The sequence below is a fragment of the Cellulomonas carbonis genome (assembly GCF_014636275.1).
In the GTDB taxonomy this organism is placed as follows: Bacteria; Actinomycetota; Actinomycetes; order Actinomycetales; family Cellulomonadaceae; genus Actinotalea; species Actinotalea carbonis.
The window spans coordinates 227,738-283,782 of record NZ_BMEB01000002.1 but is presented as its reverse complement, the minus strand read 5'-3'; the positions used below and the strand labels follow the sequence as shown (position 1 = coordinate 283,782).

General features: G+C 74.0%; 54 protein-coding genes and 1 tRNA gene (2 of these 55 running past the window's edge). 19 read left to right on the top strand and 36 right to left on the bottom strand.

Translation table 11 applies throughout. The features are described 5' to 3' along the window. The 24 genes from fliP to IEV86_RS06475 all read right to left on the bottom strand — a co-directional run. Positions 1-547, bottom strand: the 5' portion of a protein-coding gene (gene fliP, locus IEV86_RS06590; RefSeq protein WP_052426532.1) for a flagellar type III secretion system pore protein FliP. The gene continues 317 nt to the left of window position 1, outside the view; only the first 547 of its 864 coding nucleotides appear in the window; it begins with the start codon at positions 545-547; the stop codon falls past the left edge of the window. Beyond that, positions 544-1,098, bottom strand: coding sequence for a FliO/MopB family protein (locus IEV86_RS06585; protein WP_052426531.1), 555 nt, complete (start codon positions 1,096-1,098; stop codon positions 544-546). The genes fliP and IEV86_RS06585 overlap by 4 nt, the downstream gene beginning before the upstream one ends. A 19-nt stretch (positions 1,099-1,117) precedes the next feature. After that, on the bottom strand, positions 1,118-1,843 hold the full coding sequence (gene fliN / locus IEV86_RS06580; protein ID WP_188484597.1) for a flagellar motor switch protein FliN: 726 nt from the start codon (positions 1,841-1,843) through the stop codon (positions 1,118-1,120). Continuing rightward, positions 1,843-2,769: a flagellar motor switch protein FliM gene (locus tag IEV86_RS06575; protein ID WP_052426546.1), complete on the bottom strand. Its 927-nt coding sequence runs from the start codon at positions 2,767-2,769 to the stop codon at positions 1,843-1,845. Before IEV86_RS06575 ends, fliN begins: the two co-directional genes overlap by 1 nt. A 237-nt stretch (positions 2,770-3,006) precedes the next feature. Beyond that, positions 3,007-3,534: a flagellar basal body-associated FliL family protein gene (locus tag IEV86_RS06570; RefSeq protein WP_043609919.1), complete on the bottom strand. Its 528-nt coding sequence runs from the start codon at positions 3,532-3,534 to the stop codon at positions 3,007-3,009. A gap of 5 nt (positions 3,535-3,539) precedes the next feature. After that, positions 3,540-4,433, bottom strand: coding sequence for a flagellar motor protein MotB (locus tag IEV86_RS06565; RefSeq protein WP_043609904.1), 894 nt, complete (start codon positions 4,431-4,433; stop codon positions 3,540-3,542). After that, the gene (locus IEV86_RS06560; protein ID WP_043609901.1) at positions 4,430-5,191 is read right to left on the bottom strand and encodes a motility protein A; all 762 of its coding nucleotides are present in this window, start codon (positions 5,189-5,191) and stop codon (positions 4,430-4,432) included. Before IEV86_RS06560 ends, IEV86_RS06565 begins: the two co-directional genes overlap by 4 nt. Continuing rightward, positions 5,191-5,490: a flagellar FlbD family protein gene (locus tag IEV86_RS06555; RefSeq protein ID WP_081978932.1), complete on the bottom strand. Its 300-nt coding sequence runs from the start codon at positions 5,488-5,490 to the stop codon at positions 5,191-5,193. The genes IEV86_RS06560 and IEV86_RS06555 overlap by 1 nt, the downstream gene beginning before the upstream one ends. Before the next feature lie 192 nt (positions 5,491-5,682). Next, positions 5,683-6,858: a flagellar hook protein FlgE gene (locus tag IEV86_RS06550; protein ID WP_043609898.1), complete on the bottom strand. Its 1,176-nt coding sequence runs from the start codon at positions 6,856-6,858 to the stop codon at positions 5,683-5,685. 42 nt (positions 6,859-6,900) lie between these two features. Then, on the bottom strand, positions 6,901-7,464 hold the full coding sequence (locus IEV86_RS06545) for a flagellar hook assembly protein FlgD (protein WP_081978931.1): 564 nt from the start codon (positions 7,462-7,464) through the stop codon (positions 6,901-6,903). 11 nt (positions 7,465-7,475) lie between these two features. Further along, positions 7,476-9,053: a flagellar hook-length control protein FliK gene (locus IEV86_RS06540; protein ID WP_188484596.1), complete on the bottom strand. Its 1,578-nt coding sequence runs from the start codon at positions 9,051-9,053 to the stop codon at positions 7,476-7,478. Then, the gene (locus IEV86_RS06535) at positions 9,050-9,538 is read right to left on the bottom strand and encodes a flagellar FliJ family protein (RefSeq protein WP_052426592.1); all 489 of its coding nucleotides are present in this window, start codon (positions 9,536-9,538) and stop codon (positions 9,050-9,052) included. Before IEV86_RS06535 ends, IEV86_RS06540 begins: the two co-directional genes overlap by 4 nt. Beyond that, positions 9,535-10,953: a FliI/YscN family ATPase gene (locus IEV86_RS06530; protein ID WP_081978973.1), complete on the bottom strand. Its 1,419-nt coding sequence runs from the start codon at positions 10,951-10,953 to the stop codon at positions 9,535-9,537. The genes IEV86_RS06535 and IEV86_RS06530 overlap by 4 nt, the downstream gene beginning before the upstream one ends. Further along, entirely contained in the window at positions 10,950-11,570 is a 621-nt protein-coding gene (locus IEV86_RS06525) for a FliH/SctL family protein (RefSeq protein WP_188484595.1), read from the bottom strand. Before IEV86_RS06525 ends, IEV86_RS06530 begins: the two co-directional genes overlap by 4 nt. Continuing rightward, positions 11,563-12,585, bottom strand: coding sequence for a flagellar motor switch protein FliG (gene fliG, locus IEV86_RS06520; protein WP_043602832.1), 1,023 nt, complete (start codon positions 12,583-12,585; stop codon positions 11,563-11,565). The genes IEV86_RS06525 and fliG overlap by 8 nt, the downstream gene beginning before the upstream one ends. Further along, positions 12,582-14,159 (bottom strand): flagellar basal-body MS-ring/collar protein FliF, encoded by a 1,578-nt coding sequence (gene fliF / locus IEV86_RS06515; protein WP_043602829.1) that lies wholly within the window; start codon positions 14,157-14,159, stop codon positions 12,582-12,584. The genes fliG and fliF overlap by 4 nt, the downstream gene beginning before the upstream one ends. After that, positions 14,159-14,485 carry a flagellar hook-basal body complex protein FliE gene (gene fliE / locus IEV86_RS06510; RefSeq protein ID WP_043602826.1) on the bottom strand — a complete coding sequence of 109 codons (327 nt, stop codon included), beginning with the start codon at positions 14,483-14,485 and terminating at the stop codon, positions 14,159-14,161. The genes fliF and fliE overlap by 1 nt, the downstream gene beginning before the upstream one ends. Beyond that, a complete protein-coding gene (gene flgC / locus IEV86_RS06505) occupies positions 14,485-14,886 on the bottom strand; it encodes a flagellar basal body rod protein FlgC (protein ID WP_043602823.1) in 402 nt (133 codons plus the stop codon). Before flgC ends, fliE begins: the two co-directional genes overlap by 1 nt. Continuing rightward, on the bottom strand, positions 14,886-15,227 hold the full coding sequence (locus IEV86_RS06500) for a flagellar basal body rod protein FlgB (RefSeq protein ID WP_043602821.1): 342 nt from the start codon (positions 15,225-15,227) through the stop codon (positions 14,886-14,888). The genes flgC and IEV86_RS06500 overlap by 1 nt, the downstream gene beginning before the upstream one ends. A gap of 435 nt (positions 15,228-15,662) precedes the next feature. After that, positions 15,663-16,037 carry a hypothetical protein gene (locus IEV86_RS06495; protein ID WP_043602819.1) on the bottom strand — a complete coding sequence of 125 codons (375 nt, stop codon included), beginning with the start codon at positions 16,035-16,037 and terminating at the stop codon, positions 15,663-15,665. Positions 16,038-16,044: 7 nt separating this feature from the next. Beyond that, positions 16,045-16,491, bottom strand: coding sequence for a flagellar export chaperone FliS (gene fliS, locus IEV86_RS06490; RefSeq protein ID WP_043602817.1), 447 nt, complete (start codon positions 16,489-16,491; stop codon positions 16,045-16,047). Between the two features lie 11 nt (positions 16,492-16,502). Beyond that, positions 16,503-17,906 carry a flagellar filament capping protein FliD gene (gene fliD / locus IEV86_RS06485; RefSeq protein ID WP_043602879.1) on the bottom strand — a complete coding sequence of 468 codons (1,404 nt, stop codon included), beginning with the start codon at positions 17,904-17,906 and terminating at the stop codon, positions 16,503-16,505. A gap of 132 nt (positions 17,907-18,038) precedes the next feature. After that, on the bottom strand, positions 18,039-19,223 hold the full coding sequence (locus IEV86_RS06480; protein ID WP_043602814.1) for a flagellin N-terminal helical domain-containing protein: 1,185 nt from the start codon (positions 19,221-19,223) through the stop codon (positions 18,039-18,041). A 343-nt stretch (positions 19,224-19,566) separates the two neighbouring features. Next, a complete protein-coding gene (locus tag IEV86_RS06475; protein ID WP_081978473.1) occupies positions 19,567-20,457 on the bottom strand; it encodes a sigma-70 family RNA polymerase sigma factor in 891 nt (296 codons plus the stop codon). A 394-nt stretch (positions 20,458-20,851) separates the two neighbouring features. Between IEV86_RS06475 and flgN the strand changes: the two genes are divergently transcribed. From flgN to IEV86_RS06440, 7 genes are all read left to right on the top strand, one after another. Beyond that, positions 20,852-21,334, top strand: a complete 483-nt coding sequence (flgN, locus tag IEV86_RS06470; RefSeq protein ID WP_043602812.1) for a flagellar export chaperone FlgN — start codon at positions 20,852-20,854, stop codon at positions 21,332-21,334. A gap of 7 nt (positions 21,335-21,341) precedes the next feature. Further along, positions 21,342-22,751 (top strand): flagellar hook-associated protein FlgK, encoded by a 1,410-nt coding sequence (gene flgK / locus IEV86_RS06465; RefSeq protein WP_043602809.1) that lies wholly within the window; start codon positions 21,342-21,344, stop codon positions 22,749-22,751. A gap of 5 nt (positions 22,752-22,756) precedes the next feature. Continuing rightward, entirely contained in the window at positions 22,757-23,656 is a 900-nt protein-coding gene (locus IEV86_RS06460) for a flagellin N-terminal helical domain-containing protein (RefSeq protein ID WP_043602806.1), read from the top strand. Then, positions 23,653-24,099, top strand: coding sequence for a flagellar assembly protein FliW (locus tag IEV86_RS06455; protein ID WP_052425848.1), 447 nt, complete (start codon positions 23,653-23,655; stop codon positions 24,097-24,099). Before IEV86_RS06460 ends, IEV86_RS06455 begins: the two co-directional genes overlap by 4 nt. Positions 24,100-24,294: 195 nt before the next feature. Continuing rightward, positions 24,295-25,722: an EAL and HDOD domain-containing protein gene (locus IEV86_RS06450; protein ID WP_043602801.1), complete on the top strand. Its 1,428-nt coding sequence runs from the start codon at positions 24,295-24,297 to the stop codon at positions 25,720-25,722. Positions 25,723-25,768: 46 nt separating this feature from the next. Next, entirely contained in the window at positions 25,769-26,935 is a 1,167-nt protein-coding gene (locus IEV86_RS06445) for a winged helix DNA-binding domain-containing protein (RefSeq protein WP_043602798.1), read from the top strand. Between the two features lie 226 nt (positions 26,936-27,161). Next, the gene (locus IEV86_RS06440) at positions 27,162-28,784 is read left to right on the top strand and encodes an HNH endonuclease signature motif containing protein (protein ID WP_052425847.1); all 1,623 of its coding nucleotides are present in this window, start codon (positions 27,162-27,164) and stop codon (positions 28,782-28,784) included. 97 nt (positions 28,785-28,881) lie between these two features. Here the strand turns inward: IEV86_RS06440 and IEV86_RS06435 are convergent, their stop codons facing one another. From IEV86_RS06435 to IEV86_RS06415, 5 genes are all read right to left on the bottom strand, one after another. Beyond that, on the bottom strand, positions 28,882-29,571 hold the full coding sequence (locus IEV86_RS06435) for an MBL fold metallo-hydrolase (protein ID WP_229734524.1): 690 nt from the start codon (positions 29,569-29,571) through the stop codon (positions 28,882-28,884). A gap of 350 nt (positions 29,572-29,921) precedes the next feature. Further along, positions 29,922-31,271 (bottom strand): ABC transporter substrate-binding protein, encoded by a 1,350-nt coding sequence (locus tag IEV86_RS06430; protein WP_188484594.1) that lies wholly within the window; start codon positions 31,269-31,271, stop codon positions 29,922-29,924. Between the two features lie 130 nt (positions 31,272-31,401). Then, the gene (locus IEV86_RS06425) at positions 31,402-32,208 is read right to left on the bottom strand and encodes a carbohydrate ABC transporter permease (RefSeq protein WP_043602868.1); all 807 of its coding nucleotides are present in this window, start codon (positions 32,206-32,208) and stop codon (positions 31,402-31,404) included. A gap of 140 nt (positions 32,209-32,348) precedes the next feature. Next, a complete protein-coding gene (locus tag IEV86_RS06420; RefSeq protein WP_043602792.1) occupies positions 32,349-33,266 on the bottom strand; it encodes a carbohydrate ABC transporter permease in 918 nt (305 codons plus the stop codon). Between the two features lie 4 nt (positions 33,267-33,270). Then, on the bottom strand, positions 33,271-35,307 hold the full coding sequence (locus IEV86_RS06415) for a beta-galactosidase (RefSeq protein ID WP_043602790.1): 2,037 nt from the start codon (positions 35,305-35,307) through the stop codon (positions 33,271-33,273). A 230-nt stretch (positions 35,308-35,537) separates the two neighbouring features. Between IEV86_RS06415 and IEV86_RS06410 the strand changes: the two genes are divergently transcribed. Together IEV86_RS06410 and IEV86_RS06405 are read left to right on the top strand one after the other, a co-directional pair. Next, a complete protein-coding gene (locus tag IEV86_RS06410; protein ID WP_043602787.1) occupies positions 35,538-36,554 on the top strand; it encodes a LacI family DNA-binding transcriptional regulator in 1,017 nt (338 codons plus the stop codon). 183 nt (positions 36,555-36,737) lie between these two features. Further along, positions 36,738-39,668, top strand: a complete 2,931-nt coding sequence (locus IEV86_RS06405) for a hypothetical protein (protein ID WP_152605540.1) — start codon at positions 36,738-36,740, stop codon at positions 39,666-39,668. A gap of 110 nt (positions 39,669-39,778) precedes the next feature. On the opposite strand, the gene IEV86_RS06400 is transcribed toward IEV86_RS06405, so the two are convergent. Further along, positions 39,779-40,021: a hypothetical protein gene (locus IEV86_RS06400; protein WP_043602781.1), complete on the bottom strand. Its 243-nt coding sequence runs from the start codon at positions 40,019-40,021 to the stop codon at positions 39,779-39,781. A 158-nt stretch (positions 40,022-40,179) separates the two neighbouring features. Here IEV86_RS06400 and IEV86_RS18095 point away from each other — a divergent pair, with 158 nt between their 5' ends. Beyond that, complete coding sequence (locus IEV86_RS18095) at positions 40,180-41,523, top strand: DNA-binding transcriptional response regulator (RefSeq protein ID WP_043602778.1); 1,344 nt, start codon at positions 40,180-40,182, stop codon at positions 41,521-41,523. Positions 41,524-41,619: 96 nt separating this feature from the next. On the opposite strand, the gene IEV86_RS06390 is transcribed toward IEV86_RS18095, so the two are convergent. Next, positions 41,620-41,705, bottom strand: a tRNA-Leu gene (locus IEV86_RS06390). Positions 41,706-41,978: 273 nt separating this feature from the next. Between IEV86_RS06390 and IEV86_RS06385 the strand changes: the two genes are divergently transcribed. The 7 genes from IEV86_RS06385 to pknB are packed head-to-tail and all read left to right on the top strand — an operon-like array spanning position 41,979 to position 51,132. After that, on the top strand, positions 41,979-42,686 hold the full coding sequence (locus IEV86_RS06385; protein ID WP_043602775.1) for an FHA domain-containing protein: 708 nt from the start codon (positions 41,979-41,981) through the stop codon (positions 42,684-42,686). 7 nt (positions 42,687-42,693) lie between these two features. Continuing rightward, positions 42,694-43,197 carry an FHA domain-containing protein FhaB/FipA gene (locus tag IEV86_RS06380; protein WP_043602772.1) on the top strand — a complete coding sequence of 168 codons (504 nt, stop codon included), beginning with the start codon at positions 42,694-42,696 and terminating at the stop codon, positions 43,195-43,197. Between the two features lie 8 nt (positions 43,198-43,205). Next, the gene (locus IEV86_RS06375; protein ID WP_052425846.1) at positions 43,206-44,447 is read left to right on the top strand and encodes a PP2C family protein-serine/threonine phosphatase; all 1,242 of its coding nucleotides are present in this window, start codon (positions 43,206-43,208) and stop codon (positions 44,445-44,447) included. A gap of 13 nt (positions 44,448-44,460) precedes the next feature. Continuing rightward, on the top strand, positions 44,461-45,900 hold the full coding sequence (locus tag IEV86_RS06370) for an FtsW/RodA/SpoVE family cell cycle protein (protein WP_043602769.1): 1,440 nt from the start codon (positions 44,461-44,463) through the stop codon (positions 45,898-45,900). Further along, a complete protein-coding gene (locus IEV86_RS06365) occupies positions 45,897-47,345 on the top strand; it encodes a peptidoglycan D,D-transpeptidase FtsI family protein (protein ID WP_043602767.1) in 1,449 nt (482 codons plus the stop codon). The genes IEV86_RS06370 and IEV86_RS06365 overlap by 4 nt, the downstream gene beginning before the upstream one ends. A 22-nt stretch (positions 47,346-47,367) precedes the next feature. Then, positions 47,368-49,023: a serine/threonine-protein kinase gene (locus IEV86_RS06360; protein ID WP_152605539.1), complete on the top strand. Its 1,656-nt coding sequence runs from the start codon at positions 47,368-47,370 to the stop codon at positions 49,021-49,023. After that, on the top strand, positions 49,024-51,132 hold the full coding sequence (pknB, locus tag IEV86_RS06355; RefSeq protein WP_043602764.1) for a Stk1 family PASTA domain-containing Ser/Thr kinase: 2,109 nt from the start codon (positions 49,024-49,026) through the stop codon (positions 51,130-51,132). It begins immediately after the preceding gene. Between the two features lie 109 nt (positions 51,133-51,241). On the opposite strand, the gene IEV86_RS06350 is transcribed toward pknB, so the two are convergent. Beyond that, entirely contained in the window at positions 51,242-51,901 is a 660-nt protein-coding gene (locus tag IEV86_RS06350) for an aminodeoxychorismate/anthranilate synthase component II (RefSeq protein WP_043602761.1), read from the bottom strand. Positions 51,902-51,959: 58 nt separating this feature from the next. Further along, positions 51,960-52,709 (bottom strand): DUF881 domain-containing protein, encoded by a 750-nt coding sequence (locus IEV86_RS06345; protein ID WP_043602760.1) that lies wholly within the window; start codon positions 52,707-52,709, stop codon positions 51,960-51,962. Between the two features lie 127 nt (positions 52,710-52,836). Between IEV86_RS06345 and IEV86_RS06340 the strand changes: the two genes are divergently transcribed. Beyond that, positions 52,837-53,082 carry a cell division protein CrgA gene (locus IEV86_RS06340; RefSeq protein ID WP_043602758.1) on the top strand — a complete coding sequence of 82 codons (246 nt, stop codon included), beginning with the start codon at positions 52,837-52,839 and terminating at the stop codon, positions 53,080-53,082. 146 nt (positions 53,083-53,228) lie between these two features. Here the strand turns inward: IEV86_RS06340 and IEV86_RS06335 are convergent, their stop codons facing one another. Together IEV86_RS06335 and IEV86_RS06330 are read right to left on the bottom strand one after the other, a co-directional pair. Further along, positions 53,229-54,134 (bottom strand): rhomboid family intramembrane serine protease, encoded by a 906-nt coding sequence (locus tag IEV86_RS06335; RefSeq protein WP_043602756.1) that lies wholly within the window; start codon positions 54,132-54,134, stop codon positions 53,229-53,231. A gap of 70 nt (positions 54,135-54,204) precedes the next feature. Continuing rightward, positions 54,205-54,744, bottom strand: coding sequence for a peptidylprolyl isomerase (locus IEV86_RS06330; RefSeq protein ID WP_043602755.1), 540 nt, complete (start codon positions 54,742-54,744; stop codon positions 54,205-54,207). A gap of 133 nt (positions 54,745-54,877) precedes the next feature. Here IEV86_RS06330 and IEV86_RS06325 point away from each other — a divergent pair, with 133 nt between their 5' ends. After that, a complete protein-coding gene (locus IEV86_RS06325; RefSeq protein ID WP_052425845.1) occupies positions 54,878-55,903 on the top strand; it encodes a hypothetical protein in 1,026 nt (341 codons plus the stop codon). 52 nt (positions 55,904-55,955) lie between these two features. Here the strand turns inward: IEV86_RS06325 and IEV86_RS06320 are convergent, their stop codons facing one another. Continuing rightward, positions 55,956-56,045: the end of an endo-1,4-beta-xylanase gene (locus IEV86_RS06320; RefSeq protein ID WP_052425852.1), read on the bottom strand. The gene runs 1,197 nt beyond the window's last position; 90 of the gene's 1,287 nt are visible here — the last part of the coding sequence; its start codon lies off the right edge, out of view — the gene reads right to left on this strand; it ends in the stop codon at positions 55,956-55,958.

The following is a 56,045-nucleotide window of genomic DNA, read 5'->3' as shown; positions in this document are numbered from 1 at the left end:
GCGTGTGGGCGAGCATGAACTCGCGCAGCGGTCCCGACCCGGCCTCGACGGCCTGGCTGAACGTGAGCGTGCCGTCGAGGTAGGGCTGCACGCCGATGTCGTTGACGGACGACACGACGGGCGCCATGACGAACAGGCTGAGGAACAGCGCGAGCCCGGCGAGCACCTGGTTGGGCGGGACGCCCGTGAGGCCGAGCGCGTTCCGCGTCAGCGCGAGCACCACGAAGATCTTGGTGAAGCTGCTCATCATGAGCAGCAGCGACGGTGCGACCGACAGCAGCGTGATGGTCAGCAGGACGACGATCGAGCTGCTGGGGGTGCCGTCGAGGCCGTTGATGTCGACCGAGACGGACGGCTCGGTGGCCGGCGCCGTCGGGGCGGTGGGGTCGGTGGGCGGGACGGGCTCGACCGCGGCGTGCGCGGCGCCTCCCCCGACGAGCACGAGGAGCACCGCGGCCACGAGGGCGAGCAGCACGAGGGCGACCCACCGGGCCGCGTGCTGCCGGCCCGGGGTCGCCCGGTCGAGGTCGGCCGGGGCGGTTCTCAACGACGGATGGTCCGTTCCTGCACCGCAACCACCGCCCGGCGCCACGTCGTGGCGTCCAGGATCGATCCTTCGAGAGGGTTGCGGGGCTCGATGACCGCAGGCGTCCGTGCCGCGGGTGTCGACGAGGGGGCGTCCTCGAGCGAGGACAGGTCGGAGGGGACGTCCGGCAGGGCGCCGGCCAGGTCCGGGAGGTCGAGGTCGTCGCCCGCGAGCGCGGCGAGCTCCTCGGCGGTCAGGGGGACGCGTGCGTCGTGCACGTCGTCCTCGGGCTCGGGTGCGGGGGGCTCGACCTCGGTGAGCAGCGTGACGCCGTGCTCACCGACGCCCAGGACGAGGCGGCGGCCGCCGACGTCCACGAGCGCGAGACCGTTCTTGCCGCCGAGGCTCTGACGTGAGACGAGGGTCATGGGCTGGGCGCGGCGGATGCGGCGCACCGCGGCGCCGGCCCGGCCGGTCCCGCTGAGGCGCCGGTTGGCGTACCAGATCAGGCCCAGCACGCACGCGAGCGAGAGCACGACCCGCAGGCCCAGCACCACCGACGACGTGTCCATGACGTTCCCCGAGAGCGCCTCAGGCGCCCTCGCTCCCCACGATCTCGGTGATGCGGATGCCGTACTCCTCGTCGACGACGACGACCTCGCCGCGCGCGACGAGCCGGCCGTTGACCATGACGTCCGCGGGAGCACCGGCCGCGCGGTCGAGCTCGAGGACCGTGCCGGGCACGAGCTCGAGGACCTGGCGGACGGGCAGCCGCGTGCGGCCGATCTCCGCGGTGAGCGTCATCTCGACGTCGTGCAGGAGGCGCAGGGCCGAGCGGTCGTCGACACCGCGCTGCGACGGGGCCGAGCGCTGCTGCGGGACCGACTCGGGACGGGGCCGCAGGCGCAGGCCGAACCAGGCGTGCGCGGTGCCGTCAGCCGCGACGAGCGCGACCGCGGCCACGTCGTCGTCGTCGAGACCGCCCGCGAGCGGACCCGCGACGGCGGCGTCGAGCACGCCCGCGCCGAGCGTCGCGGACGCGGCCTCGAGCGCGGGGCGCAGCGCGTCGGCGAGCGACACGGTGCCGCCGGCGCCCGCGAGCGCCTCGGCGACGGCCGCGTCGGCGACGACGACGAGGTCGGCGCTCGTCGCGCCGACGAACGTCGCGCGGACCGCGACGGCGTCGTCGGCGGGCAGGGCCGTGACCGGGGCGACGTCGAGCGGGACGCTCGACGGCAGGAGCCGCGCGAGCTCGGCCGCGGCGGCGGAGGCCGTGGTGACGGCGTCCGTGTCGGCCGTGGTGCGGGTGGAAGCCATCAGTGGTTCTCCTCGGAGGTGACGACGAGGCAGGCGAGACGCGAGCCGTTGGCGCCCATGGCAGCGCGGGCGAGGACGACGTCGCCGATGACGACGTCGAGGGGCTGATCGCCGCGGTGCCGCAGCGGGACGACGTCGCCCAGGGCGAGCGTCGCGATCTCGGCGGCGGCGACGGTCTGGGGGCGGAAGCGCACGCCGATGCTGACGGGCACCTCCTGGACCTGGCCCGCGATCGCGTCGAGCGCGAGCTCGTGCTCGCGGACCTCGTCGACGGTGCGGGAGTCGAGCGCCTCGCCGGCGAGCAGCTGGGCGAGCATGACCTCGGCCGGGACCATGAACGTCGCGGTGCTCTCGTGCTTGCCGAGCTGCATCGTGAACGACGCGATGATGACGGGCTCCGAGGCGGCGGCGGCCTGGACGAACTGGGGCGCGTACTGCACCGACTTCACGTTGACGTCGAGCGGGCAGATGGACGCGAACGCGTAGTGCAGGTCGGCGAGCGCGTGGCCGAGGAGCTCGCGCACGAGCTGCCACTCGATGTCGGTGAGCTCGCGGTCGGGGCCCGAGGCGAGGCCGGGGCCGCCGAGCAGGTAGTCAACCCAGAGCATCGTCGCGTCGCTCGGCAGCTGGAGGACGGCGGTCGACCGGCCCTGCTCGACGCCGCACAGGACCATGGTGGTCATCGGCGGCAGGGAGCGGACGTACTCGTCGTAGGACCGCATCTCGACCGTGTCGAGCGTGGCCTGCGCGACGACGCGCAGGCGGGACGTCAGCTGCGTGCCCCACTGGCGGGCGAAGGTCTCGAAGCCCATCTCGAGGGCTCGCGCGTGCTCACGGGCGAGCGTCATCGGGCGGCGGAAGTCGTAGACCTCCGGCACTCCGGACCGCTTGCGCCGCGTCGAGCCGGGCGCCTCCTGGACTGTCACGGCCAGCACATCGGCGGCAGGTCAGGGCCCATGAGGGGTTTCGGGCGGACGACGAGGAAGCCCTGGGGCGTCCTGCCCGGTGTGCCGTCTCCCGGTCCGCGACGCGCGCGGCGGGGGTGGGACGGCTCCCCGGGCGTCCTGCCCGGGGCGAGGTGGCGCCCTCCGTGGCGCCGCGGTTCACCGGCGTCCGTGCCGGTCGGTGCGGGTGTCAGCGCGTGCGCGGACCTCCCGAGCGCGTCACTGGGTGACGTACTCGGTGAAGTACAGGTCCATCACCCCCTCGTGGTACGGCTCCTCGAGACGGTGCAGGAGCTCGGCCTTGAGCGCCTCGCGACCCTCGGGGCTCGCCACCTCGGTGACGGGGCGGCCCGAGTAGAGCGCGATGGCGTGGTCGAGCGCGGGTGCGGCCTGGATCTCGCCGTGGCCCGCGGCGTCGGCGGTCATCTGCAGGGCGAGGCCGATCCGCAGGTAGTGCCCGTCGGCGAGGTTGATGTTGATCGAGTCGATCGTGAGGACCTCGCCCGGCTCGGGTGCGTGCTCCTCGGCGGCCTCCTCGGCGCCCGCACCGGGCCCCATGAGGAAGTACCAGCCCGCACCGCCGCCGAGCAGGAGCACGGCGAGGACGATCATGACGAGCTTCTTCCTGGACCCGCCCTTCGCCTCGGTCTCCTCGGCGGGGGCCGCGGACTGCGACGGCACGGCGGCGGACGCCGACTTGGCGCCGATCTTGGGCTTGGACGCGATGACGCGCTGCTCGGTGGGCACGGTGATCACCTCATGGTGGCGGCGAGCTGCGGGAGCAGCCGGCGCACCTCGTCGGGGGCAGGGCTGAGGACGACCAGGTCGACACGACGGTTGGCCTCCAGGGCCTGCGGCGTGTTCGACGGGTCGAGCGGACGCGCGTCGCCGTACCCGACGGCGGCGGTCCGGGTCGGGGGCAGGCCGCCGACCTCGACGAGGCGCCGGAGCACCTGCGTCGCACGGTCGGAGGACAGCTCCCAGTTGGTGGGGTACGCCGCGGTCGGGACCACGTTGGCGTGGCCCTCGACCGAGATCTCCTCCTGGACCTCGCGCAGCACGGGCGCGATCGCGTCGAGCACGCGCTCGGCGGTCGGCGCCAGGTGCGCGCGGTCGGCGGCGAAGAAGACGTCGTCGGCGACCAGCCCGACCACGAGGCCGCGCTCGGAGATGCGGAACCGCACGCGGTCGGACAGCTGCTGCGCGTCGAGGCTCGCCTGGATGCGGTCCGCGATGCCCTCCAGCCGCTCGTACTCGGCGACGGCCGCGGCGGTGAGGCGCTCGGCCTCGGTCTGCGCCTCGACCGGGGTCTGCGGCTTGTTCTCGACGAGCATCGTCTCGCTCGGCAGCTCGACCGTGAGGTCGGGCGTGATCTGCACCGCCTCACCCGAGTCGAGCGCGCCGCCGCCGCCCACGAGCATCGTGGGGGCGTCGTTGCCGAAGCCGATCGCGAGCGACTTGCGCAGCTGCTCGTACTTGACCTCGTCGACCTGGCTCACGGCGTACATGACGATGAACAGGCCGACGAGCACCGTCATCATGTCGGCGTAGCTGACGGCCCAGCGCTCGTGGTTCTCGTGCTCCTCGTGCTCGACGTGCTTCTTGGGCCGCCGCCCGTGCCCGCCGGAGCCGTGCCCGGAGCTCATGCCGCCTTCTGCGCGTCGGCCGGCATGAGGCTGCGCAGACGCTGGCCGACCAGGCGCGGGTTCGCGCCGGCCTGGATCGCGAGGAGGCCCTCGACGGCGATCTCCATGTGCTGCGCCTCGATCTCCGACGCCCGCGTGATGCGCGCGGCGAACGGCAGCCAGATGAGGTTGGCCGTGAGCAGGCCCCACAGCGTCGCGACGAACGCCGCGCCGATCATGTGGCCCAGCTCGTCGGGGTTGGCGAGGTTCTCGAGCACGTGGACCAGCGACACGACGGTGCCGATGATGCCGATGGTCGGCGCGTAGCCGCCCATGTTGTTGAAGAACTTGGCGGACGCCTTGTCCTGCGCGCGCTTGCTCGCGATCTTGCTCTCGAGCATGTCGCGCAGGTCGTCCGGGTCGGTGCCGTCGATCGCGGCCTGGAGGCCGTCGCGCAGGAACGGGTCGTCGACGCTGCGTGCGGCGTCCTCGAGCGACAGCAGGCCCTCGCGGCGCGCGCGGTCCGCGAGGCCGACGACGGTCTCGACGGTCGCCTCGGAGTCGGGCGCCTTGAACGTGAGCCAGCGGGGCAGGGTCGTGAACGCCCGGATCGTGTCCTTGAGCGTCATGCTCGCCAGGCCCGCGCCGATCGTGCCGCCGATCACGAGGATCATCGGGGCCGGCAGGAACACCGACATCGGGTCCGCGCCCTCGATGAGGATCGAGGCGAAGATCATCACGAAGGCGAGGGCGATGCCCCCCAGCGTCGCCGGATCCATCAGTCACGCTCCGAGGGTGCGGGGGACGGGATCGCGCGCAGCGCGGGTGTGGACTGCGACCTCAGCTCGGTGACGGCGGCCATCTCGCCGCTCGCCTGACCGGTCAGCTCGACGGTCGCGGCGACCACCCGGGCGCGGTACTCGACGACGAGCTCGGTGATCTCCTCGAGGGACTCCGCGACGATGTACTTGGTGCCGTCGATGAGCGTGAGGATCGTGTCCGGCGTGGACTCGACCCGCTGGAGCAGGTCGGGGTTGACGGCGAACTTCGGGCCGTTCAGGCGCGTGACGACGATCATGGGATTCCATCCGTGGAGAGCCGAGGGCCCGTCCCTGGGCCTGCACCGATCTGATCGGCGGGGACGGCGGGGTGGTGAGCGGTCCGGGGCGAATCACCCGGTCAGGGGCGGTGCCGCGCGCGGGCGCGCGGAAGCACGCAACCGGCGCCGGCACCCGTCGGGGCGCCGACGCCGGCCGCGGGTCGCGCTGGGTCAGCGCTTGAGGTTCACGAGCTCCTGGAGCAGCTCGTCCGACGTCGTGATGACGCGGCTGTTCGCCTGGAACCCGCGCTGGGCGATGATCAGGTTGGTGAACTCGGCCGAGAGGTCGACGTTCGACATCTCGAGCGCGCCGCCGGTGAGCGTGCCGCGGCCACCCGTGCCGGCCGAGCCGACCGCGGGGTCACCGGAGTTGGCGCTCGTGCGGTAGAGCGAGCCGCCGGCCTTCTCCAGACCGCCCGGGTTGGCGAACGTCGCGAGCGAGACGCGGCCGACGTTCATCTTCATGCCGTTGCTGAACGCCCCGACGAGCGTGCCGTCGGCGGTGATCTGGAACGACTGGAGCGTGCCGGCCGAACGGCCGTCCTGGCTCGCGGCCTCGACCGTGTTGAGGCCCGCGAAGCCCGTGATGGTCGACAGGTCGACCGCGATGCCGCCGACGGCGAGCGTGCCGGCCGAGGTCGGCTGACCCGACGCGTCGAACGTCAGCGTGGCGGTGCCGCTGTCCGCGCCGCGCGCACCCGTGACGTCCCACCCGGTGGCGGTGCGCGTGAAGGCGAGCTGGAGCTGCTGGACGGCACCCTGGCCGTCGTAGACGTCGACCTGGCGGTTGAGCACCGTGCCGACGGCCGCGTCGCTGGGCAGGTTGCCCTCGAACGTCGCCTCGGCGGTCGCGGAGGCACCCATGAGGGTCGCGATCGGCAGGCGCAGGTCGTCGAGCGGCGCGTTCTCGTCGATGACGCCGTTCGCGTCGGCCGCCCAGCCCTGGACGAGGCCGCCCTCGGACGTGACGAGCTGGCCGTTCGCGTCGAACTCGAAGCTGCCCGAGCGCGTGTACATCGACTCGTTGCCGCTGCGGACCACGAAGAAGCCGTCGCCCGAGATCATCATGTCGGTGCTGCGGTTGGTCAGCTGGGCGGCGCCCTGCTGGAAGTTGGTCGTGATGCCGGCGACCTGCACGCCGAGGCCGACCTGCGCGGGGTTCGAGCCGCCGACGCCGTCCTGCGGCGCGCCCGCGTTCTGCATGACCTGCGAGAGCGTGTCCTGGAACTGGGTCTGGCTGGCCTTGAAGCCCGTGGTGTTGACGTTGGCGATGTTGTTGCCGGTGACGTCGAGCATCGTCTGGTGCGCCTTGAGGCCGCTGATGCCGGAGAAGAGCGAGCGGAGCATCGGGGTGTTCCCTTCGTGGAGCTGGGGCGGTCGGACGCGGGGTCAGACGGCCGAGGAGTCGGCGGACCCGGTCGCGGGCGTCGTGCCCTCGACCGGGGTGGTGTCGCCGCTTCCTGCGGCTGAGCTGCCCGAGCTTCCTGCTCCGGGGGTCGTGCTGGGGGTCGTGCCGTCGGGCGCCGTGCCCGTCGTCGTGCGACGGGCGGCGGCGACCTGGTCGAGCGGGATCGTCCACTCGCCCACCGTCACCATCGGCACCTCACCCGCGAACGAGACGGATTCGGCGACACCGGTGCGGGTGATCCCGCTCGCGTCGGTGAACGACACGTCCTGGCCGATGAGGCCGAGCGCGGCGACGCGCATCTGGAGCGCGAAGGACTCGCGCGTGGTCGACGCCACGGACGTGAGCTGCTCCATCGAGGCGAGCTGCGTCGACTGGTTCATCATGTCGCTCGTGTCCATGGGCTGCGTCGGGTCCTGGTAGCGCAGCTGCGCGACGAGGAGCGACAGGAAGACCTCGGAGTCCATGGTCTTCTTCGCCTCGGTGGCGGGCTTGGTGGTCGTGTAGAGGCTCGTCGGCGTCGTGGCCGCCGTGGAGTCGATCGTCATGGGGTCCTCCGTCAGACGAGCAGGTCGAGGCCGCCCGAGGGCGACGTGCGGTGGAGCGGGTCGGTCGGGCGGTCGGTGGCCGCGGTCGCGGCGCCGCCCGTGGTGCGCTGGGTGGGCAGGGCGCGTCCGGCGTCGCGGTCGCCGGGCTCGGCGCCGCGGCGGTCCGCCGCACCCGAGCCGCCCGAACCGAGCTCGAGGTCGGCCGAGAGGCCGGTCGCCGCGAGGTCGCGGCGCAGGTCCGACAGCGACGAGCGCAGCGCCTCCCGGGCCGCGTCGGTCGCGCCGTGCAGCTCGATGCGCACGCCGTCGACGCCGATGTGCGCGACCACCCGCACGGGCCCGAAGCTCTCGGGGTCCACGCGCATCGTGAGCACGTGCTCGCCGAGGGGCGCGGCCCGCAGGGCGCCGAGGCGCACGGTCAGGTGCTGCGTGAGCGTCTCGGGCGTCGCGACGGCCCCCGCGGGCGTGGGTGCCGCGGGTACGGCGACCGACGACGACGCCTCGGCGGGCGCCACGCCGACGACGACGCCGGGCACCGAGGGTGCCGTGGGCGCGGGCGGTGCGGGTGTCGGCGCGGGCGCCGCGGCCGGCGACGTGGACGCGGTTGCGCCGGTCGACGCCGTGGGCTCGGCACCGACGGCGAGCGGGACCTCGGACGCGGCGCCGACGCCGCTCGTGGCGGAGCCCGTCCCGGCGGGCCGGTCCGTCGACGTGCCGGGGACCGCGACGGCCGGGGTCTCGCCCGCGACCGTCCCGCCCGGCGCGTGGGGCGCGTCGGTCGAGGTGGGGCCCGTGGGCGCGACCGGAGAGGCGTGGGGACCGGCGACGGGCGCGCCGTCGGCCTCCCCGGCTCGCGTCGCGGGCACGGCGGTGGCCTGCGCGGACGTGACCGCGGCCGTCCCCGGCACCGGGGCCGTGGAGCCTGCGGGCCCGGCGACCCCCGGCTGGACCGCCGTCGGCTCACCGGACGGCGCACCGGCCCCGTCGACCACCGTCGACGCGGACCCCGCCGCCTCGACCGCCTCCCCTGCCAGGGGCTCGACCGGCGCCTGCGCGGACGGCACGTCGACGACCGTGAGCACCACGTCGGCCATGTGCGCGACGGCGGCCCCGGGCTTCCCACCCGCGGTCACGTCGGCGGCGGTGCCCTGCGACGCGTCGTCGTCGGCCGCAGCACCCGCGTCGGCACCGTCCTGCCCGGCACCGCCCTGCCCAGCACCGGCCGTCCGGCCGCCGGACAGCGCGGCGAGCCTCGCGGTGATGTCGATGACCGTCGCGAGCGGGGCATCGGCACCCTCACCGGCCGCGGCACCCCCGGCCCCCGCGTCGAGCGAGCGCGCGGCGTCGCGCACGACGTCGCCGACGCTGACGGTCGCACCGGTGCCGGCACCCGACGCACGGGCCGGGCCCGACGCGTCGTCGTCGGCGAGAGCCCGGCCGCCGTCGCGCACCGCGTCGTCGAGCGAGCGCGCGAAGTCGCCGTCGCCGCCGTGCGCGCCGCGCGCACCGGCCCGGGCGCCGGACGACGCCCCCGACGGGGCACCCGCGGGCTGCGGGGCCGGCGTCGGCAGCATGACGATCGTGGTCACGGGCGGACCTCCTGGCTGAGGGGCGCGAGGCCCTGGTCTGCGGCGGTGGCAGCGGCGGCGGTCGCGGCGGCGGTCGCGGCGGCACGGCGGCCCGCGGTCTCGTCGAGCACGAGCTGCTCGGCGCGGTCCTCGGCGAGGCGCTCCTCGCGGTCGTGCCGCTCCTCGAGCTTGCCGAGGGTCGTGGTGAGGGTGCGGGCCGCGCTCCACGCGGCGTTCGCGTCGTCGACGACGGCGGCGGCGGAGCGCACGGTGAGAACCGACTCGGTGAGCATCCCGGCGAGCGAGGCGCGCGCCGCGACCGCCGCACGCCACGCGAGCTCGTCGGAGCGCTCGGGCAGGCCCGCGTCGTTGAGCATCGCCTCGGTGTCGCGGCGGCGCTCCTCGGCGCGGGCCCGCGCGGCGTTGGCGCGCGCGAGGTCGGCGGCGGCCTGCTCCTCCTGCAGCTGGCGCAGGCGCAGCAGCCCCGCGAGGCGGAACGCGCTCATGCGGCACCGCCCAGGCGGGCCACGAGGGCCGCGAGGCGCTGCCACGAGTCGCGCGCGTCGGCGACCTCGTCCATGCCCTGGCGCAGGAACGCGTCGATCGCGTCCGAGTTCGCCACGGCCGCGTCGACCAGCGGGTTGGTGCCCGCGGCGTACGCGCCGACGTCGAGCAGGTCCTGCGCGCGGCGTCGCGCGGCGAGCACCTGGCGCAGCCGCGTCGCGACGTCGCGCTGCTCGCGCGTCGTCACGCGGGACGCGACCCGCGAGACCGAGCCGAGCACGTCGACGCTCGGGAAGTGGCCCGCGACGGCGAGCTCGCGCGTGAGCACGACGTGCCCGTCGAGGATCGACCGCGCGGCGTCGGCGATGGGCTCGTTGTGGTCGTCGCCGTCGACGAGGACCGTGTAGATGCCCGTGACGGAGCCGCGCTCGGCGGTGCCCGCGCGCTCGAGCAGCTGCGCGAGCAGCGAGAACGTCGACGGCGGGTAGCCGCGCGTCGCGGGCGGCTCGCCCACGGACAGGCCGATCTCGCGCTGCGCCATGGCCACGCGCGTGAGCGAGTCCATCATCAGCACGACGTCGCGGCCCTCGTCGCGGAACGCCTCGGCGATGCGCGTCGCGACGAACGCCGCGCGCAGGCGGACCAGCGGCGGCTCGTCCGACGTCGCGACGACGACGACGCTGCGCGCCAGGCCCTCGGGACCCAGGTCGTCCTCGAGGAACTCGCGGACCTCGCGCCCGCGCTCGCCGACCAGGGCGATCACGGACACCTCGGCCTCGGTGCCGCGCGCGACCATCGACAGCAGGCTCGACTTGCCGACGCCCGAGCCCGCGAAGAGCCCGAGGCGCTGGCCGCGGCCGACGGTCGTCATCGTGTCGAGCGCGCGCACGCCGAGCGAGAGGGGTGCGTCGACGCGCGCCCGGGCCAGCGCGGACGGCGCGGTACCCGTGACGGGTGCGCGCACGCCCGCGTCGAGCGGGCCCTTGCCGTCGATCGGCCGGCCGAGCCCGTCGAGGACGCGCCCGAGCAGCCCGCGGCCGGTCGGCACCATGAGCGGGCGACCGGTCGAGCGCGCGGGGAGCCCGACGCGCAGGCCGTCGACCGTCCCGAGCGGCATGCAGCGCAGGACCGACGACGTCGCGGCGACGACCTCGGCGACGGTCGACCCCTCGCCGCCCGGGCCCGCGGGACCCGTGCCGTCGGCGGGGTCGCCGAGCTCGAGCAGGTCGCCGACGGCGCCCGGCAGCCCGGCCACGTCGACCGACAACCCGACGACGGCGGCGACCCGTCCGACGCGCTGCGGACGGGCCGCGGCGAGCGCGGCGGCGAACCGCTCGTCGCGCACGGGGTCGACGGAGGCGCCGGCCGTGCCGGGTCCGACCGCCGTCGGGCGCGGGGCGCTCAGCGTCGTCGTCATGCCTCGTCCTCGAGGAGCGCGCGGCGGGCGCGGTCGAGCGCGGTGTCGACCTGCGCGTCGAGGAAGCCGGTCGGGTGCTCGCTCACGGCGCCACCCGGGCGCACCGTCGAGTCGCCGACGAGCGTGACGCCCGCGGGAAGCGTGTGGCGTCCGGCGCCGAGCAGCGCGCGCACCTCGGCGAGGTCGGCCGGGTGCAGCCGGACGGTGTGCACGCCGAGGTCGGCGGGCGTCGCGAGCACGCGGTCGAGCAGCGCGCGGGCGCCGTCGGGTCCGGGGCGCAGCTCGCGGTCGAGCACGGCCTCGGCGAGGTCGAGCGCGGCCTCGTGCACGCTGCGGCGCACGGCGTCGACGGTCGGGACGGTGCGACGCGCGGCGGCCGCGACGGCCTGCTCGAGCAGAGCGAGCGCCTGCTGCACGGCGGCGTCGCGCGCGGCCTCGGCCCGGGCGTGCTGCTCCTCGAGCTCACGACGGCGGCGCTCGGCCGCGTCCGCCGCGGCGCGCGAGCCCGCGGCCCAGCCGGCCGCGTACCCTGCGGCGCGCGCACGCTCGGCGACGGCCTCGCCGGCGGCCGACGACGCGGGCAGCGCAGCCGGGCGGAACGTCGTGACGTCAGGCAACGAACTCGTCCTCGCCCTCGCGGCGGATGACGATCTGGCCGCCCTCCTCGAGCTTGCGGATCGCCTGGACCACCTGGGCGCGCGCGTCCTCGACCATCGACAGGCGGACCGGGCCGAGCAGCTCGATCTCCTCGACGAGGTTCTCGCGGGCCCGCTCGGACAGGTTGCGCATGATCTTGTCGCGCACCTCGTCGTCGGCGCCCTTGAGCGCGATGGCGAGCTGGCCCATCTCGACGCCGCGCAGGACGAGCTGGATGGCGCGCTCCTCGAGCAACGTGATGTCCGCGAACACGAACATCCGGCTGCGGACCTCCTCGGCGAGCGACTGGTCGCGCGCCTCGAGGCCCTCGAGGATGAGCTTCTCGGTCGTGGGGTCGGCGCGGTTGATGATCTCGACGAGCGGCTGGACGCCGCCGACGGCCGCCATCTCCTGCGGCGTGAGCACCGCCGACGCCTTGCGCTGGAGGTTCTCGGCGACCACCGCGACGACGTCGGGCGACGCGCGCTCCATGAGCGCGATGCGGTGCGCGACCTCGGCCTGCACCGCGGGGGCGAGGCCGGTCATGATCGCCGAGGCGTGGTCGGGGCGCAGGTGCGCGAGCACGAGCGCCATGGTCTGCGGGTGCTCGCCCGACAGGAGCGAGACCACCTGGCGCGCGTCGGCGTACTGGAGGAACTCGAACGGCTGTCCCTGGAGCGAGCTCGCGAGCCGCTCCATCATCCCGGCGGCCTTCTCGCGCCCGACGGACGCCTCGAGCAGCGCCTGGGCGACGCCCAGGCCGCCGCGTCCGGCGTACGTGCTGCCGCCCATCGCCGCCGCGTGGAACTCCTCGATGACGCCGTTGGCCATCTCGGGGTCGACGCGCTCGAGGCGCGCGATCTCGGTGGTGAGCTCCTCGATCTCGGTCTCGTCGAGCATCGACATGACCTTCGCGGCCTGCTCCTTGCCGATCTGGATCAGCAGCAGGGCGGCCTTCTGCGTGCCGGTGATCTCACCGGGCGCCAGGCGGCTCACCGGCGGGCCCCGACGAGCCAGCCGCGCAGGGCGTCGGCGACCTCGGCGGGCTGCTCGGCGGCCAGCGCCATGACGTCCTCACGCTTCGCGGCGATCGGGTCGACCTGCTCGGGTGCGGGCAGCATCGGCGTCTCGGGCTCGACCGGGGCGGGCAGCTCGACGACGTTCGTCTGCTCGGCCTCGAGCGCGCCGAGGTCGATCGCGGTGCGGCGCGCGCGGCGGTTCCGCCGCGCGATCATGACCACGAGGATGATCATGATCAGGAGTGCGACGCCGGCGATGATGCCGGTCCGGATCAGCTCGTTGGTCTGCTGCGCCTCCTCGGCGGCCGCGGCGGCGGCGAGCGCCTCCTCGGCGGCCTCCGCGTTGGCCGTGTCGAACGCCATGCGGGACACCGAGACGACGTCGCCGCGCTCGGCGTCGATGCCCGCGGCGGCCGCGACGGAGGCCTCGAGGTCCGCCATGTCGATCGCGGCGCCGGCCTGCTCGGAGACGACGACGGAGACCGACTGGCGACGAACGGACCCGGGGGCGCTCGTGAGCTGCTCGACGACCTTGTTGACGGGGTTGTTCACCGTCTCGGACTCCTTGCGGTACTCGCCGTCGCCGGCGGCACCGTCAGGGACCGCGATGTTGTCCGGGCCGAGCACACCACCGGTCGCGGTGCCCGTGCCCGTGTACTCCTCGAGCGTCGTCGCGCTGCTCAGCGCGGGGACGCCCTCGGCGGGCGTGTAGGTCTCCGACGTGCGGGCCGTGCGGTCGTAGTCGAGCTCGGCGCTGACGCTGACGACCGCGTTGCCGACGCCCACGAGCTTGTCGAGCATCGCCTGCACGTTCGCCGCGACGCGGGACTCGTACTCGCCCGTCTGCGCGCTGTCGAGGCCGGCACCCGGGCCGCCGCCGACGGCGGAGAGCACCTTGCCGTCGGCGTCGATCACGGCGACGTCGGTGGGCTCCATGCCCTCGATGCCGGCCGAGACCAGGTGGACGATCGACTGCACCGACTGCGACGAGAGGCCGCTGCCGGGCGCAGTCTCGACGAAGACCGAGGCGGTCGGGTCGGGCGTCTCGTCGACGAACACGCTGTCCTCGGGGAGCGCGAGGCGCACCGACGCGTTCTCGACGCCGCGGATCGCGCCGATGGTGCGCGCGAGCTCGCCCTCGAGGGCGCGCTGGTACGTGACCTGCTGCTGGAACTCCGACGACGTCATGCCCATGTCGTCCAGGAGCGAGTAGCCCGCGCCGTCGGACGACGCGCTCGGCAGGCCCGCCGACGCGAGCGCGAGGCGCTGCGAGTACAGCGCGCTGTCCGGCACGAGGACCGTCGAACCGCCGTCGGCCAGCTCGTACCGGACGCCCTCGCCCTCGAGGTGGTCGACGATCGCGCTCGCGTCCGTCGCGGACAGGTTCGCGAACAGCGGGCTCATCGTCGGCTTCGCCAGCCACGACGAGAGCGCGACGCCGCCGAGCACGAGCACGGCGAGGCCGATGACCGCGAGCGTGCGCTGCGCGAGGTCGAACTGCTTGACCTGCTCCTGGAGGCGGCCGAGGAGGCCGCTGATCTGCGCGGGCATCAGGCCTGCATCCTCATGATCTCGGTGAACGCCTCGACGGCCTTGTTGCGGACCGCGGCGGTCAGCTCGAGCGCCACCGCGGCCTGCGACGACGCGATGGTGTAGTCGTGCACGTCGTCGAGGTCACCCGTGACGGCCTTGACCGCGAGCGCGCTCGACTGCGACTGCAGGCCCTGGACCTGGTCGATCGCCGCGGCGAAGTCGAGGCCGGAGGTCGGGCTCACGGCCTGCGCGGCCTGGGCTCCCTGGAGCCCCTGGAGGCCGGCACCCTGGACGCCGATGCCGGGGACGAGGCCCGTGACGGACCCGATCGCGTCGATGTTCATCAGCTGCGTCCGATCTGCAGTGCCGCCTGGTAGCTCTCCTTGGCGCGGTCGACCACGGCGGCGTTCGCCTGGTAGCCGCGCTGCGCCATGATCAGCTGGGTCATCTGGGCCGACATGTCGATGTCGGGGTAGCGCACGTAGCCCTCGGCGTCGGCCAGGGGGTGGTCGGGCTCGTAGACCATGCGGCCCTCGGCGCTGCCGAGCGCGATGCCGCCGACCTGCACGCCGCCCTGCGCGCCGTACTCGTTCGCCTGCGCGACGACGTAGCGGGCCTGGAAGGCCGCCTCACCCGTCGGGCGCACGGTGTTGACGTTGGAGAGGTTGTCGCTGACCGCGTCGAGCCACTTGCGGTGGACGGTCATGCCGGTGCTCGCGATGCCGATCGCGCCGAACGTGCCCATCAGGCGCTCCTCATCGCGGTGCGCAGCCGGCTGAACGTCCCGTCGACCGCCTGCGTCGCGAGCTGGTAGCGCAGCCCGGTGTCGACGTTGGAGAGCGTCTCGGTGTCGAGGTTGACGTTGTTGCCGTTGGTCCGCGTGGGCTCGAGCGAGCGGGCGACCCGGGGGGAGACGGCACCGGACCCGTCGGAGACGGCGGCGCGGAGCGAGTCCTCGAAGGACACGCGTCCGGCGAGGAATCCGGGCGTGTTGATGTTCGCGACGTTGTCGGCGATCACGCGCTGGCGCAGGGCCAGCCCGTCGAGCGCGCTGTTCATCGCGACGAAGCTCACGGACGTGAACACGTCGGGCCTCCGGGTCGAGGTTCGTGCTTGTCGGCCCAGTCCATGGCCTGCGAGGTGAGCGATCCGTGCTCGGGTGGCTGATCGGCCGTCCGGGGGACGTGATGAGGAGTCCCGGGGGGTTCCCGCCAGCGCTTTCACCCGGCCGGGCGTGACGCACCGGGACCTTCGGTGCCGGGTCGGGGCGGTGCGGTCACGGCCGGTTCAACCGGACGCCCCGGGACGCAACCGGCGCCGAGGGGCGGGTCGGCTCCCGGCCCCGGACGCCGAGTTCGCGGATTCAGCACCGACTTCGCGGTTCTCGCGCGCGAAGTCGGCGGGGAACCGCGAAGTGGGCGACGCGACTCCGTCCACGTCGAGCCCGGCGCGCGGCTCGGCGCCGCCAGGCGGGGCGGGTCGGCCCCGTCAGGGGATGTCGACGACCGGCACGGTGACCCCTCAGGCGGGGGTGTCGAGGTAGACCGGGACGCTCGGCGCCGTCGCGCGCATGGCCTGGACGGCGCGCGTGTGGCGGCGGCTCAGGTCGGCGGCCTCGGCGAGGCGTCGGGCGACGTCGAGCTGCCGGTCGAGCACGGTGCGGGCGCGGTCGACGAGGTCCGTCGGCAGCGGCCCGAGGCCCGCGGGCGGCGCCCACGGCGCGGGCGGGTCCTGCGCGATGTGGCCGAGCGTGAGCATCTGCTCGGCGAGCGCGACGTCGAGCTCGAGCTCGGCGAGCGCGTCCTCCCACGCACTGCCCCAGCCCGACGACGGCGCGGCGGACGCGGCCGCCGACGGCGACGCGGGTGCGGCGGGGTGGGCCGCGCCGGTGGTCACGGCGGGCTCAGCCGACGCCGAGCTCGCCGAACGGGCGGGCGGCGGTCGCGGCGGCGACGGGCTCGAGGGGGGTCGCGGTGCGGGCGAGCTCGTCGGCGGCCTGGTGCCACGCGTCCCGCAGCGGCTCGACGAGCTCGCGGCACGCGGCGGTGCGGTCGGCGTCGCCGGCGACGTTCGCGCCGATGAGCTCGGTGAGGAGGAACGTGTAGACGCTCATGAGCTGCTTGGCACCGTCCCACGCGTCGAGCTGGAGGGTCGCGGCCAGCTCGGTGACGATGTCCTGCGCGTGCGTCAGGTGCGGGCCGGCAGCGGCACGGTCGCCGGCACGCTGCTCGGTCTCGGCGCGCGTGAGGTCCAGGACGAGGCGGTCGTAGAGCATCGTGAGGAGCTTCGCCGGGCTCGCCGTCGCGACGGTGTCGTCGACGTAGCGGCTGCGCAGTGCGGTGTAGTTCATGTCCTCGCTCCTCAGGAGTTGTTCGCCGCGAGGCCCGCGAGCTGTCCGGCGAGCCAGTTCGACTGGCTCTGCATCTTCGACAGCGTCACCTCGAGCGACGAGTAGGTCTTCTGCAGGCTCGCCTTGCGCAGCTCGAGGCGGCGGTCCCAGTCCTCGATCTGCGTGCCGTAGTCCTTGACGAGCTGCTCCTGGCCCGTGATCTTGCGGGTCAGCGAGCCGTCGACCTTGTCGGAGATGCCGGTCGCGACCGTGCCGACGCGGTCGGCGAGCTGCGTCATCATCGACTGGACGCCGGCGGGGTCCGCCGCGAGCGCCTCGGTGAACTTCGCCTCGTCGAACGTGACGGTCCCGTCGCGGCCGAGCACGATGCCGATCGTCGACGGGGACTTCCCGTCGACGGGGTAGGAGACGGCCTCGGTGAGCTGCTGCCGCATGCCGCGGACCATGCTGTCGCCCGAGAACAGGCCGCCGGTCACGGACGTGGTCCCGTCGGGGTTCGTCTTCGTCGTCGTCGTCGTGCGCGAGGTGATCTCGGAGAACACGACGCCGACGGCGCCCACGAGACCCGACGCGAGCTTCTTGAGGCCGTCCTCGTCGCGGGCGACGGTGACGGTCGCCGGGTCCTCGCCGACGGCGGTGACCTTCGAGACGGTCACGTCGACGCCGGTCATGAGGCCGGTGAAGGTGTTGGAGGCGCTCGTGAACTGCGTCTCGGCGGAGGTGCCCTTCCAGAGGGTCACCTGCGCGCTGGACGCCGCGCGCACGAGGTCGCCGTCGAGACGCGTGGCCGTCCCGCCGTCCACGGCGGCCTGGTCGACGGTGCCCTTGTAGACCGAGAACGCGTTGGTGGTCCCGGTCGAGACGCCGGTCAGCTGGAGGCGGTAGGTCGCCGGGTTCGTCCCGTCACCGCTCGAGACCTGGACGACGCTCGCGCGCACGCCGGCGTCGGCCGACGCGTTGATCGCCTTCGCGATGTCCGACAGGGAACCCGTCGTCGGCTCGATCGTCACGAAGGTGCCGTCACCCTTGCGGATCGTGACGGCGGGCGGCACGTCGAGGAGCGTGCCGTCGTCGGGGACGGCCGCCGTCAGCGAGATCTGGCTCGCTGCGACCGTGTCCACCGAGAACGTCACGCTGCCCGGCTGCGCCGTCGCCCCAGCCTTGACCGCCACCGACGTCGCGGTGCTGGTCCCCTTGTAGAGGTCCCACGACGCGGGCTTGGCAGCCTTCGTCGCGGCCTCCGCGAGCGACGCGACCTTCGTGTTCAGGCCCTGGAGCGCCGTGACGAGGCTCTGCGTCGACGACGACTTCTGCTTGAGCATGGTCTGCGGCATCGCCTCGACCTGCATGAGCTGGTTGATCAGGCTGGTGGTGTCCAGCCCGCTCACCAGGCCGTCGATGCCCATGGCGACCATGATCGGCACTCCTCGGGGTGGGTCTGACAGAGGTCCGGCCGGCGGCGAGGTGACGGTGCGTCATCCCGCCGCCGGCCGGAGGGTCCTGCTGGGTCCTACCTGTCCTTCAGCGCTGCTCGGTCAGGGACCGGATCAGCGGAGGAGGGACATGACGCCCTGGGGGATCTGGTTGGCCTGGGCGAGCATCGAGGTGCCGGCCTGGGACAGGATCTGGGCGCGGGTGAAGCTGACCATCTCGGACGCCATGTCGGTGTCGCGGATCCGGCTCTCGGAGGCCGAGAGGTTCTCCACGGCGACGTTGACGTTCTTGATGGTGTGCTCGAACCGGTTCTGCAGCGCACCGAGGCCGGCACGAGCGGTCGAGACCGACTTGATCTGCTCGTCGATCAGGTTGATCGAGGCCTGCGCGTTGGTGGCGTTCTCGTAGTTGAGGCCACCGGTCACCGGGGTGCCCGCGACACCGGCGTCGAAGCCGGCCGCCGGAGCGGTCGTTCCCACGGTGCCACCGTCGATCGCCGTCACGACGATGCCCGTGCCGGCGCCGTTCGCGTCCTTCTCCACCGTCACGGTGAAGTTGGCGGCGAAGTTCGCGTCGGCGCGCAGCGCGTCGGCGTACTCCTCGACGCTCTGGAAGCCCGCACCACCGGCGGTGTCGGAGAGCGCGCCCGTGGTCACGGACGTCGCGACGCCACCCTTGGTGCTGGTGAAGGTCGCCGCCGCCGTCGTGAGGCCGGCCAGGGTGCCACCCGTGACGTCGAACGTGGTGCCCGTCGTCGTGAGGTCGCCGCCCGAGAGGTTCTGCGAGATGGCCTTCACGTTGGCGCCCGCGAGCGAGACCGTGATCTGGCTGTCGGCGTCGCCGTCAGCACCGACCTGGAACTTGAGCTCCGAGGTCGAGCCGTCGAGCAGCTTGGTGCCGTTGAAGTTCGTGGACTTCGAGATGCGGTCGAGCTCCGAGACGAGGCTGTCCGACTCGGTCTTGATGTTGGCGCGCGCCTCGGTGTTGTTCGAGTCGTTCGCGCCCTGGACGGCCAGGTCGCGAACACGCTGGAGGATGGCGTGCACCTCGGTCAGGGCACCCTCAGCGGTCTGGACGACGGAGATGCCGTCCTGGGCGTTGCGGGCCGCGACCTTCAGGCCGCCGACCTGCGAGCGCAGGCCCTCGGAGATGGCGAGACCGGCAGCGTCGTCCGCCGCGCGGTTGATCCGGAAGCCGGACGAGAGCTTCTCGAGCGACTTGCCGAGGTCGTTCTGCGTGTTGGACAGGTTGCGGTACGAGTTGACCGCCGCGATGTTCTGGTTGATCGAGAGACCCATGATGGAACTCCTCCTTGACTCGGGCCGATATCCGCCGCCCCTCCATGGGCGAGCAACCGTCTGATCGGTCGGGGCCCCGGACCGATGAGGAACTCCGGGGACGTTTCTCGTTTCTTCACCCGCTCGGGTGGCGCGTCGTGCATGACGACGGGGCGCGTCGTGCGTGACGAGGCGCGTCGTCCGGGTCACCCACCCCGGGGACGACGGAGGGCCGCACCCCTCAGGGGTACGGCCCTCCGCGTGGCTTCCTGCCGCCGGCCCGCCCGGCCGACGTCCTGCTGTTCCTGCGTGCTACGACCTACCCACTGCCTCGCTGCGTCCTTCTCGCTGCGTCCGGCCCTGGTCAGCCGACGGCGAGCTCGCGGGCGTCGAGCGCCGCGTACTCGTCGTGCGTCGCGGTCGGGGTGAACCGCTGCGTCGGGACCTGCTGGACGGTCGCGGCGGCGCCGGCCGTCGCGGCACGCGCGGCCACCTCGGCGAAGTACGTCCGACGACGACGCTCGGCGACGCCGTCGGGGCGCTCGGCGGTCGGGACGAGCTGCGGGTCGAGGCTCGAGTTGATGCCGTCGCGCAGGAGCGCGAGCGCCTCGGTGCGGAGCTGGCTGATGCGGGACTGGGTCACGCCCAGCTCCTCGGCGAGCTCCGCGACGGGACGGTCGTGGAAGAAGAGCTGCTCGACGACGTGGCGCAGGCGCTCGGGCAGCGCCTGGATGCCGGCGCCGAGGTACTGGAGGCGCTCGCTCGCGAGCAGGCTCTCCTCGGGGCCCATGCCGGTCGCGACGACGGTCTCGGCGATCGAGCCGTCGAAGCCCTCGATGGACAGGACGCGCGTCTCGGCGTCACCGCGTGCGGCGTCGACGTCCTCGACGGCGCAGCCCATCGCCTCGGCGAGCTCCTCGCGCGTCGGGGTGCGGCCGAGGGTGCCGGTCATCTCGTCGGTGAGGGTCGTGACGCGGCGGGCCCGCTGGCGTGCGCCGCGCGAGACCCAGTCCATGCTGCGGAGCTCGTCGACGAGCGCACCGCGGATCCGCAGTGCCGCATAGCGGGCGAACGGGACCCCGGTGGTCTCGTCGTAGGAGCGCGCGGCGCGGACGAGGGCGAGGTGCCCGGCGGAGACGAGGTCGCTGCGGGAGACGTAGCTGGGGACCCGCGCGAGCATCGCGTTGACGTGGTAGCCCACGAGGGCGAGGTTCTCGGTGACGAGGACGTTCGTCGGGTGGTCGGTGGAAGCCATGACCGGTGTTTCGGGGTGTGATCAAGGGCACTTGAGCGAGTTCCTGAGATGAATTTCCGGAGCCCCGGAACGATCATGTGCGCGTTAACACGGACGCTACGAAGACGGCCCGAATGTCCGTCTTCCGTGCGTGGCGAACCGGGCACAAGGGGTCCGGTCCGACTTGCGACTGTGACGCACGTCACACCGGCGTTCGGGTCATCCTCGGCCGCTCACGGCGTGTCGCAGCCGGCGAGGTCCTATGACCTCGGTGTCCGGCACGTCCCGCCAGGACGACCACCCGGTGGAAGCGACGGGGAAAAGGTCATGATCGGCCTCGCCCGTCCGATCAGACCCCAGACAACGGTGCGGCGTGCCCGCACCAGGTCGACGCGACGTCGAGGAGAGGTGCTTGATGGGTCTGAACGAGCTGTCCGGGGTGCTGTGGCGGGAACGCCAGCTCCTCGAGCTGCTGCTGTTCAAGCTCGAGGAGGAGCAGCTGATCCTCACGAGCGGGCGCACGCAGTGGCTCGGCCACGCGACCCGCGAGGTGGAGTCGGTGCTCGACCAGATCCGCGTCGTCGAGCTGGGGCGCTCGGTCGAGGCGGACGGCGCGGCGCTCGAGCTGGGCCTCGAGCCCGGCTGCGGCCTGCTCGCCATGGCCGAGCGCGCGCACTCCCCCTGGGGTGAGCTCCTCCGTGACCACCACGCCGCCTTCGTCGACCTGACCGACCAGATCAACCAGCTCGCGCAGTCGAACAAGGAGCTCCTGTCGAGCTCCCACCGCGCGACGCAGGAGACCCTCATGAGCCTTCAGGACACCGTCCGCACCTACGACGTCCACGGCGAGGCCAGTGGCGCGTCCGGGAGCGTCCAGCTCCTCGACCGGGCGCTGTGACCGCCCGATGAGCACCTTCTCGGGCCTCGGGACCGCCCTCTCGTCCCTCATGGCGCAGCGCCAGGCGCTCGACGTCGCCGGCCAGAACATCGCCAACGCCAACACCAAGGGCTACACGCGTCAGCGCGCCGAGCTCACGTCCGTCGAGTCGCTCAGCGTCCCGACGATGTTCTCGTCGTCGCAGGCCGCCGGGAACGGCGTCAAGGTCACCGGCATCAGCCGGCTCGGCGACACGTTCCTCGACGACCGCGTCCGCGCCGAGACCGGCACGTCGTCGTTCCGCAAGGCGCAGGCCTCGGCGCTCTCGCGCCTGGAGTCGACGCTCACCGAGCCCGCCGACAGCGGCGTCGCCGCCGCGCTCGGCGAGTACTGGGCCGCGTGGGAGGACGTCGCGAACCGTCCCGACGACACCGCCGCGCGACAGGTCCTCATCGGTGCCGCCGACGCCGTCGCGTCCCAGGTCTCGGCGGGCTACCGCGCGACCGAGACCCAGTGGCAGCAGATGCGCACCGAGACCCAGACGCTCGTCACCGAGGTCAACACGACCGCCGAGCAGGTCGCGCGCTACAACGAGCAGATCCGCTCGATCATCGTCACCGGCGGGTCGCCCAACGAGCTCGTCGACCAGCGCGACCAGCTCGCGCTGCGCCTCGCCGAGCTGACGGGTGCGACAGCGCGCCACCGCGACGACGGCACCATGGACCTGCTCGTCGACGGCAACCCGCTCGTCACCGGCATCGGCGCGTCGGCCCTCGAGGTCACGGGCGACCACCGGATGACCGACGGCACGACGTCGACGATCAACCAGGTCGGCCTGCGCTGGGCGAGCACGGGCACGCCCGTGACGCCGACCAGCGGCGTCCTGGCGAGCCACCTCGCCGTCCTCTCGCCCGACGGCCCGCTCGCGGGCGCGGCCGGGACGTGGAACGCGCTCGCCACGCGCCTCGCCGAGAGCGTCAACACGATCCACCGCACGGGTGCGGGCCTCGACGGCGTGTCCGGTCGCGACTTCTTCGCGGTCGACGGCGGGATCCCCGCCACGGGCCTGCGCGTCGCGGTGACCGACCCCGCCCAGGTGGCCGCGGCCGCCGTCGGGCAGGGCACGTACGACGGCTCGCTCGCCGACCGCCTCTCGCAGGTCGGCCAGGGCGCCGACAGCCCGGACCGGCTCTGGCGCGACTTCGTCGTCGACCTGGGCGTCCGGACCCGCGCCGCCGACCAGCGCGCGACGGTCAGCGAGGCCGCGCGCGCGACCGCCGAGAACCTCCAGCTCTCGCAGGCGTCCGTCGACATCGACGAGGAGACCGTGAACATGCTCGCGATCCAGCGCGCGTACGAGGGTGCGGCCCGCGTCCTCACCGCGGTCGACGAGATGCTCGACGTCCTCATCAACCGCACCGGCGTGGTCGGGAGGTAGCCGCCGTGATCAACCGTGTGACGCACCAGACCGTGCAGCGCTCGACGCTCGCGAACCTCCAGCTCAACCTGGACCGGATGTCCGGGCTCCAGGGGTCGCTGTCGAGCGGCAAGCTCATCACCAAGCCGTCGGACGACCCGAGCGGCACCGCCAAGGCGATGCAGTTCCGCGCCGAGCAGCGCGCCGCCGAGCAGGCCGCACGCAACGCGGCCGACGGCAGCTCGTGGCTCACGACCGCGGACACCGCGCTCCAGACGTCGCTCGCCGGCCTGCGCCGCGCACGCGACCTCACGGTGCAGGGTGCGAGCACGGGCGTGCTCAACGCCACGGCGCGAGAGGCGCTCGCGCTGGAGATCGAGGGCCTGCGTGACGCGCTCCTGAGCCAGGCCAACACGAGCTACATCGGCCGCTCGGTGTTCGCGGGCACGAGCGACGCGGACACCGCCTTCACGGGCCCGACCGGCACGCCGCCGTACACGTGGACCGGCACCGCCGGCGCCACCGTCGAGCGCCGCCTCGCCCCGGACACGACCGTGCGCGTCGACGTCGACGGCCGCGCAGCCTTCGGCGAGGGCGACGACTCGGTGTTCGCGGTCCTCGACCGGATCGCCACCGACCTGCGCGCGGGTGCCGACGTGAACCCGCGCCTCAACGAGATCGACACGCGGATGACTGCGATGCTGGGTGAGATCGCCGGCGTCGGCAGCCGGCAGAACCAGGTGCTCTCCGCCCAGGACAGGATCGAGAAGACGCTCGTGGACCTCAAGGGATCCATCGCGGCCGTCGAGGACATCGACCTCGCCGCGACGCTCGTCGACCTCCAGGCGCAGGAGGTCTCCTACCAGGCGGCCCTCGGCGCGGCGTCGCGCGTCCTGCAGCCGAGCCTGCTGGACTTCCTCCGATGAGCGTCACCGTGACCGTCGACCCGGCCGACCAGCGGACCGGGACCCGCAGCGTCCCCGAGCAGCTGAGCTTCGTCGCTCCCCCGCCCGGGATGCTCGACCTGCGCCGCTTCACGCTGAGCGCGCTCGACGACGCCGGCTTCCTGTTCGCGCTGCGCAGCGCCGAGCAGTCCGCCGTGCGCCTGTTCGTCATGCCGCCGCGCCCCTACTTCCCCGCGTACGCGCCCGAGGTCGACCCGTCGGTCCTGGGCTCGCTCGAGGCCGACGCCGACGACGCCGTGCTGCTCGTCGTCGTCCACCCGGGCACCGACGGCGAGCACCCGACCGCCAACCTGCTCGCACCCGTCGTCGTCAACGCGCGCACGGGTGCGGCGGCGCAGGTCGTGCTCGACGGCGACGAGTGGCCCCTCCGTGCCCCGCTCGCCGCGACGGGCACCGCGGCCTGAGCCGTCGTCGGCGCGAACCGACCGCGGGGTTCTCGTGAGCCCCTCTCCGGCACGCCTGCGCACCGGCACGCGTCCGCTCCCACGCGTCCACGCGTCGTCGTCCACCGTCCCCGGCTTCACCCGGGGCGACCCGTCAGATCCCCGGCCGTGCGGCCGATGTGCTCGGAGCAATGACCCCGTCGCCGAGGAGCTGACGTGAACGAGTCGACACCCGAGGGGGCGCCGGGCGCCGAGCGCTCCGTCGCCACGCACGCGCGGTCGGCCGCCGTGGCCGCCGTCCAGGGGACCGTCCACCGGCGTCCCGTCGTGACGCTCGACGGCCACGTCGTCGGGTACTGGGTCACGGTGAACCTCGACGCGGGCGTCGTCCCGACGCAGCGCGCGACCGACCCGGGCACGCGCCACACGCCCGACGTGCAGGCCGCCCGCCTGCACGAGGCGTACCTCGCGCTCGACCTGCCCAACCTGGTCGCCGACCGGTTCGTCTTCCTCCCCGCGACGCCCGCGATGCTCGACGGCTTCGTCCCGACGCCGGTCCTGCCGGGACGCGTCGTGCTCGTCCTGCCCACCGGGTTCGAGCACCGGCCCGACGCCGTCGAGCGCGCCGCCGCGCTGCGCGGGCTCGGGATGCAGCTCGCGATCGACGACTACCGCGGCGAGCCCGCGCAGGAGCTCCTCGTCCCGCAGGTCGGCTTCGTGACGGTGCGCGTCGGGGTCGGTCCGGTCGCACCGCTCGTCCACCACGTGCACCGCGGGCGCGTCCGCGTCCTGGCGACCGACGTGCGCGACCGCGCCGACGAGGACCAGTGCCGTGCGTCGGGCGTCGACGCGATCGTCGGCACGCAGGCGGAGCGCGACCTCCAGGTCACCGTCCCGGGCAGCGCGGGTAGCGCTGCCGGCACGGTCGGCGATGCCGGCGGGTCCGGCGCTGCGAGCCCGGCCACCGTCCCCGCCGCGCGGCCCGCCGCCGACGACGACGCCTCGGCCGAGCAGCGTGCCGCGGCGGCCTCGCGCGTGCTGCGCGCCGGCCAGGCGCAGTGCCTCGCCGTCATGCACCTGCTGCACGACCCCGAGATGCAGTTCGGGCACGTCTCGCAGGTCATCGACACCGACCCCGTCCTGACGCTGCGCGTCCTGCACCTGGTGAACAGCGGCGCGTTCGGGCTGGGGCACGAGATCGACACGGTCGCGCAGGCCACCGTGCTGCTGGGCGCGCGCGAGCTCACGACGCTCGTGACAGCGCTGCTGCTCGACGCGCGCCCCGACGCCATGGACAGCCTCTGGCTGATCCTGGCGCGCGCGCTCACGTGCGAGACGCTGGCCGGCGACTCGACGGCGTACACCGTGGGGATGCTGTCGGCCCTCGCCGAGCAGCTGGGGATCCCGGTGTCGGTCATCGTCGAGAAGGTCGGGGTCTCCCAGACGGTCGCCGCGGCGATGCGGCACGAGGCCGGCCCGTTCGGTCCCGTGCTGGCCGCCGTGCGCGCGCACGAGCGGGCCGACGCCCTGACCGTCGTCACGACCGGGTTCGTGCCCGAGGAGGTGTCGGCCGTCTACATGCAGGCCGTGGCCGACGCCCTCGCGACCGCGCGGGCCGTCACGCGGGAGCCGTCGGGGTTCTGACGGCGGGGTCCACCCGCGCGTCGGCGGGTGCTGCTTCACTCGTCCCGTGACCACGCCGCACGACATCGCGCTGCTGCGCCTCGCTGCGCAGCGCCTCGCAGGCCCGCGTGCCGGGACGCCGACGGACGCCGTGCGGCACCTGCTCGCCGTCCAGGGTCAGGACCTGCCTGGCGCGCTCCTCTCGATCGCCCTGCGCACCGTCGAGCCGTCGCGGGACGCCGTCGTCGCCGCGTTCGACGCGGGTGAGGTGGTCCGGACCTGGCCGATGCGCGGGACCCTCCACGTCGTCGCTGCCGAGGACGTCGCCTGGACGGTCGCGCTCATGTGCTCGCGGCCCCTCGCCTCCGCTGCGAGCCGACGTCACCAGATCGGCCTGACCGAGGCCCATGTGGCGGCGGCCGAGGACGTGGCGCGCACGGCCCTCGCGGGGGGCGGCGCGACGCGCGCCGAGCTGCTCGCCACCTGGACCGACGCCGGCATCCCGACGGCCGGAGGACCCGGGTACCACCTCATCGCCTACCTCGCGCAGTCCGGTGTCGTGTGCCAGGGGCCGTTCAGCGGGGCGGAGCAGCTGATCGTCCTGGTCGACGAGTGGGTGCCCGGTCCTCGACGCCTCGACGAGGACGAGGCGCTCGCCGAGCTCGCTCTCCGCTACGTCGTCGGGCACGGCCCCGCGACGGACAAGGACCTCGCGCGGTGGTCCGGCCTCCCGCTGGGGAAGGTGCGACGAGGACTCGCGGCGGCGCACGAGAGCGCGGGGACGAGCGCCGGCACCGCGGACCGCGGTCCGGGGTCGCCCACGACGGGGCACGACGGCACCGCGAGGCGCGACGACGCGACGGGCACCGGGCCGACGGCACGCCTCACCACGCTCGAGGTCGACGGCGTGACGTACCACCTCGCGGCCGACCTGCCGGACCTCCTGGCCGACCACCGCGACGACGCCCGACGGACCATGCTCCTCCCGGGTTTCGACGAGATCGTCCTCGGCTTCGCCGACCGCAGCGCGACCGTCCCGCCGGAGTTCGCCGACCGGATCGTCCCCGGCGGCAACGGCATGTTCCGTCCCACGGTGCTGCACGACGGCGTGGCGGTCGGCACCTGGCGGCGCGTCGGTTCCGGCGCACGACGGCGGGTCGAGGTCGAGCCGTTCGGCGACCTCCCCGCGGGCGTCGCCGGCGACGTGGAGACGCGCGCAGCCGCGCTCGTGTGACGTGGCGGTCGGGCCGGTCAGGGAGATCAGGTCCGCTGCCGGACCGTCCTCACCGGCTCCTGTTCCGGCTCCTTGCCCCTCGTCGCCGTCGGCGGGTCCTCACGGGTGCGCGCTCACCGGGATCACGCTCAGCAGTACCTCGTCCCCATCTTGCGAGGTCCGCGGGTGTCCACATCCCTCGGCACGCACGTCGGCCGTGTCACACCCTTTGGGTAGATTCGTACACATGTTCGACACCGGGTCGGGGGACTTCGCGGGCGGCGCGCCGCACCGCGCGGTGCCTGTGGCGACGGTGCCGGACGACGTCCCCATCGACGACCTGCTGAGTGCACCTCCGTCGCCCGGCGTCGCCGCGGCGCTCGCGAGGCTCGACCTCACGGTGCTGGACGACGTCGAGCTCGCGCGCGCGATCGCGGCGTGGGACCGGGTGGTGTCGTGGGCAGCGTCCCAACAGGCACGGGTCGTGACGGAGCTGGCGCACCGGGAGCCCCCACGCCTGGCGCCGGACTCCTACGTCGCGGACACGATCGCGTGCGAGCTGGCCGTCACCCGACGGTCCGCTCAGCTGCTCGTCGACCGGGCATGGGGCCTTGCAGACGCGCCCGTCCTGGCCGAGGAATTGGACCGCGGGACCCTCAGCGTGGCCAAGGCGGACGCGCTGCTCAAGGGCACCGAGCACCTTCCCACCGACCTCGCCGCCCAGGTCCACGGCCAGGTCCTGCCCGACGTGCGGCGCCGCACCGTCCCGCAGGTCAAGGACGCGGTCCGACGCGCCGAGCAGGCCATCGCCCCCCACCAGGCCCTGCGACGCCACGACCGCGCCCGCGCCCAGCGCGGGGTGTGGCTGCGCCCAGCACCGGACGCGATGGCCTGGGTCAACGCCTACCTCCCCGCCACCGACGCCATGCAGGTGATGACCGCCGTCGACGCCCTCGCGACCTCCTGCGCCGCCGACGACGACCGACCCGCAGACGCCCGCCGCGCCGACGCCCTGACCGACCTCGCCGCCACGGTCCTGGACCGTGGCACCGACCTCACCGGCGCACCCCTGCCGAGCCAGCACGGCCGCCGACCCCACCTCCACGTCACCGTCACCCTCGCCGCCCTGTGCGGGACCACCGACACCCCCGCCGAGCTCGCCGGGTACGGCCCGGTCCCCGCCGCCCTGGCCCGCGCCCTCGCCACCGAGGCACGGTGGACGTTCCTGGCCGTGGACCCCACCACCGGGCAGGTCGTGGACCGCACGGCCACCACCTACCGCCCCTCCCCAGCACTCACCCGCGCAGTCCTGGACCGCGACGTCACCTGCACCTTCCCCGGCTGCCGCGTCCCCGCCCCACGCTGCGACATCGACCACACCACCCCGTTCGACCCCACCCGCCCCGCCGACGAGCAGACCATGCTGTCCAACCTCGCCGCCCTGTGCCGACACCACCACCGGCTCAAGACCCACGCCCGCTGGACGCCCACCCGGGACCCGGCCACCGGCACCACCACCTGGCGAACCCCGACCGGCGCCACCTACACCCGCGACCCCGCACCCGTCCCCTTCGAACAAGACCCCCTCCCCCGACCCTTCCGACCACCCACCAAGGACGCCGCCGACCACGCGCGCCCGGAGGAGTCGTTTCACATGCAGCCGGGCGGTTCGCGGGACGAGCGCGCCGACACGCACCCTGACGGTTCGCGGAACGGGGACCCGGACACGCACCCTGACGGTTCGCGGGTCGGGCACCCGAAGACACGGCCGGAGAGTTGGCACATCGGGCAGCCGAGCGCGGTTCGGGACCGACGACCACCGCCCCCGCCCAACCGCGACGCCATCACCGACGAGCCACCACCGTTCTAGAGACGGCGCGCGTGGTGCAGGCACGCCCGACCGCCCGCGCCCGCACCCGCTGCCGACGCCGCCTGGCGACGGACCTCGGATGACTCGCGCTCGCGCGCTACCTGCCCCGGTCCGTCAGGGCCCGGGCCTGGTGCGCGTGGATGTCCGCGACCCACTCCCATCCCGGCCGGGGTGAGTCGACTCTCGGGTCGTCGATCTCCCCGCCGTCGCGCAGAGCACGCACGTACGCCCGGTCGCGGTCGAGCCGGGTCCGGAACTCGTCCGCGCCGCCCACGGACCCGTGCCCGGGGATGACGGTGTCGACGTCATCCGCCACCGCGTCGAGGAGGTCGAGGCTGGCGAGGTAGTCGCCGATCGGGTCGGTCGCCCCCTCCACGTCGAGCATCGGCACGAAGAGGTCGGAGAGCATGTCACCGGCGACCAGGACACGGGCGTCCTCGACGACCAGCGCCGCGTGGCCGCGCGCGTGCGCCGGGTGCTCGACCAACCCGACCGCAGGACCGTCCCACGGGATGTGGGCCGTCGCGGCAGGCAGTCCGGTGAGGAGCCCGAACAGGTCCATCGGCACCTCGTCGGAGATCTCGGGCGGGAGCCCCTCGGCGGCGCGCGACTGCCACCCCGGAGCCGAGCGCACCTCGAGCATCACGGCCGCACACGCGGCCGTGCCGTACCGGGGCGCGGCACCGAGGTCGGCGTGCCAGAGGACGTGGTCCCAGTCCGGATGCGTCGCGAAGCCGGCGACCACGGGCAGGCCGAGCGCTCGGACGTCGCGAGCGAGGCACGCCATCTCGTCCGACGTCAGGCCGGGGGTCGACCACGAGGACGCCCGCCGCACCCTCGACCACCACGGCGTTGTTGGCGAGCATCTCACTCCGGTGGACGTGCACCCCGGGGGCGACCCGCGTCAGCACGGCGTGCCCAGCGGGTCGAGGCGAGCCGTCCCTCGCCGACTGCTCCGCGTCATCATCGGTTCCTCCTCGCGCGACGTCATGAGAGGGATGACACCGCGCCCGACGAGAACTCATCGGGCCCCGACCCACCCCCGGACACAGCCGTGCCGCGGCCGCCCGTGAGGGCGACCGCGGCACGACGTGCTGGCTCAACCGGGTCCGACCGCCACCGCGGACGGTGCCGGCGTCACTCCGCGACGGGGATCGCCTGCGCCTCGAGCGCGGCGACCGTCGACTCCTGCGCGTCGGCGAGCGCGTCGGCGAGCGTCCCGCTGCCCGACACCGCACCCGAGAAGCCGTCCGACACGTCGTTGTAGACCTGCGTCATCGTCGGACCCCACGTGAAGTCGCCGGGCACGGTCGCGCCGGCCTCGGTGAAGACCTGGTAGATCTCCTGCCGGGCGTAGGACTCGACGCCCTCCTCGAGCGCGGCGAGCTGCTGACCCTCGGTGGTCGCGGGGTAGAGGTTCGCCGCCTCGTTCAGCAGGGTCAGCGCCTCCTCCGAGGTGTTGAGCCACAGCGCGAACTTCGCGGCCTCGTACACGTTCTCGGAGCCCTTGAAGACCGCGGTCGTCGAGCCGCCCCAGTTGCCGGCGGTCTCACCCTCGCCTTCCCACTGCGGCATGGGCGCGACGCGCCACGCGCCTGCCGTGTCCGGTGCGCCGGTCATGATCGAGTTGGCGCCCCACACGGCCGAGATCCAGGTCCACGCCTGACCCGTGTTGTAGGCGTTGTCCCACTCGGTCGTCCAGCCGGGCAGCGACGAGACGAGGTCCCGGTCGATGAGGTCCTGCCAGTAGTCGGCGACCTTCGTCGAGTCCTCGTTGGTCAGCTCGACGGTCCAGGCCTCGCCGTCGTTCTGGAACCAGCTGCCGCCGGCCTGCCACACGAAGCCCGCGAACTGGTTGATGTCACCCGTCGAGAAGTTCGTGATGTAGCCGCCCGACTCGCGGACCTGCTCGGCCGCCGCGGCGTACTCCTCCCACGTGGTCGGCACCTCGATGCCGGCCTGCGTGAAGAGGTCCTCGCGGTAGAACATCGCCATCGGGCCCGTGTCCTGCGGGATGGCGTAGACCGAGCCCTCCTCGCCGAGCGTGACCTGGGTCCACGTCCAGTCGACGAACTGGTCCTCGGCGGCGAGGACGTCCTCGCACCCGCCCAGGTTCTCGAGCCCGTCCTGGACGCGGAAGTTGGGCAGCGCGTCGAACTCGATCTGGCCGAGGTCGGGCGGGTTGCCCGCCTCGAGCTGGTTGAAGAAGTTCTGGTAGGTCCCGCCGTTGCCGTTGGGCCCGGTCTGGACCTCGACCTGGATGTCGGGGTTCTGCTCGTTCCAGACCGCGACGACGTCCTCGATCCCGGGGATCCAGCTCGTGTACGTGAGCGTGACGTCCTCGCCGGCGGGCTCGCAGGCGCCGCCCTCACCGCCGCCGCCACCGCCGGCACCCGCGGCGCCGTCGTCGTCGGAGCCGCCCGAGCAGGCCGCCAGGGTCATCGTCGCGAGCAGGGCAACGCTGACCGCTCGTGTCGTGGTGCGCATCCGTGTCCTTCTTCCGTGTGTCGGGAGGGGTGGTCGGGGGTGGAGGGGATCGATGGAGAGATGGGGATGGGAGATCAGGCGGGGTGCGAGGGCGGAGGGGGCCGACCCGTGCACCGGGGCGTGGGTCGCGTCACTTGATCGCCCCCGTCCCGAGGCCGTTGCGCCAGAACCGCTGCAGCAGCAGGAAGACGCAGATGAGCGGGACGATCGAGACGAGCGCCCCCACCAGCACGTACAACCGCAGCTCGGGCAGCTGGTTGACCACCGAGTTCCAGTTGTAGAGGCCGAGCGTGACGGGGAAGAGGTCGCTGTCGCGCAGCATGATCAGCGGCAGGAAGAAGTTGTTCCAGATCGCGACGAACTGGAAGAGGAACACCGTCACGAGCGCCGGGAACATGAGCCGCACCGACACCGTGAAGAACGTCCGCACCTCCCCCGATCCGTCGAGCCGCGCCGCCTCGAGCAGCTCCTCGGGCACCGACGCCGCGGCGAAGATCCGCGTGAGGTACACCCCGAACGGGCTGACGATGCTCGGCAGGAACACCGACCAGAACGTGTTGGTCCCGTCGAACCGGCTGAAGATCAGGAACAGCGGCAGCGCGAGCGCCGTCGCCGGCACCAGCACCCCGCCGAGCACGACGTTGAACAGCACCTCGCGCCCCGGGAACCGGTACTTCGCGAGCGCGTAGCCGCACATCCCCGCGAGCAGCGTCGCGAGCAGCGCACCGCCGCCCGCGTAGACGAGCGAGTTGAGCAGCCACTGCGGCAGCGCCCCGCCCTGGTAGGACCACACGGCCGCGAGGTTCTCGCCGAGCTGCACGTCGGAGAACCACAGCGGCGCGGTGCTGGTCAGGTCGCCACGGCTCTTCGACGACGAGACGAGCAGCCACCAGATCGGTGTCAGGAAGTACAGCGTGAAGACGCCCATGACGAGCATCGCGGCGGCGCGCGAGACGGCGCTCTCGCGCGGCCCGGGCGACGCGTCGGTCGACGCACGGCCCCGGCGGCTGCGTCGCGGCGCGGCGGGTGCGGCCGACGTGACGCCGACGGCGGGGGCGGTGGATCCGGCGGGCGTGGTCACTGGAACGCCTTCCGCTGCGTCACCTTGAGGAAGGTGAAGGACAGGATGAACGTCGCGAGCGCGAGCACGACCGAGAACGCGGCGGCGAGGCTCGGGTTCGGCACCGACGCGGTCGTGTACACGAGCAGGTTCGGCGTGTAGTCGCTCGTGACGGCCGAGGTGAAGCTCGCGAACACCTGCGGCTCGGCGAGGAGCTGGAGCGTGCCGATGATCGAGAAGATCGCGGTGAGGATGATCGCCGGCATGACCAGCGGGATCTTGATGGACCACGCGATGCGCGCCTGCGACGCGCCGTCGAGCCGCGCCGCCTCGTAGATCTCCGACGGGATCGCCAGGAGCGACGAGTAGATGATCAGCATGTTGTAGCCGACGTACACCCACGTCACGACGTTGGCGATCGACCACAGCACGAGGTCGGCGGACAGCAGATCGACCGACTGCGTCACCGACCGGAACGGCGACAGGTTCGGCGAGTACATGAAGCCCCACATGATCGCGGCGATGACACCGGGCACCGCGTACGGGGCGAAGAACGCGAGCCGGAAGAACTTCTTGCCCTTGACCAGCGGCGAGTCGAGCAGGAGCGCGAACGTCAGCGCGAGCCCGAGCATGATCGGCACCTGCACGATCCCGAACGTCAGGACGCGCCCGACCGACTCGCGGAACGCCTCGTTCTCGAGCACCGCGGCGTACTGACGGAACCCGCCGAACACCTCGGTCGGCGGCCCGAACGTCCCCTCCCGCTCGACCACGCGCGTCGACTGCCACACCGCGTAGCCGATCGGCAGCAGGTAGAACACCGCGAACAGCAGCCCGAACGGCACCACGAAGACGGCGATCGAGCCCTTGTGCGCGACGCGCGTCCGGCGCTGCCGCGTGCCCCGCTCGAGCGGGGTCTCGACGATCGTGCTCATCGGCTCATCCCTCCCTCAGGACGCGGACGGCGCCGGCCGGCACCCGCAGCGTCTCGACGCGCTCGTCGCGCGTGAGCTCGTGCCCCGCGACGGCGACCTCGACGTCCTCGGGTCGGTGGTTGACGACGAACAGCCAGCTCCGGCCGCCGTCGGCGGGATCGACGCGACGGACGACCTCGACGCCCTCCCCCGCACCGGGCAGCGGCGTCACACCGGCACTCTCCGCCACCCGGGCGACGAGCGCCGTCGCGGCCTTGTGCTCGAGCGCGGTCGCGACGTACCACGCGGTCCCGGCGCCGTGCTGGTTCCGGGTCACGGCGGGCGTCCCCGCGACGGGTCCGTCGACGTGCCGGACGACGGGCTCCGCCGTCGTCGTCCTGAGCCGCTCGGTCCACAGCCTCGCGGTGCTCCCGTCGTCGAGCCCGACCGTCGCGCCCACCTGCAGCGGGTGGAACTCCTCGACGAGGACGCCGAGCAGGTCGCGGAACGCGCCCGGGTACCCGCCGAGACGCACGCGGTCGTCCTCGTCGACGACGCCGCTGAAGAACCCGACGACGGCGTGCCCGCCGTCCGCCACGAACCGGTCGATCACGGCGGCGTCGTCGTCGCGCACGAGGTACAGGTGCGGGACCACGACCATGCGGTACCCGTCGAGCGGCGCCCCGGGCGGCACGACGTCGACGCCGAGCCCTGCGGCGCGGAGCGCGCGGTACGCGTCGAGCACCTGGTCGAGGTGACGGACCTCGGCGGACGGCTGGTTCTCGCCGTCGGCGGCCCACCACGCCTCGTACGAGTGCACGAGCGCGACGTCGTTGCGGACGGTGCTGCCCGCGACCTCGCCGATCGACCTCAGGGTCGCGCCCAGCTCGAGCACCTCGCGCCAGAGGGCGGTGTCCGTCCCGGCGTGCGGCACGAGCGCCGAGTGGAACTTCTCGGCGCCCTGCGCGGACGCGCGCCACTGGAAGAAGCACACCGCGTCGGCGCCGCGGGCGACGTGCGTGAGCGACGTCCGCAGCATCTCCCCCGGCAGCTTGGCGACGTTCACGGGCTGCCAGTTCACGGCGCTCGTCGAGTGCTCCATGAGCAGCCACGGCCGCCCGCCCGCGATGCCGCGCGTCGTGTCGGCGCAGAACGCGAGCTCGGCGACGGGGTCGGCCAGGCGGTGGTCGAGGTAGTGGTCGTTGGCGACGACGTCGACGTGCGGCGCCCACGCGAAGTAGTCCATGTCGCGCTGGTGCGCGGTGACCATGAAGTTCGTCGTGACGGGGATGGCGCTGTGCCGGCGCACGACCTCAGCCTCGGCGCGGTAGTGGCCGAGCAGCTCGTCGGAGCTGAACCGGCGGAAGTCGAGCACCTGCGACGGGTTGGGCGTCGAGACCGTGAGCCGCGGCGGGAGCACCTCGTCCCACGCGGTGTAGCGCTGGCTCCAGAACGACGTCCCCCACGCCCGGTTGAGCGCGTCGACCGTCCCGTACCGCTCCTCGAGCCAGCGGCGGAACGCGGCCCCGCTGACGTCGCACCAGCAGTGCGCGTTGTGGCAGCCGAGCTCGTTCGACACGTGCCAGAGCCGGACCGCGGGGTGGTCGCCGTACCGCCGTGCGACCTGCTCCACGAGGGCGAGGGCCCGCTCCCTGAAGACCGGTGAGCTCGGGCACCACGCCTGGCGGCCCCCCGGCCACCGCGTCGTCCCGTCGGCCATCACGGGGAGCACCTCGGGATGTGCGGCGTACAGCCACGGCGGGGGCGAGGAGGTCCCCGTGCCGAGGTTGACGCCGATCCCGTTCTCGTGGAGCAGGTCGACGACGGCGTCCAGCCGGCTGAAGTCGTACGTGCCGGGTCGCGGCTCGACGTCGGACCAGCCGAACACGTTGACCGCGACGAGCGAGACGCCCGCCTCGCGCATGAGGGCGACGTCCTCGTGCCACACCGCGGGGTCCCACTGCTCGGGGTTGTAGTCGCAACCCAGCAGGACCTCGTCGGTCGACCACGCGAGCGGTGAGCGCCCCGGGCGGGCCGTGGTGTCGGCGCGGTTCGCGCTCATCGTGCTCCTTCGCTCGTGAGGCGCCCCGGGAGGCGGCGCATCGACGGTGACGCTGCTGGGTCGGTCGCCCTGTGTCGGGAGGTTGTCTGTGACCGTTCACAGACAACCGGGCCAACGATGAGAGGGTGATGTGTGACCGGTCACAACGTATGGATCACTTCTGGGTGATGTCAACCCCCGGGTCGGCGAGCCCCGCCGACGCGGCCCGGGTGCGGGCTAGCATCCCGGCCATGGCCACCACCCGCCCGCGTCGCGCGACCATCCGCGACGTGGCGCTCGAGGCCGGCGTCTCGCGCGGCACGGTGTCCCGCGTCCTCAACGGCGAGCCGTACGTGTCCGCCGAGGCCCGCATCGCCATCGAGCGCGCGATCGCGAGCGTCGGCTACGTCCCCAACACGGCCGCCCGCAACCTCGCGACGCAGCGCTCGCGCGCCGTCGGCTTCCTCGTCCACGAGCCGCACGCCCTCTTCCTCGAGGACCCGAACATCGGTGCGATCCTGCTCGGCGCGAACCGCGTCCTGTCGGGCGCCGACCTGCAGATGGTCAGCCTCGTCATCGACTCCGAGCGCGACAGCAGGCGCGTCGAGCGGTACCTCAGCGGCGGGTTCGTCGACGGTGCCGTCATCGTCTCGGCCCGGCAGGAGGACTCGCTGCTCTCGGCGTTCGGCCGGCTCTCGATCCCGGCGACCATCGTCGGGCGGCCACCCGCGAGCGTGCGCGTCCCGTGGGTCGGCATCGACAACCGCGGTGCGGCGCGCGCGATCACCGAGCACCTCGTGGGCACCGGACGACGACGGATCGGCATGCTCGCCGTCGCGCTCGACCGCGACTCGGGCGCCGACCGCCTCGCGGGCTTCCGCGACGCCATGGGGGACCGGTTCGACCCGGACCTGGTCGTGGAGCGCCCGCTGTACGAGTACACCGCCGGTCGGTCCGCGATGGAGGAGCTGCTCGAGCGCGACCCGACGGTCGACGGCGTCTTCGCGGCGTCCGACGCCGTCGCGGCGGGGGCCCTCGACGCGCTGCGCGCCGCGGGCCGCGTGGTCCCCGACGACGTCGGCGTCGTCGGGTTCGACGACTCGTCCTGGGCCCAGCGCAGCCAGCCGCAGCTCACGACCGTCCACCAGCCCGCGCGCCTGCTCGGCGAGCGCGCCGCGGAGTCCGTGCTCGCGCAGCTGCGCGGCGAGGAGCCCTCGCTCGACGGCACGATCCTCGAGACGCACGTGGTGGTCCGCGGCTCCGCGTGAGCGCTCCCACCCGGCCGGCGTCCTGGCGCCCGCCCCGCCCGGACCGGCGCCCCTGCCAGTGCCCTTCCCAGCGCCCTTGCCACTGCCCTTGCCAGCGCGTGCCCGGAACGTCACCCTTGTCCTGATGTGACCCGAGTCACGGGGGTCCGTGTCCGGACGACGACGTCCCCGGGGGTGGGCACGATGGGCTGGTTCCGGTGCAGGGCCACGACGACGAGCACCCCGCAGGTCCCCGAGGGTCCCGGCGTCCTCGAGCTCCGCGTGCACGGCGTCAACAACACCCCGCCCGCCGCGCTGCTGGACGTCGAGCCCGACGACGTCGAGCTCGCGCGCGGCGACTCGCTCGGCAGCTTCTGGACCCTGACCGACGACGCGCTGAGCCGCGCGCGCGCCCTGGCCGCGCACCACCACGGCCACGTCCGGCCCGACGTCCGGCGCGAGGCGTACTCCTGGGGACCGATGGCGCGGCACTCGCCGTCGGCGCCCGGCGTGGGCGGCAACCGGTTCGTCGCCGCGGCGAGCCGAGCCGGCTGGGTCCTCCTGCTCCCGCTCGGCATCACGAACGCGGCGTACTGGAGCCGGCGCCTCGAGCCGTACGACTCCGCCCACCCGCGCCGCCAGCCGTACGGCCGGGGCGCGCCGTCGGTCCGGGTCTTCGGCCTCGGGCTCACGCTGCTGCTGGTCGGCGGGCTGCAGACCGTGAGCCTCGACCTCGTCGTGACGCAGTGCCTGGCCGACGCCGACGACGTCTGCGCCGCGCTGCCGCAGTGGGTCGCGGGCCTCGCCTCGCTCGAGTGGGGCCGACGCGCCGCGATCCTGTCGGTGGTCCCGCTGCTCGGCCTGCTGCTCCTGCTGTGGCTGTCGGCGTCGTCGCGCACGCGCTACGAGGGCCCGACGTCGCGCGCGATGACCGACCCGGACGCCCCCGGGCACCGCGCGGGTCCCGCAGCCGCCCGACCCGTCCGCGAGCGCCCGCTCCTCGCCGAGCCGGGCCTGTGGTCGCGGTGGACGCTCACCCGGTCGATGGCGCGCCTGCACGTCGCCGCGGGCCTCGCGCTCGTCAGCGGGACGCTGCTCATGAGCCAGGTGTGGGGCTCGCGGGCGCGGTGCACGACGCTCGACAAGTTCGACGGCACATGCCTCGCGCACGCGTGGGAGCCGAGCCGCCGACCGCTCGTGATCGTGCTCGTGCTCGCCGTCGTGGTGCTGGCCGGGTCGGCGTGGGAGACCGCCCGCGCCCGGTCCGAGTGGCACCTGCCGGGCGAGAAGGGCGGTCGGGTCGCGCGCGCGTCGGTGCTGCTCGGCGCCGGCGTCGTCGTGCAGCTCCTCACCGTCGGGGCCGTGTGGTGGTCCCCCGCGCGCGAGCCGAGCGCCGACGGCGTCGATCCCGTGACCGGCCTGTCGTTCGTGCCCGTCCTGCTGGTCGGCGTCATGCTGCTCGTCGCGGTCGTCGCGCTCACGTGGCGGCGCGACCTCACGCTGTCGCGCGCGGCCGTCGTCGTCGCGGTGCTCGTCGCGGCAGCGCTCGTCCTCGTGGTCCTCGCGCCGCGCGACCTCCCGGGCCTTCCCGCCGCCGACGACGCCGCCTGGGTCGCCGGCGCGCTCGGCGTGCTGCTCGCGGTGCTGTGCCTCCTCCCCGTCGCACCGCGCCGCCGCGACGGGCGGGTCGATCTGCGGCAGGAGGCGTGGCGCGGGGCGGCGCCCGGCGTGCTCCTGCTCGTCGCGCTCGGGCTGCAGATGATGCTCGTGTCGCTCGTCGTCGTCGCGTCGGGCGACTGGCTCAACGGTGCCCACGGGCCGCAGTGCCTCACCGAGCTCGACGGCGCCCCCGTCGCGGCCGCGTGCGACCTCGAGGACGGGTCGCGCGTGACGGTCCCGCCCGCGTACGCGGCGTTCGCCGTGGGGACCGTCGCGGGGCTCGTGCCCGCCGTCGTCGTGCTCGCGGTCCTCGCCCTGGTGCTGCGGGGGATCCAGTCGCGGAGCGCGCCGGCGGCCGGGCCCGCGCAGGGCGCCTCCCTGCCCGCCGGGAGCGTGCCGCCCGCGGTCGGCACCGCGACCGGGCACTGGCGGCGCCGCTACCCGGCGGGCACGCTCGAGGAGCTCTACGCGCGGCCCGGCCTGGCGGGAGCCGTCGCCCGGGCGCGTGAACGGGCCGCGCTCGCGCAGTTCGGGCTCCTGTACCTCGGTGTGCTCGCTGGGGCGCTCGGCGTCGCGCTCGTGGCGACGCTCGTGTTCGCGCTCGTCGAGGGGGCCGCCGACCCGCGGCTCGCACCCGTCGTGACGCTCGGCATGTGGACGACGGCGGGCCTGTGGATCGCGGCGCTCGTGCGCGTCGTCACGGCGCAGGAGTCAGGCCGGCCGCTCGCGCTCCTGTGGGACCTGCTGTGCTTCCTCCCGCGGTCCGCGCACCCGCTCGGCCCGCCGTCGTACGCCGAGCGCGCGGTCCCCGAGCTCGCGGCCCGCATCGACGCGTGGCTCGTCGCGCTCGACGAGGCCGAGACGTCCGGGCTCGAGGGCCCGCTGCCCGACCGCCCGGACCGGTTCGTCGTCGTCTCCGCGCACAGCCTCGGCGCGGTCCTCGCGACCGCGGCGCTGTTCGCGGAACGACCCGACCGCATGCGCGACCGCGTCGCACTCCTCACGCACGGCACGCAGCTGCGCGCGTACTTCGGCCGGCTGTTCCCGGAGATCCTGGGCCCGCGCGTGCTGGGGACGGCCGGCTGCCGCGGGACGACGCTCGCCGCGGACCCCTGGCGCGACGCCGACCCGCCGGGCGTCGTCGACGGCGGCGTGGGTGACGCGTCGCCCGAGTCGCTCGTCGGGATCCTCGGCGCGGGCCCCGTGCCGGCGGTCGGGGCGACCGGCCGGACCGGCGGATCCGGGGGAGGTCGCGGGACCGTGCCGCCCGCCTGGCTCTCGCTGTGGCGGCGGACCGACCCGCTCGGGATGCCGTGCGCTGCCTACGCGCCCAACCCGGTCGACCGCGGTGCCGACGAGCTCGACGCGACCGGCTACGTCGCCTGGGTCGCGACGCACGGCGGCTACACCCGAACCGAGGCGTACCGGGTCGCGTTCGTCGAGCTCGTGGAGCGGCTGCGCGCGCGGAGGGGATGAGGAGCCGGGGTGATACCAGGTGCGTGGACGGCCCAGGACGCACGACGGCCGGTGGGGGTGGAAGCCTCCCCCACCGGCCGGCGGTCGGACCCGTACGCGGGCCGGATCCGTCAGGCGTCGCTGCTGCCCAGTCGCTGCGCGAGGAGCTGCTTGCCCTGGTCGGCGCCCTTGCGGCTCTCGGCCTGGGCGCGCCGGAAGAAGTCGGCGAGCTCGGTGTCGCCGTCGCGCTCGGCGTCGTGGATGTACGTCTCGAGGCGCAGCACGTTCTTCAGGCACGCGTGCGTGAACCAGATGACGTTGTAGTCCTTGTCCTTCGTACCCGTGAGGGCACCGGTCTCGCCGTCGGCTCCCATGCTCAGTCCTCTCGGTCGTGGATCACTGGCCGGGGTGCGGGCGACCCCGCGACCCCCACGTTCGACCGTACGACCGGCGACGCGAGGGCGCGCGGCGGGGGAGCCAGGCGCAGCACGACGGGCGTACGGTCGGAACGCTGCCGAGGTGAGGAGGCGCGATGCCGTCACAGCCCCGCCGAGCGCGGACCCCTCGCGCTCCGACGACCGGCGCCGCGGCACCGCACCCCGCCCGGCCCGCCGACGCGATCGAAGCCGCACGGGCTGCGCTCGACCGCCTCCGTACCTCCGACGCCACGGGGACCGGCTCGCCGCCGCGGGCATTCGTCGTGGCGGGCTACGTCGTGGCGGTCCTCGCGGCCGCGGGCCTCGTCGTCCACACCTTCTTCGAGGACGGCCTCCAGGTCACCGAGACGTCGGTGCTTCTCCTCGCGCTCGCGCTCCTCGCCCCGTTCGCGTCGCGCCTCAAGGTCATCGAGTTCGGCGGCGCCAAGGCCGAGTGGCGCGACGACGCCGCGAACGGTCTCGCGAGCGCGATCAGGGTCCTCGAGGCGCAGCACGCGGCGCTCGAAACCGCCTTCGAGTCCCTCGACGAGCTGGCCGAGCGCACGCGCGACGGCGGGCTCGATGCCGAGGACCGCGACGACGCGCCCTCGTCCCCGCGACCCGAGGCCCCCCGACCGCAGGCCCCGCGACCGGGAGCGCACCGACCCGAGCCGACACCCGTGCCCGCACCGCCGTCGGCGCCCACCCCGAGCGCGGCAGCCCGACCGCGCGGTGTCCCACCCGGCACCGCACCGCGCACCCCCGTCCGGCGCATCCTGTGGGTCGACGACGTCCCCATGAACAACGCCTACGAGGTCGAGGCGATCCGCCGGCTCGTCGACGTCGAGGAGGTCACCTCGACGGCCGACGCGCTCGAGCTGCTCGCCACCGGTCGGTACGGGCTCGTCATCTCCGACGCGGTGCGCGTCGAGGACGGCGTGCTCAACGACCATGCCGCGCACGACCTCATCGCCGCCGCCCGCGACGTCGCGCCCGGCGTGCCCGTCGTCGTCTACGCGGGCGACACCACGCTCCGCGAGCACGGCGCGAGCCTGCGCGAGGCCGGCGCCGCGGACGTCGTCGCGACGCACGTCGACCTGACGACGACGGTCCGGCGGATGATGCGCCAGGTGTTCGAGGACGCGGCCCGGGCGCGGCTCGACCCGCTGGTCGTCGACGGACCGGCCGAGCTGCCGCCCGAGCTGCCGATCGACGCCCTCGTCGAGGTCCCGATGAGGGGACGCGTCGCGGTCGAGCTCGCGGGGTGGGTCCGCCGCCCGAAGCCGGCAGCGGTGCGTGGGCGGGCCGACCGGCTCGTGCCGATGCTCACCTACGGCGCCGCGGTCGCGGGCTGGATCGTGACGCCCGACGACGTCGTGCCGCCCGAGCTGGTCGCGGAGCTGCCGGCCGGGGTCGAGGTGGTCTCGTTCGACGAGCTCGTCGCGCGGCTGGAGGTCTGAGCCGCAGGCGTGCGGAGCCGGGCGGGGCGGCAGCCGGGAACGACATCCCCGGGAGACGACGAGAGCCGGGGACCACGTGGTCCCCGGCTCTCGAGCTGGTGGGCAAGGGGGGACTTGAACCCCCACGTCCTTTCGGACACTGGCACCTGAAGCCAGCGCGTCTGCCATTTCGCCACTTGCCCGCGACGGAAGAGGCTAGCACGCCACGCACGTCGGCCCGCACGCGCACGGGGCCGTCGCAGGAGCCTCACCCCCTGCTCCGGGCCCGCGTCCCGGCGCGACGCAGCACCGGCGGATACGATCACTGCGGACCTCCGGGGGTCCCCGTGCTGCCCGCCGCCCTCGTCCCGCCCCGTGCGGGTCGATCCCGGCGCGCGTGACGGCACGGCGGGGCCCTCGGACACGACGACGTCAGCGGGCCCCGGACGCCCGCCGCACGACCGGGAGGAGGTGGCATGGGAGTCCTCGACCGCTTCGAGAAGGGCGTGGAGAAGGTCGTCAGCACCGCGTTCGCGAAGGCCTTCCGCAGCGAGGTCAAGCCCGTCGAGCTCGCGAGCGCGCTCCGACGTGAGCTGGACGACCGTGCCGCCGTCGTCGGGCGGGACCGCACCGTCGTCCCGAACGAGTTCACGATCGAGCTGTCGCCCGCGGACCACCAGAAGGTCGAGGCGTGGGGCGCGGAGCCGCTCGCGGACGAGCTCGCCGCGAACGTCACCGAGCACGCGACGCACCAGCGCTACGCGTTCGTCGGCCCCGTGACCGTCGCGTTCGTCGAGGACCCGACTCTCGAGGAGGGCCGCTTCCAGGTCCGCAGCGCGACCGTGCGCGGAGCCGTCGCGCCCGCCACCACCGTCGCCGCGTCGGTGCGCCACCCGCTCGTCGACATCGACGGCCAGCGCTACCTCCTCACCGGGCCCGTGACCGTCATCGGGCGCGGCAGCGAGGCCGACATCATCGTCGACGACCCGGGCATCTCCCGCCGTCACCTCGAGATCCGCGTGACGCCCGACGGCGTCGTCGCGTCCGACCTCGGCTCGACCAACGGCACCTTCGTCGAGGGCCACAAGGTGCCCGCCGCGACGCTCGTCGACGGCAACACGATCACGATCGGCCGCACACGCATCCTGTTCTGGACGGGCGTCGACGAGGACGAGGACCGGTGATCGCCGGGTGAGCGAGCTCACGGTCACCCTCCTCCGGCTGGGGTACCTCCTGCTGCTGTGGCTGTTCGTGCTCGCCGCGATCGGCGTGCTGCGCCGCGACCTGTACGGCACGCGCATCGTGCGCCGCCTGCGCCGCACTCCCGGCCCGCCCGTCGCGACCCCGGCGGCCCCCGCGGTGACGCCCGCCGCGCGCCCGACCCCGATCGCGCGGCGCGACTCGGGACCGCGGCGCCTCGTCGTCACCGACGGCCCGCTGCGCGGCACGACCCTCCCGCTCACGACGTCGGCCGTGCTCATCGGCCGCGCCCCCTCGTGCACGCTCGTCCTCGACGACGACTACTCGTCGTCTCGCCACGCACGGATCTACCCGCAGGACGGCGAGTGGTTCGTCGAGGACCTCGGCTCGACCAACGGGACGTTCGTGGGCCGCGAGCGCGTCGACCGTCCCGTGCTCGTCCGGCCCGGCACGCAGGTCCGCGTCGGCCAGAGCACCATCGAGCTGCAGAGGTAGGCGCCGCGTTGTCCATCGCACTGCGCTACGCCGCGCGCTCCGACGTGGGCCTCGTGCGCGCGAAGAACGACGACTCGGGGTACGCGGGTCCGCACCTGCTCGTCGTCGCGGACGGCATGGGGGGCCACGCGGGCGGCGACGTCGCGTCGTCGGTCGCCGTCGCGCACCTCGCGCCGCTCGACGACGAGGCGCACGGGCCCGACGACGCGCTGGCCGAGCTCACGCGCGCGCTCACCGAGGCCCACGAGGAGCTGCTCGCGCGGGCCGAGGCCGAGCCCGAGCTCGCGGGCCTCGGCACGACCGTCACGGCCCTCCTGCGCTCGGGCAACAAGCTCGCGATGGCCCACATCGGCGACTCGCGCGCCTACCTGCTGCGCGACGGCGTCCTCAGCCAGGTCACGACGGACCACTCGTTCGTCCAGCACCTCGTGACCACGGGCAAGATCACGCAGGAGGAGGCCGACCACCACCCGCAGCGGTCGGTCCTCCTGCGCGTGCTGGGCGACTTCGACATGGACATCTCGCCCGACATGTCGGTGCGCGAGGCCCGCCCGGGCGACCGGTGGCTCCTGTGCTCCGACGGTCTGTCGGGCGTCGTGAGCGCCGACACCCTCGCCGCGACGCTCGCCGAGGTCAGGGACGTCGACGCGTGCGCCGACCAGCTCGTGCAGCTCTCGCTGCGCGGTGGCGCACCCGACAACGTGACGGTCGTCGTGAGCGACGTCGTGGAGGTCGACCAGCTGCCCGACGGCGCCGCGCCGTCCACGACGTCGCACGTCGTCGGTGCGGCCGCGAAGGACCGTCGCCGTCCGACGCTCGGCGGCCAGGGTGCCGCGGCCCGTGCCGCGCAGCACTCCGCCGCCGCCCGCGCGGCCGCCGACGACGGCGCGGCCCCGCCCCGCAGGCCCGTGCGCGAGGACGAGGAGGAGCCGGAGCCCTCGCGCCTGCGGCGCCGCCTCGCGTGGACCGCGGTCGCGCTCGTCGTCGCGGGCCTCGTCGCGCTCGGCGCGTGGCTCGGCTACGGCTGGACGCAGGACCAGTACTACGTGGGGGTCGCCGACGGGAACGTCGCGATCTACCGCGGCATCCCGCAGGAGGTCGGCGGGCTCGTGCTGTCGCGCGTCGTGGAGAGGTCCGACGTGCGCGTCGACGACCTCCCGGGCTTCGTGCGCGACCGCCTCGAGCAGACGATCCCCGCGGACGACCTGCCGGCTGCCCGGGAGCGCGTGGCGTCGCTCGAGCAGGGGTGACGGCGGCGGTGCCATGGCCACGGTGATCCCGTACCGCGTGCGGCCCGGCCGCTCGCTCGAGCTCGCGCTGCTCGCGCCCGCCCTGCTGCTCGGCGTCGGCGCGTACGCGCTCGTCGGTCTCGCGACGCAGGGCACGCTCCCCGCGGACATCCTCGGCTACGGCGCGGGCCTCGTCGGGCTCGCGCTCGGCATGCACCTCGTGCTGCGCTGGCGGGCGCCGTACGCGGACCCCGTGATCCTCCCGGTGGTGGTCGCGCTCAACGGCATCGGCCTGGCGATGATCTACCGGATCGACATCGCCTACGTCGCGCGCGGCCGCGAGAGCGTGTTCGCGGAACGGCAGCTCGCGTGGACGGCGCTCGGCGTCGTTCTCGCGTCGCTCGTCCTCGTGCTGCTGCGCGACCACCGCACCTTGCGCCGCTACACCTACACCGCGATGGTCGCGGGCCTCGTGCTCATCATGCTGCCGCTGGTCCCCGGGCTCGGCGCCAACATCAACGGCGCGCAGATCTGGATCCGGCTCGGCGGCATGTCGTTCCAGCCGGCCGAGCTCGGCAAGATCGTCCTCGCGGTGTTCTTCGCCGGCTACCTCGTCACGACCCGGGACACGCTCGCGCTCGCCGGCCCCAAGGTGCTCGGCCTGCAGCTGCCCCGCCCGCGCGACCTCGGCCCGATCCTCCTGGCGTGGCTCGCGTCGCTCGCGGTCCTGGTCCTCCAGCGCGACCTCGGGACGTCGCTGCTGTTCTTCGGGCTCTTCGTCGCGATGCTCTACCTCGCGACCGAGCGCATGAGCTGGGTCGTCATCGGCCTCGGGCTGTTCGTCGGCGGCGCGGTCCTCGCCTCCACGGCGTTCACCCACGTCACCGCCCGCTTCGACGCGTGGCTCAACGCGTTCGACGACGACGTCTTCCAGCAGTCGCCCGGCGGCTCGGGGCAGCTCGTGCGCGGGCTCTTCGGACTCGCGAACGGCGGGCTCTTCGGCACCGGCTGGGGCGAGGGCCGGCCCGACCTGGTGCCCTACGCCGAGTCGGACTTCATCGTCGCGTCGCTCGGCGAGGAGCTCGGGCTCACGGGCCTGCTCGCGATCCTCCTCGGCTACCTCGTGCTGGCGCAGCGCGGCCTGCGCACCGCGATCGGCGTGCGGGACGGCTTCGGCAAGCTCTTCGCGGGCGGCATGTCCTTCGTCGTCGCGTTCCAGTGCTTCGTCGTCGTCGGCGGCGTGACCCGGCTCATCCCCCTGACCGGCCTGACCATGCCGTTCCTCGCGTACGGCGGCTCGTCCCTGCTCGCGAACTGGGTCATCGTGGCGCTCCTGCTGCGGATCTCGGACAGCGCACGCCGGCCCGCGGCCGACGGCGGCGCACCCGGCCCCCTCGCGCCGGCCGAGCCCGGGACGGGCGCCGCGCCCGGCGAGCAGGAGACCGAGCGGATCGACGTGGAGGAGCTCCGGTGAACACGCCGCTGCGGCGCCTCGCGTCGGTCGTCCTCGTCATGTTCCTCGCGCTCATGGTGAGCGTGACCTGGGTGCAGTACGGCGCCGCGCCCGACCTCAACAGCGACAGCCGCAACGTCCGGACCCTGTACCGCGAGTACGGGAACGCGCGCGGGCCGATCGTCGTCGCGGGGGAGTCGGTCGCGTACTCCGTGCCGGTCGACGACGCGTTCGGCTACCAGCGCATGTACGCGAACGGCCCGCTGTACGCGCACCTGACCGGTCACTACTCGGTCGTCTACGGGCGCAGCGGCGTCGAGCGCGCGATGAACACCGAGCTCAACGGGTCCTCGGACTCGCTGTTCCTCGAGCGGATCCAGGACCTCGTCACGGGACGTCAGCCGCAGGGTGCCGTCGTCGAGCTGACGATCGACCCCGTCGTGCAGCAGGCGGCGTGGGACGCGCTGGGCGACCAGCGCGGTGCCGTGGTCGCGCTCGACCCGACGACGGGCGCGATCCTCGCGATGGTGTCGAAGCCGTCCTACGACCCCAACGTCCTCGCGTCGCACGACACGACCGCCGTCAACGAGGCGTGGGCCGCGCTCGACGCGGCTGCCGACGACCCGCTGGTCAACCGCGCGATCGCCGGGGACACCTACCCGCCGGGGTCGACCTTCAAGGTCGTCACCGCGGCCGCCGCGCTCGAGGACGGCCTCACGCCCGCGTCCGAGGTCGCCGCGCCCGTCGAGCTCGACCTGCCCCAGAGCTCGTCCGTGCTGCGCAACTTCGGCGGCTCGGCGTGCTCGCCGTCGGGCACCCAGAGCCTCGCCGACGCGCTCCGGATCTCGTGCAACACGGCCTTCGGCCAGCTCGGTCTGGACCTCGGCGACGAGGCGCTGCGCGAGCAGGCCGAGGCGTTCGGCTTCGGGACGGCCCTCGACGTGCCGATGACAGTCACGGAGAGCTCCTTCCCCGACGAGGTCGACCGACCGCAGACGGCTCTCTCGGCGATCGGTCAGTACGAGGTGCGCGTGACCCCCCTGCAGGTGGCGATGGTGTCGTCCGCCGTCGCCAACGACGGCGTCCTCATGACGCCGCACCTGGTGCGCGCCGTGCGCGACCAGGACCTCGAGGTGGTCACCGAGACCGACCCGGAGCAGCTGCGCCGCTCGGTGTCCCCCGGGACCGCCGACGCGCTCACGCAGATGATGCTCGGCGTCGTCGAGTCCGGGACCGGCCGCGCCGCGCAGATCCCCGGCGTCGCCGTCGCGGGCAAGACCGGCACCGCCCAGACGTCCGCCGAGGCGGCGCCGCACGCGTGGTTCACCGCGTTCGCGCCCGCCGACGAGCCGCGCGTCGCGGTCGCCGTCGTCGTCGAGAACGGCGGCGCGATGGGCAACGAGGCCACGGGCGGGGCGGTCGCCGCGCCGATCGCACGAGCCGTCATCGAGGCGGTCCTGCGGTGACGCGGCCCGCCGAGGTCCGGCGGTGAGGCCCGAGACGGGGACCGCCCTGGGTGGCCGCTACCGGCTCGTCTCCCGCGTCGCCGTCGGCGGCATGGGCGAGGTGTGGGTCGCGCACGACGACGCCCTCAAGCGCGACGTCGCGGTCAAGGTGCTGCGCGAGGAGTTCGCGGGGGACACCGGCTTCCTCGAGCGCTTCCGTGCCGAGGCGCGCAACAGCGCACAGCTCTCGCACCCGAACATCGCCGCGCTGTACGACTACGGCGAGCAGGCCGGGTCGGGCTTCCTCGTCATGGAGCTCGTGCTCGGCGAGCCGATGTCCGACCTCCTCGACCGGCAGCCCGTGCTGCCGACGCGGCGCCTCCTGCCGATCCTCGCCCAGACGGCGCGTGCCCTCCACGCGGCCCACGTCGCCGGCGTGGTCCACCGGGACGTCAAGCCCGGCAACATCCTGCTCGCACGCTCGGGCCGCGTGAAGATCACCGACTTCGGCATCTCGACCGCCATCAACCAGGTGCCGATGACGGCGTCCGGCATGGTCATGGGCACCGCGCAGTACCTCTCGCCCGAGCAGGCCATCGGCAAGGCCGCCACGCCCGCGTCCGACATCTACTCGCTCGGGATCGTCGCGTACGAGGCGCTCGTCGGGCACCGCCCGTTCACCGGACCCACGGCCGTCGACATCGCCGTCGCGCACGTCAACACGCCCGTGCCGCCGATGCCGGGCGCGATCGACCCCGAGCTGAGCGCGCTCGTCATGCGCATGCTCGCGAAGGAACCCGAGGCGCGACCGCGCTCCGCGGCGTCCCTCGCACGGCACCTCGACGACCTCGCCGAGACCACCCCGTCCGACGGCGTCCCACTGCCCTACGGGCGCCACGCCCGGCCCGTCGACGTCGCGCACGCCGGCGAGACCGGCGAGCCCACCCCGACCCGGACGACGCCCGTCGTGGGGGCGTCGGCGAGGGCGGGCCGGTCGACGACCCGAGGGGTCGGGCAGGCTGCCGCCGGGTCCGGTGCGTCCGGTGCCGACGCGGTCGACGCGGCCGACGCCGGCCACGTCGTGCCGCCCGTCATCCCGCCCGTCGTCCCCGCGCCGCACCCGTCGCCGTCGGGGGAGTCGCCCCTCGTCCCGGTCGGCGAGGTCCTCCCGCCGCCGCCGGCCGCCCGCGTGCCCGCGGAGCCCACGCCCGTCTACGACGCCGTCGCGGCCGCGGCCGGCCTGGGCGAGCCCGAGGGCCGTGCCTCGACCGGCGACGACCGGGGCGCGACCGACACGGGTCGCGGCGACCCGCGCCGTCCAGGGGTCGACCGGTCGCAGCTGCTGCGGGCGCGGCCCCGACGGGACCGGCGCGCGGGAGGTCCCCGTGCATACTCCACCGCCGACGCGGACCGTTCGGCGGACGTGCGCGGACCGGTGGGCAGGTTCGGACCGGCGCTGCGGATCGGCCCCGTCGTCGTGCCGCGGGTCGCCGTCGCGCTCGCGCTGCTCGTCCTCTTCGCGCTCCTGGGGGCGGCCTTCGCGGATAGTCTCTGGGGGCCCTCCGGAGCCTCGGACGCCGCAGCAGGCGGTCCCGGGGCTCGGCATGTCACGGTGGTCACGTCCGCGGCGGACATGTCCGTGGATGGGATGATCCAGGAACGCCCTGCCCCGCAGGGACACGACGACAGCGAGGGATGAGTGGTGGACGACGCACCCCGGATGCTCGGTGGCCGCTACGAGGTCGGTGAGCTCATCGGGCGCGGCGGGATGGCCGAGGTCCACATCGGTCACGACACGCGCCTCGGCAGGACGGTCGCGGTCAAGATCCTGCGCTCCGACCTCGCCCGCGACCCCTCGTTCCAGGCACGCTTCCGGCGCGAGGCCCAGGCCGCGGCGGCGCTGAACCACCCGGCGATCGTCGCGGTGTACGACACCGGCGAGGACGTCCACACCGACGCGACGGGCACCGCGCACCACGTGCCGTTCATCGTCATGGAGTACGTCGAGGGCCACACCGTGCGGGACATCCTGCGCGACGGCTCCGCGGTCCCGATCGAGGAGGCGGCCGAGATCACGGTCGGCGTCCTCTCGGCGCTCGAGTACTCGCACCACGCGGGGATCGTGCACCGCGACATCAAGCCCGCGAACGTCATGCTGACGCCGACCGGCGCCGTCAAGGTCATGGACTTCGGCATCGCGCGCGCGATGGCCGACGCCGCCGGCACCATGACGCAGACGCAGGCCGTCATCGGCACCGCGCAGTACCTCTCGCCCGAGCAGGCCCGCGGCGAGGCCGTCGACGCGCGGTCCGACCTCTACTCGACGGGCTGCCTGCTGTTCGAGCTGCTCACGGGGCGCCCGCCGTTCATCGGCGACTCGCCCGTCGCGGTCGCGTACCAGCACGCGCGCGAGGAGGCGCAGGCGCCGAGCACGTTCGCGTCGGACGTCCCCGAGCCGCTCGACCGCATCACGATGAAGGCGCTCGCGAAGGACCGTGAGGACCGGTACAGCTCGGCCGCGGAGTTCCGCGCGGACCTCGAGTCCGCCGTCCGCGGCGGCCACGTGTCGGCGCCGCCCGTGGGCGCGTTCGGTGCGGCGGCAGCCGCTGCCGCGGCCGCACGCGACCAGGGCCCGCACACCGCCGCGACGCAGGTGCTCGGCGCCCAGGGCCACGACCGGACCCAGGTCATGGGCGCCGCGGCCGCCGGCGGTGCCGTCGCGGGCGCCGGGGCCACGCAGGTCATGGGCGGCGGGACGTCGCCCTGGGCCCAGGTGCAGACCAGCCAGCAGCCGGTCGTGCCGCCGGTCGGTGCGGACGACGACGAGCCGCCGCGCCGGCGCGGCGTCCTGTGGACGCTCATCGCGGTCGCGGTGCTCGCGGTCCTCGGGATCATCCTCGTGCTCACGCTCGGCGGCGAGGACGCCCGCGAGCCCGAGACGGCGAGCGTCCCGACCGTGGTCGGCCTCGACGAGGCGGCCGCACGCGCCGCGCTCGAGGCGGAGGACCTGGTGCCACGCTTCCTCACCGAGCCGAGCCAGGACGTCGACGAGGGGCTGGTCACGCGCACGGACCCGGGAGCGGGCGAGACGGTCGACGTCGGCGCGGAGGTCGACGTCTACGTCTCCTCGGGGGCCGACGCGGTCGAGGTCCCGCCGCTCGAGGGCCTCACGCAGGAGCAGGCCCGCCGGGTCCTGGGTGACCTGGGCTTCGAGAACATCGCGACCGACACGACGGACCACCCCTCGATCTCCGAGGGCAACGTCGTCGAGAGCAGCCCCGCGGCGGGGCAGAGCGTCACACCCGACACGGAGATCACGCTCGTCCTGTCGACGGGGCAGGTCGAGCTGCCCGACCTCACCGGTCAGGAGGAGGCCGCCGCCCGGCAGGCGCTCGTCGACCTCGGTCTCACGCCCGTCATCTCGCGCGAGGAGAGCGACGCGGCGCCCGGCACGGTCATCCGCCAGAGCCGTACGCCCGGGCCCGTCCCGCAGCGCAGCGAGGTCGAGCTCTTCATCGCGATCGAGCCCGAGGTCGAGCAGACCACCGTCCCCGACTTGTTCAACCTCACGGTCGAGACCGCCGAGCAGCGCCTCGGTGCGAGCGGCCTGAACGTCGGCGGCACGCGCGAGGAGGCGTCCGACGAGGTCGCAGCCGGTCGCGTGATCGGCAGCGAGCCCGCGGCAGGCTCGTCCGTCCCCGAGGGGTCCGAGGTCACGCTCGTCGTGTCGTCCGGCCCGAGCGAGAACAACGGCGGGGGCAACGCCGGTGGCGGTGGCGGGGACGACGACGGCGAGGGCGGCGACTGAGCCTCGACCGACCGCACCGAGCAGGGGACCGCATGCGCACGGCCCCGGGACGACGTGTCCCGGGGCCGTCGTCGTGAGTGGTGCGGTGTGCGGCCGGCGCCGTGGGGCGTCACCTCACGGGCGTGGCAGCCCCTTCGCGCACGAGCGGCGCCATGCCGGCGGAGGCCTCGACCGCGCCGTCGAGGCCGCACACCTCGAGCCAGTTCGCGAGCAGGCGGTGGCCGCCCTCGGTGAGGACCGACTCAGGGTGGAACTGCACGCCGTGCAGGGGCAGCTCGCGGTGCTGAAGGCCCATGATCACGCCCGCGCCCTCGGGGGTCGCGGTGCGCGCGGTGACCTCGAGCTCGTCCGGCACCGTCCCGTCGACGACGGCGAGCGAGTGGTACCGCGTCGCGGTGAACGGGACGGCCAGCCCGGCGAGGACGCCGCGTCCCTCGTGCCGCACCTGGCTCGTCTTGCCGTGCATCAGCTCGGGAGCGTGCGTGACGGTCGCCCCGAACACCTCACCGAGGGCCTGGTGACCGAGGCACACGCCGAGCATCGGCGTCGCCGTCGTGGCGCAGTCCCGGATGACGTCCATGCTCTGGCCTGCGGCCCGCGGCGTGCCGGGGCCGGGGGAGATGAGCACGCCGTCGTACCCGGCCCGCTCCTCGAGCGGCGGGACGGCGTCGTTGCGGACCACGACCGTCTCGGCACCGAGCTGGTCGAGGTACCCGACGATCGTGTAGACGAACGAGTCGTAGTTGTCGACGACGAGGATGCGGGTCATCTCGGGGCTCCGGGGGAGTGACGGCGGCGGTGCTACCGGACGAGGGTACGTCGCCCGCTCACGCCGCGGCGTCGTCGACCGTGGCGTACTGGAGCTCGACCGGCCCCTGGTAGGCGTCGAGCTCCACCTCGTCCTCGACGTCGAGCGACCACCCGAGGTCGAGCGCGTCGACGTAGGTGAGGTACGTCCGGACGCCCTCGGACCGCAGGAGCGCGCGCTCGAGCTCCTCCGGGTCGCCGATCGCCTGCACGACGTAGGGCGGCGAGTACGTGCGACCGTGCAGCAGGAGCACGTTCCCGACGCAGCGGAACGCCGACGTGGAGATGACGCGCTCGCCCTGCAGGGTCATCGCCTCGGCGCCGCCGGCCCACAGCGCGTTGATCACGGCCTGGAGGTCCTGCTGGTGCACGACGAGCTGGTCGCTCACGACCCAGTCGGGCCGCGGGGCGTTGGCCGGTGCGTCCGAGAGGGAGACCGTCAGCCCGGGGCCGACGACGGGGACCCGACCGGCCGCGAGGCGCACGAGCTCGGACTCGGGCGTCGTGTCGGGCTCGTCCGCGGTGAGCTCGTCGGTGAGTGCGTCGATCTCGGCGCGGAGCGCCTCCACCTCGGACGCGAGCTGCTCGGTGCGCTGGGACTCGACCTGGACCAGGCTCGGCAGGTCCTGCGCGTGGCGCGTGTCCGTCACACCCGCCATGCGCGCGTTGGCGGCGAAGAGGAAACCGGCGAGCACGAGGACGAGGGCCACCGCGACGGCGCTCCCACCCCGTGCGCCGCGCGTCCTGCGGCTCGCGACGTGGTCCGGCACGGGTCCCCTTCCGTCGGATCGGCGCACTCGCGCACTACGCTAGACGACGAACGTCCGTCCCCCTGGCCTCCCGGGGGCGTCCACGAGGACGACGCGGGCGTCCGACCAGGACCACCGAGGAGACGCTGTGCCCCTGTCGAGGTCGCGCAAGAAGTCCGCGCCCACCGCCCAGCCCGCCGTGGCGAAGATCGACAAGGGCAACCCCGCGTGGCTCGTCCCGACGATGCTCGGGCTCATGATCCTGGGCCTCGCCTGGATCGTGACGTACTACGTCACCGGCCGGTACCCGATCCCCGGGCTCGACAACTGGAACCTCCTGATCGGCTTCGTGATCCTCTTCGCCGGGTTCGGCCTCACGCTGCGCTGGCGCTGACGGCGCCTGGTCACATCCACCGGTCCGCGCGCACTGTCCACAGGCGCGGTGACTGCCACAGCCTGACCGTCCCCAGCGGTGCACAACCCTGTGGATAATCACATGGATGTAATTCCACAGGTGTGAACAAGCCTGGGGACGGCCCGTCAGAGCAGGAGCAGCGGGTTCACCGTGGCGTAGCGGACCGCCACCGCCGCGACCAGCACGGCGAGCGTCCCGGCCACCGCGACCACCCCGAGCTGGGCGCGCCGCTCCTTCGGTGCGTACGCGAACGCGGCCCCCAGGCCCAGCCCGACGACGAACCCGCCGAGGTGCGCCTCCCACGCGATGCCACCGACGACGAACGGCAGCGCGGCGTTGACCAGCAGCAGGGCGACCATGCCCCGCACGTCCCGGCCGAGCCGCCGCAGCAGCACGAACATCGCGCCGAACAGCCCGAACACCGCACCCGACGCGCCGACCACACCCGCGGTCCACGACGTTCCGATGCCGGGGGTCGCGAGCAACGTGAACGCGACACTGCCGCCGACCGCGGCCACGAGGTAGAGCGCGAGGAAGCGCCACCGGCCGAGCATCTGCTCGAGTCCGGGGCCGAAGATCCACAGCGCGTACATGTTGAACCCGATGTGCAGCAGCAGCCCACGGCCGGTGCTGTGCAGGAACGCCGCGGTGAGGAAGCGCCACGGCTCCGCCGCACCCCACGCCGGCACGAACAGCAGGGACTGCGTCCAGGGGTTGTCGCCCCCACGTCCGAGCAGCAGCTGGAGGAGGAAGCTCGCGACGCTCAGACCGACGAGCGTCATCGTGACGACCGGCGGGCCGCCGCGCAGCGGTGCGCCGAACGCCGTGCGCGCGACGGGCGCGGTCCGCGACGACGCGCGCACGCAGTCGACGCAGTGCACGCCGACCGCGGCCTGGCGCTGGCACTCGGGGCACGCGGGCCGGCCGCAGCGCTGGCAGCGCACGTAGGAGACGCGGTCGGGGTGCCGTGGGCACACGGGGACGGCGTCGGGGGCCGGTCCCGGATCGACCCCGGGCGGTGGTGTGCTCATGTCCCTCCGGACGACGACGGACCGGGCGCGGGGGCCCGGTCCGTCGTCGCGGGCGTCGGCCCGCGGTCGGTCAGTCCTCGATCGAGACCGAGGTGATGGTGATGTCCTGCACCGGGCGGTCACCCGGGCGCGTCGGCGTCGCGGCGATCGCGTCGACGACGGCGCGGCTCTCGTCGTCGGCGACCTTGCCGAAGATCGTGTGCTTTCCGTTGAGCCACGTCGTCGGCGCGACCGAGACGAAGAACTGCGAGCCGTTCGTGCCGCCGACCTTCCCGCTCACCGGGTCGCGCCGCTTGCCGGCGTTCGCCATGGCGAGGAGGTAGGGCTCGGAGAAGGTGAGCTCGGGGTGGATCTCGTCGTCGAACGTGTAGCCCGGGCCGCCGGTCCCCGTGCCCAGGGGGTCGCCGCCCTGGATCATGAAGCCCGCGATCACGCGGTGGAAGATCGTGCCGTCGAAGAGGGGCTCGGTGCGCTCGGCCCCGGTGCGGGGGTCGGTCCACGCCTGGTCGCCCCGAGCGAGCCCGACGAAGTTGCGGACCGTCTTGGGCGCGTGGTTCGGGAAGAGCTCGATGCGGATGTCACCGGCGGTGGTGTGGAGGGTCGCGAACATGCCGCAATCCTCGCACGCGGCCGCCGTCGGGTGCCGAGCGGATCGACGGAGGTCGCGCGCGGCGAGGGCCCAGGTGGCAGCATGGTCAGCAGTTCACGCATGCCATACCGTCCGCCCGCAGAGGAGTCACGCGATGTTCGACCGGATCAGGGCCGTGCGCACGACAGTCGACGCCGAGCGTCTGAAGGCGCAGGCAGGTGAGCTGCAGGAGCTGCTCGCGGACGCGAGCGCGCGCGCCAACCTCACCGCCGCACAGCTCGCCGAGCAGGCCAAGGTCCAGGCGGCTCTCGCCCGGAGGTGGGCGGCGCCGCACGTCGAGCACGGCGTGGACTGGGCCCGTCCGCGGGTCGAGCGCGCGCTGCACGAGGGCCGCTCCAAGGCGGAGCCGTACATCGAGGAGGCCGCGCGCAAGGCCGTGCCGGTCGTCGACACGGCGCACGACAGGCTCGTCGAGGACCTCCTGCCGAAGGTCGTGGCCGCGGTCACGGCCGCGGCGGCGGCGACGGCGACCGGCGCCGACAAGGCCGCGGCGGCCACGTCCGCCAAGCTCGCCGAGCTGGGCCACATCGACCCGCCCAAGACGTCGCACAAGGGCCGCAACGTGCTCCTCGTCCTCGTCGCGGCCGCGGCGGGTGGCGCCGCCTACCAGGCGTGGCGCCGCAGCTCGTCGACGACGGACCCGTGGGCCGAGGACCCGTGGGAGCCCACGACCACGACCTCGACGTCGCGCTCGCGTGCCGCCGACGCCCGCGAGGAGCTCCAGGGCGTGATGGACGACGTGCGCCACGAGCTGGGCGACGCCGCGGAGTCCGTGGGGGAGGCGGCCGGCGAGGCCGTCGCCCGCACGCGTGAGGCGACCGAGCGGGCCACGGAGAAGGCCCGTGAGGCGACCCGGCGCACGACGTCGCGCCGCCGGACCTCAGGTGCGACGGGCGACGACACGACCACCACGTCCGCGTTCCCGACCGCTGCCGCATCGACCACCGACGACACCGCGGACGTCACGCCCGCCGACGTCGCCGACACGATGGGCACACAGCTCGAGGGCACGCCGGTCTCCGGTTCGAGCCTGGACGACCAGCTCGCCGGCACCGCGCTCGACGACGACGACCGCCCCGGGTCGACCACCATCGAGGACGGCGACGAGCGCACCGTCTGACGACACCACGACGGAGGGCCCGGCACGCGACGTGCCGGGCCCTCCGTGCGTCTCAGGGCAGGGTGACGTCGACCGTGCGCGAGTTGGTCGCGGGCGTCGACCCCAGGGCGTGGGCACCCGACGGCTCGACGGTGACCGTCGC

Coding starts and splice junctions, on each gene's coding strand:
- IEV86_RS06435 (WP_229734524.1), bottom strand. CDS start 29,571: ATGGCGTGCCTCGCTCGCGACGTCCGAGCGCTCGGCCTGCCCGTGGTC.
- IEV86_RS06530 (WP_081978973.1), bottom strand. CDS start 10,953: ATGACGACGACGCTGAGCGCCCCGCGCCCGACGGCGGTCGGACCCGGC.
- IEV86_RS18095 (WP_043602778.1), top strand. CDS start 40,180: ATGCCGTCACAGCCCCGCCGAGCGCGGACCCCTCGCGCTCCGACGACC.
- IEV86_RS06325 (WP_052425845.1), top strand. CDS start 54,878: ATGTTCGACCGGATCAGGGCCGTGCGCACGACAGTCGACGCCGAGCGT.
- IEV86_RS06560 (WP_043609901.1), bottom strand. CDS start 5,191: ATGGATCCGGCGACGCTGGGGGGCATCGCCCTCGCCTTCGTGATGATC.
- IEV86_RS06550 (WP_043609898.1), bottom strand. CDS start 6,858: ATGCTCCGCTCGCTCTTCTCCGGCATCAGCGGCCTCAAGGCGCACCAG.
- IEV86_RS06330 (WP_043602755.1), bottom strand. CDS start 54,744: ATGTTCGCGACCCTCCACACCACCGCCGGTGACATCCGCATCGAGCTC.
- IEV86_RS06585 (WP_052426531.1), bottom strand. CDS start 1,098: ATGGACACGTCGTCGGTGGTGCTGGGCCTGCGGGTCGTGCTCTCGCTC.
- IEV86_RS06405 (WP_152605540.1), top strand. CDS start 36,738: ATGGGCTGGTTCCGGTGCAGGGCCACGACGACGAGCACCCCGCAGGTC.
- IEV86_RS06335 (WP_043602756.1), bottom strand. CDS start 54,134: ATGAGCACACCACCGCCCGGGGTCGATCCGGGACCGGCCCCCGACGCC.
- IEV86_RS06420 (WP_043602792.1), bottom strand. CDS start 33,266: ATGAGCACGATCGTCGAGACCCCGCTCGAGCGGGGCACGCGGCAGCGC.
- IEV86_RS06410 (WP_043602787.1), top strand. CDS start 35,538: ATGGCCACCACCCGCCCGCGTCGCGCGACCATCCGCGACGTGGCGCTC.
- fliF (WP_043602829.1), bottom strand. CDS start 14,159: ATGCCCGCGCAGATCAGCGGCCTCCTCGGCCGCCTCCAGGAGCAGGTC.
- IEV86_RS06480 (WP_043602814.1), bottom strand. CDS start 19,223: ATGGGTCTCTCGATCAACCAGAACATCGCGGCGGTCAACTCGTACCGC.
- flgK (WP_043602809.1), top strand. CDS start 21,342: ATGAGCACCTTCTCGGGCCTCGGGACCGCCCTCTCGTCCCTCATGGCG.
- IEV86_RS06545 (WP_081978931.1), bottom strand. CDS start 7,464: ATGACGATCGACTCCACGGCGGCCACGACGCCGACGAGCCTCTACACG.
- IEV86_RS06350 (WP_043602761.1), bottom strand. CDS start 51,901: ATGACCCGCATCCTCGTCGTCGACAACTACGACTCGTTCGTCTACACG.
- flgN (WP_043602812.1), top strand. CDS start 20,852: ATGGGTCTGAACGAGCTGTCCGGGGTGCTGTGGCGGGAACGCCAGCTC.
- IEV86_RS06430 (WP_188484594.1), bottom strand. CDS start 31,271: ATGCGCACCACGACACGAGCGGTCAGCGTTGCCCTGCTCGCGACGATG.
- IEV86_RS06440 (WP_052425847.1), top strand. CDS start 27,162: ATGTTCGACACCGGGTCGGGGGACTTCGCGGGCGGCGCGCCGCACCGC.
- fliD (WP_043602879.1), bottom strand. CDS start 17,906: ATGGTCGCCATGGGCATCGACGGCCTGGTGAGCGGGCTGGACACCACC.
- IEV86_RS06455 (WP_052425848.1), top strand. CDS start 23,653: ATGAGCGTCACCGTGACCGTCGACCCGGCCGACCAGCGGACCGGGACC.
- fliN (WP_188484597.1), bottom strand. CDS start 1,843: ATGGCTTCCACCCGCACCACGGCCGACACGGACGCCGTCACCACGGCC.
- IEV86_RS06370 (WP_043602769.1), top strand. CDS start 44,461: ATGGCCACGGTGATCCCGTACCGCGTGCGGCCCGGCCGCTCGCTCGAG.
- IEV86_RS06565 (WP_043609904.1), bottom strand. CDS start 4,433: ATGAGCTCCGGGCACGGCTCCGGCGGGCACGGGCGGCGGCCCAAGAAG.
- fliE (WP_043602826.1), bottom strand. CDS start 14,485: ATGAACATCGACGCGATCGGGTCCGTCACGGGCCTCGTCCCCGGCATC.
- IEV86_RS06475 (WP_081978473.1), bottom strand. CDS start 20,457: ATGGCTTCCACCGACCACCCGACGAACGTCCTCGTCACCGAGAACCTC.
- IEV86_RS06400 (WP_043602781.1), bottom strand. CDS start 40,021: ATGGGAGCCGACGGCGAGACCGGTGCCCTCACGGGTACGAAGGACAAG.
- IEV86_RS06535 (WP_052426592.1), bottom strand. CDS start 9,538: ATGAGCGCGTTCCGCCTCGCGGGGCTGCTGCGCCTGCGCCAGCTGCAG.
- fliS (WP_043602817.1), bottom strand. CDS start 16,491: ATGAACTACACCGCACTGCGCAGCCGCTACGTCGACGACACCGTCGCG.
- flgC (WP_043602823.1), bottom strand. CDS start 14,886: ATGGGCACGTTCGGCGCGATCGGCATCGCGAGCACCGGCATGACCGTC.
- IEV86_RS06555 (WP_081978932.1), bottom strand. CDS start 5,490: ATGATCGTCGTCACGCGCCTGAACGGCCCGAAGTTCGCCGTCAACCCC.
- IEV86_RS06385 (WP_043602775.1), top strand. CDS start 41,979: ATGGGAGTCCTCGACCGCTTCGAGAAGGGCGTGGAGAAGGTCGTCAGC.
- IEV86_RS06425 (WP_043602868.1), bottom strand. CDS start 32,208: ATGCTCGTCATGGGCGTCTTCACGCTGTACTTCCTGACACCGATCTGG.
- IEV86_RS06415 (WP_043602790.1), bottom strand. CDS start 35,307: ATGAGCGCGAACCGCGCCGACACCACGGCCCGCCCGGGGCGCTCACCG.